Source organism: Streptomyces gamaensis (assembly GCF_042656465.1).
Lineage (GTDB): Bacteria > Actinomycetota > Actinomycetes > Streptomycetales > Streptomycetaceae > Streptomyces > Streptomyces gamaensis.
The window spans coordinates 225,653-282,130 of record NZ_JBHSPB010000008.1 but is presented as its reverse complement, the minus strand read 5'-3'; the positions used below and the strand labels follow the sequence as shown (position 1 = coordinate 282,130).

51 protein-coding genes and 1 pseudogene (1 of these 52 running past the window's edge) are annotated in these 56,478 nt (G+C 74.5%); 26 read left to right on the top strand and 26 right to left on the bottom strand.

Annotated features, from left to right (window positions below):
• Positions 1-90: 90 nt before the first annotated feature.
• The 3 genes from ACFP1Z_RS15910 to ACFP1Z_RS15900 form a co-directional block, all read right to left on the bottom strand.
• Positions 91-1,407 (bottom strand): sensor histidine kinase, encoded by a 1,317-nt coding sequence (locus tag ACFP1Z_RS15910; protein ID WP_390316966.1) that lies wholly within the window; start codon positions 1,405-1,407, stop codon positions 91-93.
• Positions 1,404-2,159, bottom strand: coding sequence for a hypothetical protein (locus tag ACFP1Z_RS15905; protein ID WP_390316965.1), 756 nt, complete (start codon positions 2,157-2,159; stop codon positions 1,404-1,406). Before ACFP1Z_RS15905 ends, ACFP1Z_RS15910 begins: the two co-directional genes overlap by 4 nt.
• Positions 2,160-2,477: 318 nt before the next feature.
• A complete protein-coding gene (locus tag ACFP1Z_RS15900) occupies positions 2,478-2,834 on the bottom strand; it encodes a hypothetical protein (protein ID WP_390316963.1) in 357 nt (118 codons plus the stop codon).
• 287 nt (positions 2,835-3,121) lie between these two features.
• Between ACFP1Z_RS15900 and ACFP1Z_RS15895 the strand changes: the two genes are divergently transcribed.
• The gene (locus ACFP1Z_RS15895) at positions 3,122-5,386 is read left to right on the top strand and encodes a terpene synthase family protein (protein WP_390316962.1); all 2,265 of its coding nucleotides are present in this window, start codon (positions 3,122-3,124) and stop codon (positions 5,384-5,386) included.
• A 140-nt stretch (positions 5,387-5,526) separates the two neighbouring features.
• On the opposite strand, the gene ACFP1Z_RS15890 is transcribed toward ACFP1Z_RS15895, so the two are convergent.
• Positions 5,527-5,925: a DUF6233 domain-containing protein gene (locus ACFP1Z_RS15890; protein WP_390316961.1), complete on the bottom strand. Its 399-nt coding sequence runs from the start codon at positions 5,923-5,925 to the stop codon at positions 5,527-5,529.
• Between the two features lie 718 nt (positions 5,926-6,643).
• On the opposite strand from ACFP1Z_RS15890, the gene ACFP1Z_RS15885 reads away from it, so the two are divergent.
• The 8 genes from ACFP1Z_RS15885 (at position 6,644) to ACFP1Z_RS15850 (ending at position 15,240) form a co-directional block, all read left to right on the top strand.
• Positions 6,644-7,318, top strand: a complete 675-nt coding sequence (locus ACFP1Z_RS15885; protein ID WP_390316960.1) for a GTP cyclohydrolase II — start codon at positions 6,644-6,646, stop codon at positions 7,316-7,318.
• A complete protein-coding gene (locus ACFP1Z_RS15880) occupies positions 7,315-8,997 on the top strand; it encodes a WD40 repeat domain-containing protein (protein ID WP_390316958.1) in 1,683 nt (560 codons plus the stop codon). Before ACFP1Z_RS15885 ends, ACFP1Z_RS15880 begins: the two co-directional genes overlap by 4 nt.
• A gap of 128 nt (positions 8,998-9,125) precedes the next feature.
• The gene (locus ACFP1Z_RS15875; protein WP_390316957.1) at positions 9,126-9,836 is read left to right on the top strand and encodes an SAM-dependent methyltransferase; all 711 of its coding nucleotides are present in this window, start codon (positions 9,126-9,128) and stop codon (positions 9,834-9,836) included.
• Positions 9,833-11,128 carry an SGNH/GDSL hydrolase family protein gene (locus ACFP1Z_RS15870; RefSeq protein ID WP_390316956.1) on the top strand — a complete coding sequence of 432 codons (1,296 nt, stop codon included), beginning with the start codon at positions 9,833-9,835 and terminating at the stop codon, positions 11,126-11,128. The genes ACFP1Z_RS15875 and ACFP1Z_RS15870 overlap by 4 nt, the downstream gene beginning before the upstream one ends.
• Positions 11,125-12,117, top strand: a complete 993-nt coding sequence (locus ACFP1Z_RS15865) for a formylglycine-generating enzyme family protein (RefSeq protein WP_390316955.1) — start codon at positions 11,125-11,127, stop codon at positions 12,115-12,117. The genes ACFP1Z_RS15870 and ACFP1Z_RS15865 overlap by 4 nt, the downstream gene beginning before the upstream one ends.
• Complete coding sequence (gene ribD, locus ACFP1Z_RS15860) at positions 12,114-13,229, top strand: bifunctional diaminohydroxyphosphoribosylaminopyrimidine deaminase/5-amino-6-(5-phosphoribosylamino)uracil reductase RibD (protein WP_390316954.1); 1,116 nt, start codon at positions 12,114-12,116, stop codon at positions 13,227-13,229. Before ACFP1Z_RS15865 ends, ribD begins: the two co-directional genes overlap by 4 nt.
• Positions 13,226-14,503: a flavodoxin family protein gene (locus ACFP1Z_RS15855; RefSeq protein WP_390316953.1), complete on the top strand. Its 1,278-nt coding sequence runs from the start codon at positions 13,226-13,228 to the stop codon at positions 14,501-14,503. Before ribD ends, ACFP1Z_RS15855 begins: the two co-directional genes overlap by 4 nt.
• 5 nt (positions 14,504-14,508) lie before the next feature.
• Positions 14,509-15,240 (top strand): class I SAM-dependent methyltransferase, encoded by a 732-nt coding sequence (locus ACFP1Z_RS15850; protein ID WP_390317036.1) that lies wholly within the window; start codon positions 14,509-14,511, stop codon positions 15,238-15,240.
• A gap of 85 nt (positions 15,241-15,325) precedes the next feature.
• Here the strand turns inward: ACFP1Z_RS15850 and ACFP1Z_RS15845 are convergent, their stop codons facing one another.
• Together ACFP1Z_RS15845 and ACFP1Z_RS15840 are read right to left on the bottom strand one after the other, a co-directional pair.
• Complete coding sequence (locus ACFP1Z_RS15845; protein WP_390316952.1) at positions 15,326-15,925, bottom strand: NAD(P)H-dependent oxidoreductase; 600 nt, start codon at positions 15,923-15,925, stop codon at positions 15,326-15,328.
• A gap of 51 nt (positions 15,926-15,976) precedes the next feature.
• Positions 15,977-17,428: an MFS transporter gene (locus ACFP1Z_RS15840; RefSeq protein WP_390316949.1), complete on the bottom strand. Its 1,452-nt coding sequence runs from the start codon at positions 17,426-17,428 to the stop codon at positions 15,977-15,979.
• 72 nt (positions 17,429-17,500) lie between these two features.
• Here ACFP1Z_RS15840 and ACFP1Z_RS15835 point away from each other — a divergent pair, with 72 nt between their 5' ends.
• The 3 genes from ACFP1Z_RS15835 to ACFP1Z_RS15825 all read left to right on the top strand — a co-directional run bounded on the left by ACFP1Z_RS15835 (position 17,501) and on the right by ACFP1Z_RS15825 (position 22,045).
• Positions 17,501-18,160 (top strand): TetR/AcrR family transcriptional regulator, encoded by a 660-nt coding sequence (locus tag ACFP1Z_RS15835; RefSeq protein ID WP_390316948.1) that lies wholly within the window; start codon positions 17,501-17,503, stop codon positions 18,158-18,160.
• A gap of 102 nt (positions 18,161-18,262) precedes the next feature.
• The gene (locus ACFP1Z_RS15830; protein WP_390316947.1) at positions 18,263-21,133 is read left to right on the top strand and encodes an ATP-binding protein; all 2,871 of its coding nucleotides are present in this window, start codon (positions 18,263-18,265) and stop codon (positions 21,131-21,133) included.
• 159 nt (positions 21,134-21,292) lie between these two features.
• The gene (locus ACFP1Z_RS15825) at positions 21,293-22,045 is read left to right on the top strand and encodes an SDR family NAD(P)-dependent oxidoreductase (RefSeq protein WP_390316946.1); all 753 of its coding nucleotides are present in this window, start codon (positions 21,293-21,295) and stop codon (positions 22,043-22,045) included.
• 24 nt (positions 22,046-22,069) lie between these two features.
• Here ACFP1Z_RS15825 and ACFP1Z_RS15820 read toward each other — a convergent pair whose 3' ends face one another.
• The 8 genes from ACFP1Z_RS15820 to ACFP1Z_RS15785 form a co-directional block, all read right to left on the bottom strand.
• A complete protein-coding gene (locus ACFP1Z_RS15820; RefSeq protein ID WP_390316945.1) occupies positions 22,070-22,819 on the bottom strand; it encodes a hypothetical protein in 750 nt (249 codons plus the stop codon).
• A 107-nt stretch (positions 22,820-22,926) separates the two neighbouring features.
• Positions 22,927-24,147 (bottom strand): serine hydrolase domain-containing protein, encoded by a 1,221-nt coding sequence (locus ACFP1Z_RS15815; RefSeq protein ID WP_390316944.1) that lies wholly within the window; start codon positions 24,145-24,147, stop codon positions 22,927-22,929.
• Positions 24,148-24,279: 132 nt separating this feature from the next.
• Positions 24,280-24,963 carry a GntR family transcriptional regulator gene (locus tag ACFP1Z_RS15810; RefSeq protein WP_390316943.1) on the bottom strand — a complete coding sequence of 228 codons (684 nt, stop codon included), beginning with the start codon at positions 24,961-24,963 and terminating at the stop codon, positions 24,280-24,282.
• A gap of 105 nt (positions 24,964-25,068) precedes the next feature.
• Positions 25,069-26,073 (bottom strand): proline racemase family protein, encoded by a 1,005-nt coding sequence (locus tag ACFP1Z_RS15805; protein WP_390316942.1) that lies wholly within the window; start codon positions 26,071-26,073, stop codon positions 25,069-25,071.
• Between the two features lie 37 nt (positions 26,074-26,110).
• Entirely contained in the window at positions 26,111-27,019 is a 909-nt protein-coding gene (locus tag ACFP1Z_RS15800) for a dihydrodipicolinate synthase family protein (protein ID WP_390316941.1), read from the bottom strand.
• Positions 27,020-27,050: 31 nt separating this feature from the next.
• The gene (locus ACFP1Z_RS15795; protein WP_390316940.1) at positions 27,051-28,484 is read right to left on the bottom strand and encodes an FAD/NAD(P)-dependent oxidoreductase; all 1,434 of its coding nucleotides are present in this window, start codon (positions 28,482-28,484) and stop codon (positions 27,051-27,053) included.
• The gene (locus ACFP1Z_RS15790) at positions 28,465-28,803 is read right to left on the bottom strand and encodes a (2Fe-2S)-binding protein (RefSeq protein ID WP_390316939.1); all 339 of its coding nucleotides are present in this window, start codon (positions 28,801-28,803) and stop codon (positions 28,465-28,467) included. The genes ACFP1Z_RS15795 and ACFP1Z_RS15790 overlap by 20 nt, the downstream gene beginning before the upstream one ends.
• A 67-nt stretch (positions 28,804-28,870) precedes the next feature.
• A complete protein-coding gene (locus tag ACFP1Z_RS15785; protein WP_390316937.1) occupies positions 28,871-30,037 on the bottom strand; it encodes an NAD(P)/FAD-dependent oxidoreductase in 1,167 nt (388 codons plus the stop codon).
• A gap of 159 nt (positions 30,038-30,196) precedes the next feature.
• On the opposite strand from ACFP1Z_RS15785, the gene ACFP1Z_RS15780 reads away from it, so the two are divergent.
• Entirely contained in the window at positions 30,197-31,480 is a 1,284-nt protein-coding gene (locus tag ACFP1Z_RS15780) for a GNAT family N-acetyltransferase (protein ID WP_390316936.1), read from the top strand.
• Positions 31,481-31,559: 79 nt separating this feature from the next.
• Here the strand turns inward: ACFP1Z_RS15780 and ACFP1Z_RS15775 are convergent, their stop codons facing one another.
• On the bottom strand, positions 31,560-31,838 hold the full coding sequence (locus tag ACFP1Z_RS15775; protein ID WP_390316935.1) for a hypothetical protein: 279 nt from the start codon (positions 31,836-31,838) through the stop codon (positions 31,560-31,562).
• A 342-nt stretch (positions 31,839-32,180) separates the two neighbouring features.
• On the opposite strand from ACFP1Z_RS15775, the gene ACFP1Z_RS15770 reads away from it, so the two are divergent.
• The 3 genes from ACFP1Z_RS15770 to dhaK all read left to right on the top strand — a co-directional run bounded on the left by ACFP1Z_RS15770 (position 32,181) and on the right by dhaK (position 35,771).
• Entirely contained in the window at positions 32,181-33,710 is a 1,530-nt protein-coding gene (locus ACFP1Z_RS15770; protein ID WP_390316934.1) for an amino acid permease, read from the top strand.
• Positions 33,711-33,820: 110 nt separating this feature from the next.
• Positions 33,821-34,621 carry a GNAT family N-acetyltransferase gene (locus ACFP1Z_RS15765; protein WP_390316933.1) on the top strand — a complete coding sequence of 267 codons (801 nt, stop codon included), beginning with the start codon at positions 33,821-33,823 and terminating at the stop codon, positions 34,619-34,621.
• 157 nt (positions 34,622-34,778) lie between these two features.
• Positions 34,779-35,771, top strand: coding sequence for a dihydroxyacetone kinase subunit DhaK (dhaK, locus tag ACFP1Z_RS15760; RefSeq protein ID WP_390316932.1), 993 nt, complete (start codon positions 34,779-34,781; stop codon positions 35,769-35,771).
• A gap of 23 nt (positions 35,772-35,794) precedes the next feature.
• On the opposite strand, the gene ACFP1Z_RS15755 is transcribed toward dhaK, so the two are convergent.
• The 4 genes from ACFP1Z_RS15755 to ACFP1Z_RS15740 form a co-directional block, all read right to left on the bottom strand.
• Positions 35,795-36,901, bottom strand: a complete 1,107-nt coding sequence (locus ACFP1Z_RS15755; RefSeq protein WP_390316931.1) for a baeRF2 domain-containing protein — start codon at positions 36,899-36,901, stop codon at positions 35,795-35,797.
• A gap of 139 nt (positions 36,902-37,040) precedes the next feature.
• On the bottom strand, positions 37,041-38,447 hold the full coding sequence (locus tag ACFP1Z_RS15750) for an NADP-dependent succinic semialdehyde dehydrogenase (RefSeq protein WP_390316930.1): 1,407 nt from the start codon (positions 38,445-38,447) through the stop codon (positions 37,041-37,043).
• 165 nt (positions 38,448-38,612) lie between these two features.
• Positions 38,613-39,998 (bottom strand): MFS transporter, encoded by a 1,386-nt coding sequence (locus tag ACFP1Z_RS15745; protein WP_390316929.1) that lies wholly within the window; start codon positions 39,996-39,998, stop codon positions 38,613-38,615.
• 224 nt (positions 39,999-40,222) lie between these two features.
• Positions 40,223-40,687 (bottom strand): BlaI/MecI/CopY family transcriptional regulator, encoded by a 465-nt coding sequence (locus ACFP1Z_RS15740; RefSeq protein WP_390316928.1) that lies wholly within the window; start codon positions 40,685-40,687, stop codon positions 40,223-40,225.
• Positions 40,688-40,802: 115 nt separating this feature from the next.
• Between ACFP1Z_RS15740 and ACFP1Z_RS15735 the strand changes: the two genes are divergently transcribed.
• Positions 40,803-41,507, top strand: coding sequence for a DedA family protein (locus ACFP1Z_RS15735; RefSeq protein ID WP_390316927.1), 705 nt, complete (start codon positions 40,803-40,805; stop codon positions 41,505-41,507).
• A complete protein-coding gene (locus tag ACFP1Z_RS15730; protein WP_390316926.1) occupies positions 41,504-42,130 on the top strand; it encodes a phosphatase PAP2 family protein in 627 nt (208 codons plus the stop codon). The genes ACFP1Z_RS15735 and ACFP1Z_RS15730 overlap by 4 nt, the downstream gene beginning before the upstream one ends.
• A 48-nt stretch (positions 42,131-42,178) precedes the next feature.
• On the opposite strand, the gene ACFP1Z_RS15725 is transcribed toward ACFP1Z_RS15730, so the two are convergent.
• From ACFP1Z_RS15725 to ACFP1Z_RS15715, 3 genes are all read right to left on the bottom strand, one after another.
• Positions 42,179-42,670 carry an NUDIX hydrolase gene (locus tag ACFP1Z_RS15725; protein ID WP_390316925.1) on the bottom strand — a complete coding sequence of 164 codons (492 nt, stop codon included), beginning with the start codon at positions 42,668-42,670 and terminating at the stop codon, positions 42,179-42,181.
• A 41-nt stretch (positions 42,671-42,711) separates the two neighbouring features.
• The gene (locus tag ACFP1Z_RS15720; protein ID WP_390316924.1) at positions 42,712-43,317 is read right to left on the bottom strand and encodes a hypothetical protein; all 606 of its coding nucleotides are present in this window, start codon (positions 43,315-43,317) and stop codon (positions 42,712-42,714) included.
• Between the two features lie 68 nt (positions 43,318-43,385).
• Positions 43,386-44,183, bottom strand: coding sequence for a glutamate racemase (locus tag ACFP1Z_RS15715; RefSeq protein ID WP_390316923.1), 798 nt, complete (start codon positions 44,181-44,183; stop codon positions 43,386-43,388).
• 81 nt (positions 44,184-44,264) lie between these two features.
• On the opposite strand from ACFP1Z_RS15715, the gene ACFP1Z_RS15710 reads away from it, so the two are divergent.
• Entirely contained in the window at positions 44,265-45,434 is a 1,170-nt protein-coding gene (locus ACFP1Z_RS15710) for a glycosyltransferase (protein WP_390316922.1), read from the top strand.
• A gap of 28 nt (positions 45,435-45,462) precedes the next feature.
• Here ACFP1Z_RS15710 and ACFP1Z_RS15705 read toward each other — a convergent pair whose 3' ends face one another.
• From ACFP1Z_RS15705 to ACFP1Z_RS15690, 4 genes are all read right to left on the bottom strand, one after another.
• On the bottom strand, positions 45,463-46,755 hold the full coding sequence (locus ACFP1Z_RS15705) for a TerD family protein (RefSeq protein WP_390316921.1): 1,293 nt from the start codon (positions 46,753-46,755) through the stop codon (positions 45,463-45,465).
• Positions 46,756-46,880: 125 nt separating this feature from the next.
• Positions 46,881-48,395, bottom strand: coding sequence for a DUF6777 domain-containing protein (locus ACFP1Z_RS15700; protein ID WP_390316920.1), 1,515 nt, complete (start codon positions 48,393-48,395; stop codon positions 46,881-46,883).
• Positions 48,389-49,834 carry a serine/threonine-protein kinase gene (locus ACFP1Z_RS15695; protein WP_390316919.1) on the bottom strand — a complete coding sequence of 482 codons (1,446 nt, stop codon included), beginning with the start codon at positions 49,832-49,834 and terminating at the stop codon, positions 48,389-48,391. Before ACFP1Z_RS15695 ends, ACFP1Z_RS15700 begins: the two co-directional genes overlap by 7 nt.
• A 145-nt stretch (positions 49,835-49,979) precedes the next feature.
• Positions 49,980-50,744, bottom strand: a complete 765-nt coding sequence (locus ACFP1Z_RS15690) for a DUF72 domain-containing protein (RefSeq protein ID WP_390316918.1) — start codon at positions 50,742-50,744, stop codon at positions 49,980-49,982.
• A 124-nt stretch (positions 50,745-50,868) separates the two neighbouring features.
• Here ACFP1Z_RS15690 and ACFP1Z_RS15685 point away from each other — a divergent pair, with 124 nt between their 5' ends.
• From ACFP1Z_RS15685 to ACFP1Z_RS15655, 7 genes and pseudogenes are all read left to right on the top strand, one after another.
• Positions 50,869-51,309, top strand: a complete 441-nt coding sequence (locus ACFP1Z_RS15685) for an HIT family protein (protein WP_390317035.1) — start codon at positions 50,869-50,871, stop codon at positions 51,307-51,309.
• Positions 51,310-51,400: 91 nt separating this feature from the next.
• Positions 51,401-52,027 (top strand): annotated as a pseudogene (locus ACFP1Z_RS15680) (phosphoribosyltransferase); the annotation flags it as partial.
• Positions 52,028-52,122: 95 nt separating this feature from the next.
• On the top strand, positions 52,123-52,392 hold the full coding sequence (locus tag ACFP1Z_RS15675) for a DUF1876 domain-containing protein (protein WP_390316916.1): 270 nt from the start codon (positions 52,123-52,125) through the stop codon (positions 52,390-52,392).
• Between the two features lie 219 nt (positions 52,393-52,611).
• The gene (locus ACFP1Z_RS15670) at positions 52,612-53,589 is read left to right on the top strand and encodes a trypsin-like serine peptidase (RefSeq protein WP_390316915.1); all 978 of its coding nucleotides are present in this window, start codon (positions 52,612-52,614) and stop codon (positions 53,587-53,589) included.
• A 154-nt stretch (positions 53,590-53,743) separates the two neighbouring features.
• Positions 53,744-54,745, top strand: a complete 1,002-nt coding sequence (gene argF, locus ACFP1Z_RS15665; RefSeq protein ID WP_390316914.1) for an ornithine carbamoyltransferase — start codon at positions 53,744-53,746, stop codon at positions 54,743-54,745.
• Positions 54,746-55,138: 393 nt separating this feature from the next.
• Entirely contained in the window at positions 55,139-56,206 is a 1,068-nt protein-coding gene (locus ACFP1Z_RS15660) for a type III polyketide synthase (protein WP_390316913.1), read from the top strand.
• A gap of 114 nt (positions 56,207-56,320) precedes the next feature.
• Positions 56,321-56,478: the beginning of a cupin domain-containing protein gene (locus ACFP1Z_RS15655; RefSeq protein ID WP_390316912.1), read on the top strand. The gene runs 403 nt beyond the window's last position; 158 of the gene's 561 nt are visible here — the first part of the coding sequence; the start codon lies at positions 56,321-56,323; its stop codon lies off the right edge, out of view.

The following is a 56,478-nucleotide window of genomic DNA, read 5'->3' as shown; positions in this document are numbered from 1 at the left end:
GCCTGCCCCCGCCCGTGCCGTTGATCATCACCGGCCGGGGCCAGTACGCCCGAAGGGAGCATCCCCAGGGGCGCGAAGGGCGGGCGGGGGTTACTCTCCCGGGGCTCCGGAGAGGCCAGCTGCCCGGGCCGGGTCGTCCTCGGGGAGGGCGAGCGTGGTGAGCGCGCCCCCGTCCGGGGCGTTGGCGAAGTCCAGCTCGGCGCCGATGGTGCGGGCCTGTCCCACGGCGATGGTCAGGCCCAGTCCGTGGCCCTTGTTGCCGTTGGTCGTGGGCTCGGTGCGGAAGCGCTGCGGGCCGTGCTCCAGGAGGTAGCCGGGGTAGCCGTCGCCGTGGTCCCGGACGGTGATCACCGGGCCGTCGACGGTGAGGACGACGGGCGGGCGGCCGTGCCGGTGCGCGTTGGCGAGCAGATTGCTCAGCACCCGCTCCAGCCGGCGCCGGTCGGTCATCACGCAGGCGTCGCGCGCGACGCGGACCTCGGCTTCGAGGCCCGAGGCGCGTACGGCCCGTTCGGCGAGCCTGCCGAGCCGGTGGGCGTCGAGGTCGGGCCGTTCGGTGAGCGAGTCCAGCCGGGAGATCTCCAGCAGGTCCTCGGTCAGCCGGCGCAGGGTCTGCACCCGGTCCCGCACCAGTTCGGTGGGGCGGCCGGGGGGCAGCAGGTCGGCGGCCGCCTGCAGTCCGGCCAGCGGGGTGCGCAGTTCGTGGGCCACGTCGGCGGTGAAGCGCTGTTCGCTCTGCAGCCGGGCCTGGAGGGTGGCGGCCATCGCGTCCAGGGCCGCGGCCACGGCCGCGACCTCGTCCTGGGCCTTGGCGGGGTCGGTGGTGCGCGGGTCGGCGACCCGGGCGTCGAGGTCGCCCGCGCTGATCCGGCGGGCCACGTCCGCGGTGCGGTGCAGCCGGCGGGTCACGCGGGAGACCGCGAACAGCCCGGCCGCCAGCGTGCCGCCGATGGCCAGCGCCGAGGAGCCGATGATGGCCCGGTCCAGGCCGTCGATGGTGTCGGCGCTGTGCCGGTAGTCGAAGCGGGCCGTGAGCACTCCGCCGTCGGCGGGTCCGGCGGCCCACATGGTGGGGGTGCCGTGGTCGTCGCCGAGCGCGGTGCCCCGCTCGCCGCGCAGCGCCAGTTTCCGCAGCTCGGGCGGGAGTCCGGGCGGGTTCAGGGCCGCCTGGTGGTGCATCGGGTCCCCGGCCGCGTACGCGCGGGCGGCCGTGTCCAGCCGGCTGAGGGCTCCGGCGCGGGCCTGCTGCACGGTCTGCCGGGTGACGACGACGTGCACCAGGGTGCCCAGGACGGCGGCGACGACGCAGCAGACGACGACGAGGAAGACGGTGAACTTCCCGTACAGCGAGGCGAACCGGGTCAGGCCGCCGGGCCGGGCCGGCGAGCGGCGGACGAGGGCCCTCACCGGGAGTGCTCCGGGGCCTCCGACGACGTGCCGGCGTCGGTGCGGCGGATCTCGTCGCTCTGCAGGTCCATGTAACGCCGGTGGGCGTCCCAGGAGTACACCGAGCGCACCGCGTAGTGCGGGGTCGTCGAGGGCTCCCAGACGATCAGGTCGCGTCCGGAGACCTCGACGGACGAGGGCCGCACCACCGTCGCCATGATGCGGATCAGCCGGCCGTCGGAGACCGTGTAGCAGCGCAGGCCGAGGAAGTGCTCGCCCATCTCGATGCCCATGATCAGATCGACGCGGCCGTCGCCGGTCAGGTCGCTGTAGACGGGGGTGCGCAGGGGGCAGTCCCGGTGTTCCTGCGAGCAGGAGACGAGCTTCGCGGCGGTCTCCTCGTCGAGCCCGTCGGCTCCCGTGACGTCGTGGCGGTGCGCGGCGACCTCGGCCTTGATCACGCTGTAGGGGTCGACGCGGCGGATGTCGCCGGCGGGGACGGCCGGGATGCCCGGGACGGGGGTGGAGCTCGCGTCCCCGTGCTGTTCGCCGGTGGGTGTGGGCGCCGGGGAGCGGTCCGGCCACAGCGGAGACGGTGCGGCGGCGGGCGCGGTGCGCCCGGCGCTGAGCGGCTCGCCGACGGTCCCGCAGCCGGTGACCGCCGCCGCCAGCAGCGCGCCCGCACCGAGGAGCCGGGCGCGGTGCCGGCGGCGGGCGGGGCGCGGGAGCGGCGGAACGCTCCCGGGCCGGTGCGGGCGGGCGGGTCGGGGCACTGCGGGGTTCCTGTCTCCTGTCACGCGGCGGGTGCGGCTGCAGGAGACGATGGTATGCGAGTCGCCCACCGGGACGCGGCGGGCTGTCGCACCGGGGCCCGGGACGGGGCGGTACCGCCTGCCGCGCGACGGGAAGCGCGGGCCCCTGTTCGTCGGACCTGCGGCCGTCCGGGCCGCGCGAGCGCCTCCGGGGGCCGGGGCCGTACCGTCGCCCGGTCGGCGGCCGCTGTGGTGGTACGGGCCGGCGACCCGGACAGCAGGCGCCCCCGGCCCCGGCCGTGGACGCCGCGCGCTTCGGGCGCCCCGGGCCGCGCGGCGCTACCTCTTGCGCCGCTTCATGATCACCGTCAGGACGACGGGCAGCAGCAGTTCCAGGGCCCGTTCGACGGTGGCGACGGGCAGCCCCGTCCGCCGGGCGACGGCCCTGGCCACGGGGCCGGAGATCCTGGCGAGCACTCCCGACATCAGCCCGCCGCCGAGGGCCCCGCCGAAGCCCACGGCCCCGGCCGGGAGGGCGGCCGGCCCCTCGGTGAGGTCGGCGGGGAGTTCGGCGACGGTGACCTCCACGACGCGCCTCGCCCCGTCGGTGTCGGTGCCCAGCTCCCTGGCGAGCTCCTCGATCCGGTCCTCGCCGAGCTCGTCGAGCACGTCGTTGCGCAGCGTTTCGTCGCCCATGCCCCGACAGTACGCGCGGCGGCCGGGCGCGGGCGGCCCCAGCGCGCTCGCGGAGCGGCCGGTCACCCCGAGGGACCACGGGCAAGATCCTTAATCGGGGAGGAGAGGGCTTTCACCTCTTCGTGCGGAAGTACGACCAAGGGTTCCATGGGGCGTCGTACAGCGAACTACGGTGGGCTCCCGGAGCACAGCCGGCACAGGGACCGCGTGCCGGATCAGCAGGCAGCAGGCGATGGCCGGGCCCGCCGCGGCCCCCTCGCCGACCGGGCCACACGAGAGGGCGCACGATGCCGCACCCCTTCCGCCTCCCGCGCTTCTACACGCCGTACCCGGCGCGTCTGAATCCCCGTCTCGACAGAGCCCGGCGGCACGCCAAGGAGTGGGCCGGCGGCATGGGAATGATCGAGGGCTCGGGCATCTGGGACGAGGCCGCGTTCGACTCCCACGACTACGCGCTGCTGTGCGCCTACACCCATCCCGACGCCCCGGGCCCGGAGCTGGACCTGATCACCGACTGGTACGCGTGGGTGTTCTTCTTCGACGACCACTTCCTGGAGGTCTTCAAACGCAGCGGCGACCTCCAGGGCGGCAAGCGGTATCTCGACCGGCTGCCGGCCTTCATGCCGCTGGACCCCGAGGAGGGTGTCCCCGAGCCCGGCAATCCGGTCGAGCGGGGGCTGGCCGATCTGTGGGCGCGGACGGTCTGGACGATGTCGCGGCCCTGGCGCGCGCGGTTCAAGGAGAACACCCGCAAGCTGCTGGACGTCTCCTTGTGGGAGCTGGCGAACATCAACGACCAACGGGTCGCCAATCCCGTCGAGTTCATCGACATGCGCCGCAAGGTGGGCGGTGCCCCGTGGTCGGCCAACCTCGTGGAGCACGCGGCGGGCGTGGAGGTCCCGGACCGCGTCGCGGACAGCCGGCCGCTGCGTGTGCTGCGGGACGCCTTCGCCGACGGGGTGCACCTGCGCAACGACCTGTTCTCCTACGAGCGGGAGGTGCGGGACGAGGGCGAGCTGTCCAACGCCGTGCTGGTGCTGGAGCGTTTCCTGGACTGTGACACCCAGCAGGCGGCCGAGACCGTCAACGACCTGCTCACCGCGCGCCTGCAGCAGTTCGAGCACACGGCCCTGACCGAGCTGGGCCCGCTGTTCGCGGAGCACGGGCTGGACGCCGAGGAGTGCCGCCGGGTCTTCGCCTATGTCAAGGGACTGCAGGACTGGCAGTCCGGCGGCCACGAGTGGCACCTGCGCTCCAGCCGTTACATGAACGACGCCGCGGGCGGCGCTGCCGTCGCCCCGGCCAGGCTGCTGGGCGGCCCGCTGGGGCTGGGCACGTCGGCGGCGCTGCTGCTCCCCTCGATCGCCGCGACGGCGCCGGCCAGGCTGCGCGGCTACACGCATGTGCCGTACGAGGAGACGGGTCCGCTGCCGCTGCCGGAGTTCCCCATGCCCTACCGGGTCCGGCTCAACCCGCATCTGGAGCGGGCCCGTTGCGGCAACGCGGCCTTCGGGCACCGCGCCGGGCTGCTGGCCCCCGATCCGGCCGTGCCCGGTTCCGGGCTGTGGGACGCGGAGCGGATCGCGGACTTCGACTTCGCCCTGTGTTCGGCCGGTCTGGATCCGGACGGCGACGCGGACGCCCTGCAGCTGAGTGCGGACTGGCTGGCCTGGGGCACGTACGGCGACGACTACTTCACGACGGTCCTCGACAGACTGCCCCCGCACGCCGCGCAGTCGCTCGTGCGGCGGCTGCGCGCGTTCATGCCGCTGGACGCGGGCCCGGTGCCGCCTGCGGAGCACGCGCTGGAGCACGGTCTGGCCGAGCTGTGGGGCCGTACGGCGGGGCCGATGACGCCGCGGGACCGCGTCGAACTGCGCGAGGGCGTCGAGGTGATGCTGGACGCCTGGCTGTGGGAGCTGGCCAACCGCCGGCAGAACCGCGTCCCCGAGCCGGTCGACTACCTGGAGATGCGCCGCCGGACCTTCGGCACCGACCTGACCAACAAGCTGTTCCGGCTGCGGCAGGGCAACGCCGTGCCGCAGGAGGTCTACCGGGCCGAGCCGGTCGTCGCCCTGGAGAACGCGGCGGCGGACTATGCCTCGTTGGCGAACGACCTCTTCTCCTTCCAGAAGGAGATCCAGTACGAGGGCGAGATGCACAACGCCGTCCTGGTCGTGCAGAACTTCTTCAACTGCGGCCGTGAGGAGGCCCGTGCGATCGTCGGCGATCTGCTGGCCTCCAGGGTGCGGGAGTTCCAGCACATCGTGGCCGCGCAGCTGCCGGTCTTCCGCGAGGTCGCCGGGCTCGACGCGGACGCGCGCGCGGCGCTGGAGGGCTATGTGGCCAGCCTGCAGAACTGGATGGCGGGGATCCTCAAGTGGCACCAGGAATGCCGCCGTTACACGGAGGAGGATCTGCGCAGGCACCACGCGGCGCCGCGGCGGCCGGTCCGGTACGGCCTCCCGGCCCTCGGGCGCAGCGCGTCGCTGCCCCCGGCCGGGCTCGGGATGTCGGCGGCCCGGGTGAGCCGGGCGCGGATCCCGGCCTGAGGCCGCCGCCCGCCGGGGCGGACAGCGCCGCGCCGGACGGTGGTTCCGGGCGCTGCCGTGCGCGGTGCCGCCGGGCACCGCGCACGGCACGAGGGGCCCTCGCCGGGGTGCGCGGCTCGCACCCGTCTGCTGTGCACCGCCTAGGCCGACGGGGTCAGGAAGCGTTCCGGCTGACAGGCGTCGCAGGGGCGGGCGTTGCTCGCGAGGAGCTCGGCGCGGGCCTGGGCGGTGGTCATGGTGACCGTGGTCTCCTCCCCTCCGCCGCTCTTGGGCACCCAGCAGCCGGCGTGGTGCACCTCGTGGAGCTCGCGGCCGGAACGGCGGTGCGTGGTCACCGGCCACAGTGCGTCCTCGATGCTCGGCCGGTAGGCGCCGCGGAGGTCGGCCGGAGCGTGCGGGGAGCGGTGTGTTTCTTCGAGCGGGTCGTCGGTGAACTGCTGCAGCACGACACCCCGGACCCAGTCCCGTGGAGTCATGTCGGCCTCTTGCGCGGCTTCTGTGATAAGGGCGAGTTCGTCGTGGCTGAAGATCTGGTCCATGGCGCGGACGGTAGCAGCGGCACGGACCCGGCGGGGGCCGCTCCGTGAGCCTGGCAAGTGCCCCTGCGGGCAAGGGAGTCGGAAGCCGCGGGGGAAGCCCGGTCACGTGGCATATGCGCAGCTGACGGCGGGTCCGCGAGCCCGTGCCGGGCGTCCTCGTACGAATGCGGCCGACGTGGCTTATACCGCCGCGCGAGCTGCTGCCCTACCGGGGGTGGCGGGCGGGGTCCGCTCCCCCCGGCAGCCGTGCGATCCCCTTGCGGGAGCGGGGAGTCGGCGGTCGCCGGGCCGGGGCCGGGCTCCGGAAGTGACCGGGAAAACTCACCCGTGAGAGTGAGTCTTCCCGGTCGCGCCGTCAGTGTCGCGCCGTCAGTTTTCCGCGCGCCCGCGACCGTCGGTCCGCAGGGTTCGGTCCCCCTCCCCACCCCCTCCTCACCCCGTCGCGGACCCTTGCCCGGAAACGGGCACACTACGTACCGACCCGACGGTTTCAGTGCGTCATATTCCGTACATAGCACGCGAATTACCCAAGCATCCGCGCACAATGCCCCTTTGAGACCGCTGACGTCCCGAAATAACAGACTGGATGGTTCGGTACTGTCGCCAAATGATCTCGGTACCCGTACCGGTACGGACCGTGCTGTCCTCGCCACCGCCAACGACCATGCTGTGGAGCGCGCCCCGGTGTTCGGGGCGTGCTCGCACAACGGGAGGAATTGTGCCCAAAACGCTCAATGGAGAAGGCGCCCCGTTGCACGGGGCCCCGACGGAGCCGCTCGACGGGGGCGTGGAGATCCGGGCCCGGGTCGAGATACCGGTGCAGCGTGCAGACGGCGCCTGGCAGCCCGGCCAGATGATCACCTTCACGGGGCTCGGCGACGGCCTTGAGCACATAGCCGTGCAGTTCGGCCCGATCGCCGAGGTGCCGCTGGTGCGGCTGCACTCCGAGTGCCTGACCGGCGACGTCTTCGGGTCCGCGCGGTGCGACTGCGGTCCGCAGCTGACCGAGTCGATGCAGCTGCTGGCCGGGTCCGGCGGCGTCCTGCTGTACCTGCGCCAGGAGGGCCGCGGCATCGGCCTGTACAACAAGCTCGACGCCTACCGGCTGCAGGACCAGGGCCTCGACACCTTCGCGGCCAACCGGGAGCTGAACTTCTCGGACGACATGCGCGACTACAGCTCGGCCGCGCAGATGCTCAAGGCCCTGGGCATCTCGCGCGTCAAGCTGCACACCAACAACCCCGACAAGGCGGCCCAGCTGGCCTCGCACGGCATCGAGGTCGTGGAGCAGATCCGCACGGGGATCTTCCGTAACGAGCGCAACGACCACTACCTGCGCGCCAAGGCCGAGTACGGCGGCCACTCGATCGAACTTGTGGAAGGAACAGCGTGATCCAGCACCGGGGACCCATCAGCGGCATCGCGGCCTGGCAGAATGCCTACGTCGCCACCGCCGGCTACGACAACCAGGTCATCTGCTGGGACCAGCAGACCGGGAAGGCCATCTCCCGCTCCTTCCACGACCACCTGGCCAACCAGTGCGCGTTCTCGCCCGACGGACGCCACCTGGTCTCCTCCTCCAGCGACTACACCGCCCGGCTGTGGACGGTGCCGGACCTGCGCCTGGTCGCCGTCCTCGCCGACCAGGAGGACGACGTGGAGATGTCCGTCTTCCACCCGTCCAAGGAGCTCATAGCCACCGCCTCGCGCGACCACCGGGTGCGCGTCTACGACTTCAGCGGCAGGCTCGTGGCCCGCTTCGCCGGCCACACCGCGGACGTCATCTCCGTCGAGTGGGCCCGCGGCAGCGACGAGCTGATCTCCTCCAGCGACGACGGCACCATCAAGCGCTGGTCGCTGGAGACCGGCGGTCTCGTCGCCGACCTGGACATGGACGGCATCGAGACCGACACCATCGCCATCTCCTCCGGCGGCACCATCTTCGCCGGCAACGACGAGGGCCAGATCATCGTCGTCGGCCCGGCCGAGCGCTCCGTGCTGCCGGCCCACGAGGCGGGCATCAAGCGCCTGGTCCTCGACGACGCCCGCAACCTGCTGGTCTCCCTCAGCTACGACCGCACCATGCAGCTGTGGGACGTCTCCTCCGGCACCCCCGAGCGGCGCGACACCACCGAGCTGCCCGACGACGTCTGGCCGCGCTCGTGCGCCTTCGCCGGCGGCTCCCGGCTGGTCTTCGCCACCTTCGGCGCCGGCTACCGCGGCTACGACTACGAGGGCCGCGCCTGGGACGCCACCGAGGTGCCGCCCACCCAGGGCGTCAACGCGGTCCTCCCGGCCGCCGACGGCACGCTGACCATCGGCGACGCCGGCATCGTGCACCGCGACGGCGCGCAGATCGCCGAGACCGGCAGCCTGTGCAACTTCCTCACCCCGCTGGGGAACCTGGTGGTCTCCGGCGGCCAGCTCGGCAAGGTCTTCGACGCCCTCACCGGCCGGCAGCTCCACCAGCACCGCTCCCCGCTCAACTGCGGCGCGGCCTTCGAGCGCGACGGCGAGCAGTACGTGGTCATCGGCGCCTACACCGGCGAGGGCCTGCTGCTGCGCCTGACCGGCCCGGACACGGTCGAGCACGTCAAGGACCTGCCGCTGCACGTCAACGCCGTCAAGGGCGTCGCGGTCTCCGGCGACCTCATCTTCTCCGTCGCCGCGGACGCCTCCGCGACCTGGTACCGGATCTCGGACCTGGAGAAGGTCGCCGGCATCGAGGACGCGCACGACCGGATCGCCAACGGCTGCGCCGGGCTGGGCAAGGGCTGGTTCGCCAGCGTCAGCCGCGACCTGAAGCTGCGCGTGTGGGACCCGCAGCAGCGCGTCGAGGTCCTCGACACCCCGCACACGCACTCCATCAAGTGCGTGGCCGCCTCCGCCGACGGCAACATCGTCGCCACCGGCGCCTACAACGGCCGCATCGCCCTGTACGACCGCACCACCCGCGAGTGGCGGGTGCTGCGGCCGACCACGGCCGGCATCTCCTCGCTGACCTTCGACGCCGCGCGGGGGCGCTTCGCCGCCTCCTCCTACGACGGCCGGGTCTACTTCGCCGAGGTCTAACGGCCGGCCCACGGACGGTTCCGGGGGAGGCGCGGCACAGTACTCCGCCTCCCCCGGAACCCATGTCCGGGCCCCGGCCCGCCCGGCATCCATCGGCACCACCACAGGAGTAAGGACCGCCCACGCACATGGCCGAAAGCCACCCGATAGCCGACCGCTACACGGTTTCCCGCACCGAGGCCACCCCCCTCGACGAGGCCGCCTACGCCGCGGTCCTGCACAGCGACTTCCACGAGCACTACGCGGGCGGCCGCGACATCTGGACCGGTGAGGAGGCGATGCGGCAGGCCCCGCAGCTCCTCATGGCCGCGCTCGCCCACGCGGGCAGAGCCGCCGACGCCCACGTCCTCGACCTCGGCACCGGCCACGGCCGCGACGCCGAACTCGTCCTCGCCGGCGGCCACCGCGTGACCGGCTGCGACCTCGTGGCCTCCCCCGAGTGGGACGCCATCACCGCCCGCCACCCGGGCCGGGCCCGCTTCGTCGCCGGCCCGGTGCTCGACCTGCCGGGCAGCGGGGAGTACGACGGGGTGCTCGACAACGGCTGCTTCCACCACCAGCACCCCGACGCCTACGCCGCCTACCTGCGCCACGTCCGTGAACTGCTGCGCCCCGAGGGCCTGTTCACCGTCTCCGTCTTCCACGCCACCGGCGAGCGCGGCGGCCTGTACGCCAACAACGGCAACCGCCTGTACCGCGAGTTCACCGAGGACGAGCTGTCCGCGCTGGTCGGCGGGCACGGCTTCGCGCTCGTCGAGGCCCATCACGTGCCGCGCGCCGTCGAGGGACTGACCTACCTCGTGGCCACCTTCCGCCGCACCGGCGGTGATCCGCGATGAGCGGCCGTCCCCTCGCCCGGGCGGCCGTCGCGGCGGCGGCCGCCCTGCTGGCCGCGCCCCTGCTGACCGCCCCCGCCGCGCACGCGGCCCCGGCCGGCGACGGCGGCTGGACCGGGACGTGGGGCACCGCGCCCGCGCCCGCGGCCCCCTCCGGCGTCTCGCACGACGGCATCGCGGACCGCACCGTCCGCATGATCGTGCACACTTCGGCCGCCGGCGGCGAACTGCGGCTGCGCCTGTCCAACGCGCACGGCACCGCCCCGCTCGTCCTCGGCCGCACCACGGTCGCCCTCGCGCGCTCGGCCACGGCACCGGCGGCGGCCGCGGACAGCCTGCGCACCGTCACCTTCGACGGCGGCGCCGCGGGGACCACGGTGCCCGTCGGCGCGGAGGCCGTCAGCGACCCGCTGCCCTTCGACGTGCCCGCGGGCGGCGACCTGCTCGTCAGCGTGCACCTGCCGCGCGCGACCGGCCCCATGACCTGGCACTGGCTGGCCCAGCAGACCAGCTGGATCTCCCAGCCGGGCGACCACACGGCCGACGCCGACGGCACGGCGTTCCCGCAGAGCGAGACGTCCTGGTTCTTCCTCACCGGCGTCGACGTGCGCGGCAAGGGCGCGCGCGGCACCGTCGTCGCGCTCGGCGACTCCCAGACCGACGGCGTGGGCTCCACCCCCAACGGCAACGGCCGGTGGACCGACGCGCTGGCCCGGCGGCTCGCCGCCGACGAGGCCACGCGCGGCCTGGGCGTGCTCAACGAGGGCATCGGCGGCAACCGCATCCTGCGCGACGGCTCCGAGACCGACCGGCCGCAGCGCGGCACGAGCGCCCTCGGCCGGCTGGAGCGCGATGTCGCGGACCGCCCCGGCGTGCGCACGGCCGTCCTCTACGAGGGCATCAACGACCTCCAGCTGGCGCCGAACGCCACCTCCGCCCAGGTCCTCGACGGACTGCGCGCCATGGCGGACCGCCTGCACGCCAAGGGCATCCGCGTGGTGGTGGGCACCCTCACCCCGTTCAAGGACTCGCCCTTCTACACCCCGCAGGCCGAGCAGGCGCGCGGCGAGGTCAACGCCGCGCTGCGCTCGCCCGCCGCGCGGGAGACCTTCGACGCCGTCGTCGACTTCGACGCGGCCGCGCGCGACACGGCCGATCCGCAGCGCGTGCGGGCCGACTTCGACGGCGGCGACCACATTCATCTGAACGACGCGGGCTACCGGGCGCTCGCGGCAGCGGTCCCGCTCTCCGCGCTGACCGGCCCCGCCCCGACGGCCCATGGGAGCACTTCATGACCACCAGCAAGACGCCGGTCGTCCTGGCCAACCCGAACACCCTGACCGACCGGGCGGCCATGGGCCTGCCCGACTCCTTCGTGCCGCGCGGCCCCGGGCACCCGCTGGCCGGCCACCCCGAGCTCCTGGGTGCCGGACCGGAGGCGCTCGTCGCGGTCGCGGAGGACCCCGCCGAGCCGTTCGCGCGCCGGCACGCCGCCGGCACCCTGCTCGGGCTGGTGGGCGACCCCCGTATCCGCCCCGAGGACCCGCCGATGGCCGGCATCCCGGCGGCCCGGGTCCGGCTCGGCCTCGACCCGAAGGACGTGGCCGCGGTCACCGAGCGGTGGCGGCACGCCGGGGTCGAGGAGGAGTGGATCGCCAAGGAGTGCCCCCGCTACGAGGCGGACCTCGCGGCGTTCCGTATCGCCCTGCACCCGGTGACCAACCTGGAGTACCGGCTGTTCCTGGAGGACACCGGCAGCGAACTGCTGCCCAGCAGCTGGCGGTTCGGCGTCTACCCGGCGCACCTGGCCAACCACCCGGTGTGGACGGTCTCCGCCGAGGCCGCCGACGCCTACGCCGCGTGGCTCTCGCGCCGCACCGGCCGTTCCTTCCGGCTGCCGACCGAGGCCGAGTGGGAGTACGCGGCCTCCGGCGGCGACGGCCGGGACTTCCCCTGGGGCGACGGGTTCCGCCCCGAGTGCGCGAACACCGTCGAGGAGGGGCCGCTCACGACGACGCCCATCGGCATCCACCCCGCCGGCCGGTCCCCGTTCGGGGTGCACGACCTGGCGGGCAACGTCGAGGAGTACGTGGCCGACGACTACGGCCCGTACCCCGGCGGGGAGCGCGTCGACGACGACCTGGCCGTCACCCGCGGCGCCTACCGGGTGGCCCGGGGCGGCAGCTTCACCCGCTTCGGCGACCTGGCCCGCTGCGCGCGCCGGCACGGCTGGTACGAGCGCGAGATCTACGCGATGGGCTTCCGGCTCGCGGAGACGGTATGACGGCCGCGCTCACCGCCACGCCCGCCGAACAGGAGGCCATGCGGCGGGCGATCGAACTGGCGGTCACCCAACTGGGCCGTACCAGCCCCAATCCGGTGGTCGGCTGTGTGCTGCTGGACGCCGGCGGCGCCACCGTGGGCGAGGGTTTCCACCGGGGCGCGGGCCATATGCACGCGGAGGTCGAGGCGCTGGCCGCCGCGGGCGTCCGGGCGCGGGGCGCGACCGCCGTGGTGACGCTGGAGCCGTGCGCGCACACCGGCCGCACCGGGCCGTGCGCGGAGGCGCTGCTCGCGGCCGGGGTGGCCCGGGTCGTCTACGCGGTGCCGGATCCCAACCCCGGTGCGGCGGGCGGCGCTCAGCTGCTGCGCGAGGCCGGGGTCGAGGTGGTGCCGGAGGTGCTGCGCGAGGAGGCGGAGCGGGCCAACGAGCTGTGGCTGACCGCGATCCGCCGCGAACGGCCCTGTGTCACCTGGAAGTTCGGCGGCACCCTGGACGGCCGCTCGGCGGCGCCCGACGGCACCTCGCGCTGGATCACCGGGCCGCAGGCCCGCGAGGACGCGCACCGGCTGCGGGCCACGCACGACGCGGTGCTCGTCGGTTCGGGCACGCTGCGCGAGGACGATCCGCACCTGGGGCTGCGCCACGGCATCACGGGCCGGCCGCCGCTGCGCGTGGTGCTGGACCGCAGGGGCGGCATCCGCGAGGACGCGCGGGTGCTCGACGACGCGGCCCCCACGCTGGTGGTCGTCGGGGAGAGCGCGCCGCGTCCCGAACTCCCCTCGGGCCACGAGGTGCTGGCCCTGCCCGAGCGCGAAGGCCGCCTGGACGTCGGCCTGCTGCTCGACGAGCTGTACGGGCGCGGGGTGCGCTCGGTGCTGCTGGAGGGCGGGGCCCGGCTGGCCGCGGAGTTCGCGGCGGCGGGGCTGCTGGACCGTGTCGTGGCCTACGTCGCGCCGGTGCTGCTGGGGGCCACGGGCCGGGCGGTGCTCGACGGGTTCGGGGCGCACACCCTGACCGAGGCGCTGCGGCTGCGGCTGGACACCGTCGACCGGCTCGGCGACGACGTCCGTCTGGTGCTGCGCGCCGGGGCCGGTGGGGAGGGCGAGCGGTGAGACCACGTGTCGCGGTCGTCTTCCACAGCCGCCACGGCACGATGCGGGCCCTGGCCGCCTCCGCCGCCGAGGGGGCGCGTTCCTTCGGCGCGGAGGTGCGGCTGCTGCGGGTCGCGGACGTCACCGCGGGGCCGGACCGCGAGCCGTGGCCGGAGACGGCGGCCGTGCCCGAGGACGTGCTGTGGGCGGACGGCCTGGTGCTGGCGACGCCCACGTACTTCGGCAATGTCTCGGGGCCGTTCAAGCACTTCCTGGACGCGACGTCGCCGCTGTGGAAGCAGGGGCTGCTGGCCGACCGGGTGGTGACGGGCATGACGTCCTCCACGTGTGTGCACGGCGGCCGCGAGGCCACGTTGCTGACGCTGTATCAGACGGCGTACCACTGGGGTGCCTGGACGCTGGGCGCGGAGCCGGGCGATCCGGTCTTCCAGCGGGTGGGGGCCAACCCCTACGGGCTGTCCGTCACGCCCCGGCGCGACGGACGCCTGGGGGAACCGGAGCTGACGGCGGCCTGGGCGCTGGGCCGCCGGCTGGCCGACGCCGCGGCCCGGGCCCGCGCGCAGGCGGAGTCCGTCCCGCCGGAGCCGGGCCGCAGCAGGGTGACGGTCGTGCACTGCGCCGAGGACGAGGCGGTCCGGCTGCTGGCCCAGGAGTGCGCGGCCGGGGCCCGGGAGCTGGGGGCCGAGGTGCGGCTGCGCCGGCTGGCGGGGCCGGGCCTGCCCCAGGAGTCGGGGCTGCCCGGCCGCTCCGGGGGCGCCCCGCCCGCCGCTCCCGCCACCGCGCTGGACGTGACCTGGGCCGACGCGGTGGCCTTCGGCGCGCCGGTGCGGGCCGGGGCGGTGGCCGCCCCGCTGCTGGGCTTCGTGCAGTCGCTGGCGCACCCGCTGGACGGGGTCGCGGGGCCGGGGCCGCTCACCGGCAAGCCGGCCAGCGCCTTCGTCGCCACCGGGCACCCGCACGCGGGCAGCGAGTCGGCCCTGCTGTCGCTGCACCACGTGCTGCACCACTGCGGGGCGCTGGTGGTGCCGCCCGGTTACACCGACCCGGCGGTCTTCGCGGCGGGCGGCAATCCGTACGGCACCTCCTACAGCCGCTCCACGGGGCCCGCGCCGAGCGCGGAGGTCCTGGCGGCCGCCCGGCACCAGGGGCGGCGCATGGCCCTGGCCGGCCACCGGCTGCGCCGCAAGGCCCTGCCGTCCGAAGGCGGGACGGCCGCCGCCCCCGGTGCCCACACGTCCCTGGACAAGGAAGCCCTGGAAAAGGAAGCAAGTTGACGAGCATGCAGCAGTACGACGAGATCGGCGAGTCCTACGAGGGCTTCAAGACACTGCCGTTGGCCCGCTACCCGGAGTGCGGCAGTTTCCTGGCGATGCTCGGGGACCTGAGCGGGAAGTCGGTGCTGGACCTGGCCTGCGGGACGGGCTTCTACACCCGGCAGGCCAGGCGGCTGGGCGCGCGGGACGTCCTCGGTGTGGATGTCTCGGGCGAGATGGTGGCCGCGGCCCGGGCCATCGAGGAGCGCGGCCCGCTCGGGGTGCGCTACGAGGTGGCCGACGCCGCCGAACCCGCCGTGTTCGGCGGGCCGTTCGACGTGGCGACGGCGGTGTACCTGCTCAACTACGCCGACGACGCGGCCGCGATGGAGCGGATGTGCCGCGGGGTGCACGCGAACCTGCGGCCGGGGGGCGAGTTCTTCGTCCTCACCCAGGCCCCGGACTTCCGTTTCGACGGCCCCTCCACCGCCAAGTACGGCTTCCGCTACGAGCCCGAGGGCACCGGTGAGGTCGGTCCGCGGGTGCGGATCACGGCCCTGCTGGACCCGCCCATCGACTTCGTGACCAACTACCCCCGGCGCGAGGTGTACGAGGGCGCGCTGAAGGCGGCGGGCTTCACGGATCTGACGTGGGTGCCGCTGACGGTCCCGCAGGAGGGCCTGGCGGCCTTCGGGGCGGAGTTCTGGGAGGACTTCCTCGCCAATCCGCCGCTGGTGATGCTGCGCGCCCGCGCGTAGCGCGGACCCGAACGCGCCGAGGCCCCCGTGGAATCGCTCCACGGGGGCCTCGGTCGTGACCGGCTGCAACAGCCCTGCGGCAGCCCTACAGCAGCCAGGGTCTGGAGTCGTCCGCGGGCGGCAGCCCGGAGCGCTCCCGGGCCGCCGCGGCGGTGCGGTGGATGTGGAACAGCAGCCGCACGGCGGCGCCGGGGTCGCTGAAGGAGACCTGGCCGTCGGGGGTCTCGCGCAGCGCGTGCGCGGCCCGCGGGATGACCGTGCGGGGGCCGACCATGTGCGCGCCGGCGGTGAAGAGCATGCGCTCCACTTCGCAGTACGGGTCCGAGGGGGCGGTCGGCTCGCGGGTGGTGGTCAGCACCGCCACCGGTTTGCCGACGAGCGGGGAGGCGGCCGTGGGCCAGCTGAGCCAGTTCAGCAGCGTGCGCAGCGACTCGGCGGGCGCGCCGGGGGACTCGGGGGCGGCGATCACCAGCCCGTCGGCGAGCGAGGCCATCTGCCGCAGCGCGTCGGCCACGGGGTGTGCCGGATCGATGTCGGGGCCGGTGCGGGCCAGCACGGACGGTGCCGTGCTGACGACCAGCCGGGTTCCCGAGGCGCCGGGCGCCGACAGCGCCCGCAGCAGTGGATCGCCGTACGGGTCGTCCTCGACCGGCGAGCTCAGACCCAGCAGCAGTACGTTTTCCACGGTCGCTCTCCTTCCCGTCTCTTGTCTCGTTCTGCCGGTGTGCGGCGGCGGTTACCGGGCCGGGGCGGGGCGCAGCCGCCGGGAGAGCAGCACGCCGATGAGCGCCAGCACGGCGGTCAGGGTGAAGGTGGCCAGCAGCGCGGTGCGGGTGGTCGAGCCGTGCTGGTCGGCGATGGCGATGGCCGCGCCGCCCAGGCCCGCGATCAGACCGGTGGCGAGGGTCTGGGCGAGTTGCAGGGAACCGCTGACCAGGCCCTGCTGCTCGCCGGGGGTCTGCTCCAGGGTGTCGGTGGTGGCGGCGTTGAAGGCGACGCCCATGCCGATGCCGCCGATCGCCCAGCCGGCCACGGCGACCATGGCGGGGATCGCCTCGACGAGGATGGAACCCGCCATGATCACCACGCCGATCAGCAGGATGGCGAAGCCGAGGGTGACGCTGCCGGTGCGGCCGCGGCCCTTGCCGTCGAGCTTGGCCTGCCAGGCGGAGCCGACGACCCAGGTGATGGCGCCGGCGGACAGGCCGAGGCCGGCGAGGGAGGCGTTGACGTCGCGCAGCTCCTGCAGGCCCAGCGGCAGGAACGCCTCGCTGCCGAAGTAGACGGCGCACAGCAGGAAGCGGATGCCGATGCCGGCGCCGATGCCGGCGCGGGCGGAGAGGGTGCCGGCCGGGGTGACGGCGCGCAGGGTCGGGACGGCGACGGCGATGCCGACGACGGCGAGGACGACGAGCAGGACGAGGTTCTTCAGCAGCAGCGCCTGGAGCAGCAGCGCGGTACCGGCGGTGAGCAGGACGCTGCAGGCGAGCGGGCTCTTCCACCAGGGGCCGGCCGGGGCGGGGGCGCCGCCGCCGTCGGGGCGGTGGAGCTTGCGCAGCCCGGGCAGGGTCAGGGCCGCCGCGACGGCGATGAGCGGCAGCATGAGCAGGAAGACGCCGCGCCAGCTGGTGTATTCGGCGAGGGTGCCGGCGATGACCGGGCCGATGAGCGAGGGCACGGTCCACGCGGAGGACAGCAGGGCGAACATGCGGGCCCGCAGGTGTTCGGGGTAGGCGAGCCCGATCACCGTGTAAGCCATGCTCATGACAGCACCGACGCCCAGGCCCTGGAGCGCGCGGCCGAGCAGGAACAGCGGCCAGGTGGGAGCGGCACCGGCCACCGCGCAGCCCGCCGCGAAGATCACCATGCCGATGGCCATCGACCGCCAGGGGCCCTGCCGGTCGGCGGAGCGGCCCGCGACCACGGTGCCGATGATGTTGGCGAGCATCAGCGCGGACAGACCCCAGCCGTAGGCACCCAGGCCGTCGAGGTCCTTCGCGATGTCCGGCAGGACGGTCGCCACGCCCAGGGACTCGAAGGCGACCATGCTCACCGAGAGGATCACGCCGAGCGTCAGGGCGCGGTACGCCCCGGAGAAGACGCTCTCCCCCGCCGCACCCCCGCCGGCCGCCGGTGCGGCGACCGGCTCACCGGCTTCTTCGGCGAGCTGGTTGACATCGTGCGACACGCAAGACCTCCTGAGAAATATTTTCATTCCGTTCCGGCACGTAACTTATCGCAGCTTACCTATACTGGCGCCATGGTGAACACCCCCAACGGCACCGTCGCCGAGGCCCCGGACACCGGCCAGCAGCGCGGAGGAAGGCCACGTGACGGGCGGATCGACGCGGCCGTCCCCGCCGCGGTGATGGAGATCCTCAACGAGTCGGGCTACGGCAATCTCACGCTCGAAGCGGTGGCCGCCCGGGCGGGGACGAGCAAGCCGGCCCTGCGCCGCCGCTGGCGCTCGCGCCAGCACCTGGTCGTGGACGCGCTGGTCACCACCGTGGGCACCACGCCCACCCCCGACACCGGCTGCACGCACTGCGATCTCATCGCCGGGATCGCCACGCTCAGCCAGGCCTTCGGCACCCCGCTGGGGCGGCGGGTGCTGCCCGCCCTCGTCGCCGACCTCGCCGACCACCCGGATCTGGAGAGCGCCTTCCTGGAGCGGTTCTTCCACACCCGCCGGGCCTCCACCGCCGAGGCCCTGCGGCGCGGCATCCGGCGCGGCGACCTGCGGCCCGACGCGGACATCGACCTTCTGCTGGACATGCTCGCCTCGACCACCTACTACCGGGTGCTCTTCGGGCATCTGCCGGTGACCCCCACGCTCGCCGAGGACGTCGTCGAGGTCGTGCTCAGCGGGGTGGCCACGCAGAAGTGGCGCGACCGGCACGCGAGCCTCGACGGGTTCTGACCCGCAGGCGGCGGACGCGCGGGCGGCGAGACCGGGGGACGGCGCCGCGGGCGCGCGGGCCGCGCCACGACCGCACGCAACGAACGAGGGGGAGAGTGAACTGTGCTGAGCCGGGACAGTGAGATGGCGGCCCTGGACGGGGCCTTGGACACGGCGGCCGCGGGGATGGGCGCGAGCCTGCTGCTCGAAGGGGGCATCGGCACCGGCAAGTCGCACCTGATCCGCACGGCGCTGCGCTCCGCCCGCGGCCGCGGCTTCACCACCGTCGCCGCGCGCGCCAGACCGCGCGAACAGGAGCAGGAGTACGGGGTGCTGCGCCAGGTGCGCGAGGCACTGCTCGGCGTCCTGGACACGGACCCCGCGCCCGTGCCCGCGGCCCCCGGGCAGCCGCCGGCCGCCTCCGGCACCCCGGACGCGCACGGACCGCAGCACGAGGCGGACCTCACGCACCGGCTGGTGACCGCGGCGGCCGGCCGGCACCCGGTGCTCCTGGCCCTGGACGACCTGCAGTGGACGGACGCGCCGTCCCTGCGGTGGCTGGACTACCTGATGGCCCGTCTCGAAGGGGTGCCCGTCGTCCTGCTGGCCACCCTGGGCCCCGACACGGCCGGGTGCGGCGCGCAGAGCGCCGACGGCCCGGCCGCGATCGCCTCCGGCTTCCACCGCCGCGTCGTCCTGCAGGGCCTGAACACCGACAGCGTCGGCTATCTGCTCACCTCCTTCCTCGGCGAGCCGGCGGGCCCCGAGCTCGCGCGCGCCTGCCGCGAGGCCACCGGCGGCAACCCGCTGATGCTCCAGGCACTGCTGCGCGAGCTGCGCCGTACGGGGACCGGACCGCTGGAGGTCTCCCCCGCCCGCATCGCGGAACTCGGCCCGACCGAGCTGGCCGAGACGCTGCTGGCCCGGTTATCCGGCTGCTCCCCCCGGGTCGGGGCCGTGCTCGGCGCCGTCTCGGTCGCCGCCCCCGCCGCCGACGGCGAACTGGCCGCCCGGCTCGCGGACATCCCGGCCGCCGAGGCCGCCGACGTCCTGCACCGGCTCGTGCGCTGCGGTGTGCTCACCGAGAACGCCGACGGCATCGGCTTCGCCCAGCCCGTGGTCGCGGCCGCGTTCCGCACCCGCATGCCGCCCAGCGAACGGGCCCGGCTGCACACCGAGGCCGCCAAGGCCCTCTACTTCAGCAGCGCCCCCCGCGAACACATCACCGCCCACCTGCTCACCGGCGCCCCCATCGGCGAGGCCTGGGCCCGCCGGCTGCTGGTCGACGCCGCCGACGCCGCCCTGGCCGAGGGCCGGCTGGCCCACGCCCGCACCTGTCTGGAACGCGGACTGGCCGAGTGCGGCCCGGAGGAGGAGCCGGGCCTGCTGCGCCGGCTCGGCCACATCGAGCTCGCCGACGGCCCCGAGCCCGCTGTCGCCCGGCTGCGCCGCACCGTGGACCGGATCCGCGGCAACACCGAGCACCGCGCCATGGCCGTGCTCGACCTCACCCAGGCCCTCGCCCTGACCGGCGACACCGCCGAGGCCCTGCGGCTGGTGGAGCGGGAGGCCGAGGAGATGGAGCGCTCCCGCGCCGGGAAGGAACTCACCGCCGGCTTCCGCGCGGTGCGCGGCCTGCTGGAGCTGATGGACGGCCGCGCCTCGCGCACCGCGCCCCCCGTCTCCCCCGCCGTGCTCAGCGAGGTCGCCCGCTCGCCGTGGGTGCGCCGCGCCGAGGCCGCCCTGCCCGCCATCGGCGCGCTATGGAGCGGTGAACAGCGCCTGGAGTCGGTCCAGTTGGCCCGGCTGGCGCTGAGCGAGCCGACCGCGACCGTCAACGACCACGCGCTGCTGCGGCTCGGTCTCGTGCTCGTCCTGGCCCGCGCCGGCGAGGACGAGGAGGCCCTGCAGACGTGTCTGGCCATGCTCTCCGCCGCCACCGCCGAGGGTTCCCGTACGGTCGCCGCCCTGGCCCGCGCCGTCCTCGCCGAGTGCGCCTACCGCACCGGCCGGCTGACCGAGTGCGTGGAGGCGGCCGGCGGGGTGCTGACAAGCGGCCCGGAACCCGACGGGCACGAGTGGCTGGGCTCCGCGCTGGCCCGCGGCTGGCTGGGCAGCGCCCTGTACGAGTCCGGCGACCTGGACCAGGCCCAGCGGATCCTGCTGGAGCCCGGCCTGGAGTCCGCGGTGCCCGCCATCGCCCTGCCGGTGCTGCTCTTCCACCGCGGCCGGCTCCAGGTCGCGACGGGGCGCGTGGCGCCGGGACTGGCCGACCTGGAGGAGTGCGGACGGCTCCTGCTGCGGCGCGGCCGCGTCAACCCCGCCCTGCTGCCCTGGCGTTCGGAGGCCGCCCTGGCCCACGCCCGGCTCGGCAACGACGCGGCCGCCCGGGACCTGGTCGCCGAGGAGCTGGCGCTGGCCCGCTCCTTCGGGGCGCCCCACGCGGTCGGGCTCGCCCTGCGCGCGGCCGGGCTGCTGGCGCCCGGCGAGGAGCGCGCGGCCCTGCTGGCCGAGGCGGCCGGGCTGCTGCGCGAGGCGGGCGCCGCCCTCGACGAGGCCCGCACCCTGCGCGACCTCGGGCGGGAGCTCATGCGCTCCCGCAGGACCCGGCAGGCCCGCGAGCACCTGCGCGCGGCCGCCGCGCTCGCCGAGAAGTGCGCCGCCCACGTCCTGGTGCAGGAGCTGCGCCAGGACATGATCGAGGCGGGGGCGCGGCCGCGCCGCGACACCGAGATCGGCCCCGACTCCCTGACGCCCGCCGAGCGCAGGACGGCGCTGCTGGCGGCCGAGGGCCTGACCAACCGTGAGATCGCGGGCCGGCTGTATGTCACGCGGCGGACCGTGGAGATGCATCTGAGCCGCGTCTACCGGAAGTTGTCGATCTCGGACCGCCGGGCGCTGCGCCTGGCGGCCGGGAGCGACGAGCGGCTGCCGGAGCCGCACGGTGCGGACGCGGAGCTCGACGCGTGCGAGGTCGTGGAGTCCTGTGCCTGACGGTGCCGTGCCGCCGGGCCTTTCGGACGCGGCCCGGCGGGGGAATTTCCGTGCCCCCGGGCCGCGTCCGCCCCGGCCGGTGCCCCGGGCGGCGGCGACGATGGCAGGACGACGGCACACAGCAGTCACAGGTCAGCATCACAGGTGAAGGGGTCCACCGTGAAGATCGAGGGTTCGGTCGCCCTGGTGACCGGCGCCAACCGCGGCATCGGCCGGGCGCTCGTCGCAGAGTTCCTCGCGCGGGGCGCCGCGCGCGTCCACGCCGCCGCGCGTGATCCGCACTCGCTGGAGCCGGTGATCGCGCTCGCCCCGGACCGGGTGGATCCGATGGAGCTGGACCTGGACCGGCCGGGGACCATCACGGCGGCGGCCGCCTCCGCGCCGGACGTGACGATCGTCGTCAACAACGCGGGCACGCACGGCGTCGGCCATCTGCTGGAGATGGACCTCGACGTCGTGGAGAAGGTCCTGATGACCAACTGCGTGGGCCCGCTGCTGGTGATGCGGGCGTTCGCGCACATGCTGCAGCACCGGGGCGGCGGCGCCATCGTCAACGTCGTCAGCACCGCCGCCTTCGGGGCCACGCCCTCGCAGGGCAGCTATCCGGCGTCGAAGGCGGCCCTGCACTCGATGACCCAGGCGGTACGGGCGGACCTGGCGCCGTACGGCATCTCGGTGCACGGCGTCTACCCCGGGCCGGTGGACACCGACATGCTGGACTACGTGATCGGTCACGAGCCGACCTTCGGCGACTTCCCGCGGGCGACGCCGCGGGACGTGGCGCGCGCGGTGCTCGACGGGGTGGAGGCCGGCGACGAGGACATCTTCCCCGACCCGTTCGCGCTGGAGATCGAGGCCGAGTGGCGCGCGGATCCCAAGGCGCTCGCGGCCCGGCTCGCCGCCATCGAGTGAGGACCGCCTGCGGGACGCGCCGCGCTACCGGGCCGGGTCGGGCCGGTCGCCGTCGAGCAGCAGCTGGGGCACCTGGGCGAACGTCCAGCCGTCGCCGTCGCGGGTGAACACCCACACCAGGTCGAAGCGGTCGTCCGGCCAGGCGGCGGGGGGCGCCGGATGCACCCGGCCCAGTCCCTTGACGATGTCGGAGATCCGGTGGTGCTCCCAGGAGACGAGGGTGGTCCCGTGCCGGGCGAGCAGTTCCCGGGCGAGGGCGGCCTCGTCGCCGGTGCGGTGGTCGAGCTTGAGGGGCGTTCCCAGTTTCGCCGCGAGCGGGGTGACGGTCTCGCTGGGCCGCAGGCTCTTGCCGCCGTGCGGCCCGGCGGCGTAGACCGTCTCGGGCCGGCGCAGGCCCGCGCGCGGCGGTGTCGCCGCGTCGGGGGCGAACAGCGCGACCAGCGCGCCGGCCCGCTGCCAGCCGCGCACGAGGAGCGCGTGCTCGCTCTTCTCGCCCTGCTCGGTGACGCCGTAGGGGGCGCTGTCCCCTTCCTCCTTGGGCTTCTCCCCGTGCCGGATGATCATGACGGTGTCGGGGCCGGGGGCGCCGCTGCCGGTCACGGCCGCCGTGGTGGTGGCGGTGCCGCGCGAGCCCGTGCGCTCCGCGGCGGCCTTTCGGTCGTCCTTGCCGCAGGCCGCGAGCGTGGCGCCCAGTGCCGCGGCCGCGCCGCCGGCCCTGATCATCCGCAGCAGGGTCCGGCGCCGCGGGGCCGCGACCGTGTCGGCTGTCTCCATGAAGGGCTCCTCCTCGTCCTGGTGCCGAAAGGCGCGCGGCCGGCCCTGGCGCCGTCCGGCACCCCATGGTCGGTCAGCGGCGGGCCCGGGTGAAGAGGGGGTGACCGTCATTGAGCAGCCGTTGACCTTCCGCAGAACTCCGCTTCCAGCAGCAGGGTGTTCCCGGCCGCCGGCGCGGAGGAGTTGAGGTCGAAGGAGGCCGTGTGCTCCGCGCCGGCGGTGGCGAACACCAGGGAGACCGCGCCCGGGACGCTTCCCGTGCCGCCCCTGACCGTCGTGCCGCAGGACAGCCGCCGCTCGACGATCCCCAGGCCCTGGGCGATGCCGTCCGTGCCCGTCGCCACGGTCGTCAGCATCTCGGCCGACTGCCGAGCGGGCAGCAGGTGTCCGCCGAGCAGGGCCCGCAGGAAGACGTCGAGGTCACCGGCGGAGGAGATCATCTCGCCCGCCGCGCCCAGTGCCGTGGAGCTGAACTCGGTGACGTCGTCCGGTTGTTGCGCTCCCGCGCCGTGGACGGCCCCGTAGCCGCGGCTGCTCGGCGCGGGGACGGTGACCTCCCCGCCGGGCAGGGTCGTGGAGCGCAGCCCCAGCGGCACCAGGATCCGCTCCTCGATCTCCTTGGCGTACGGGCGTCCGGCGGCCTTCTCGACGATCATCCCGGCGAGGACGTAGTCGGTGTGGGAGTGGCCCCAGCCGGAACCGGGGGCGAAGCGCGGCGCGTGGGCCATGGCGGTACGGACGAGTTCCCGGGGCGTGTGGACGTCGTAGCGGTGCCGCGTGAACTCCCGTCCGCGAAAACGCCTGTCGAACCCGGCGTCCCGGGTGTAGTCGAAGATTCCGCTGGTGTGGCCGAGGAGTTGACGGACCGTGATCCTGCCGCCGTCGTGGCCGTGTCCGGTCACCAGGCCGGGCAGCCAGTGCTCCACCGTGTCGTCGAGGCCCAGCCTTCCCTCGGCCTCCAGTTGCAGGACGGCTGTCGCGACGAACAGTTCGGTGCTCTCGCCGATGCGGAAGCGGTCACCGGGGCGGGGCAGCCGGGGCCTGGTCACATCGGCGGTGCCGGCCGCGCCGTACCAGCTCCGGTTCCCCTCGCGCACCTCCGCCAGCGCTCCGGGCACTCCGGAGGCGACGATCCGGCGCATGGCGGCGAGCGTGGCGGCGTGCCCGCTGCCGTCGGCCCGTGCCGCAACTGCCGTCGCCCCAGGGCCGGTCCGCGGCCTCTCGGGTACGGCCGCGGTGGCGGCCGAGCAGGCCAGTACCGCGGCGCCCAGGGCGGCGGGAAGTACGCTCCGCAGCACACGCTGCGACAACGGCCTCGCGATCGGCATGGACGACCCCCTGAACTCCCGGCCGGTACCCCGGCGTCGTCGGGCCCCGTACGCGCGTCGCGTCACGGACGGCCTCTGGCACCCCATCGCTACCACGCGCCTCGCGCGGCGCGCAGGGGTACGGTCCACGGGTCAGCCGTACGGGGAGCCCCCGCCGTCCCGGGCCCACAGGGAGCGGACCTTGCCCAGGTGACGGGCCATGCACTGCCGCGCCCCCTCGGCGTCGCCCGCCAGCATCAGGTCGAGGAGTTCGAGGTGTTCCTCGGCCGAGGGGAGCAGCTCGCCGCGCTCGTCGAGGCCGGTGAGCCCGTACAGGCGGGAGCGCTTGCGCAGGTCGCCGACGGTCTCGACGAGCCGTTCGTTGCCGGAGAGGGCCAGCAGGCCGAGGTGGAACCGCCGGTCGGCCTCCAGGTAGCCGATGAGGTCGTGGGCGCGGGCGGCCCGGACGATCTCCCCTGCGACCGGGCGCAGTTCCTCCAGTCGCGCGCGGGGCGCGGCGCGGGCGATCCGGCCGACCGTGGGGATCTCGATCAGGGCGCGGATCTCGGTGTACTGGTCGAGGTCGCGCTCGTCGACCTCGGTGACCCGGAAGCCCTTGTTGCGGACCGGCTCGACCAGGCCCTCTCTGGCCAGGTCGAGCATCGCCTCGCGCACGGGGGTGGCCGAGATCCCGAAGTCCTCGGCGAGGCCGGGCGCCGAGTAGACGCGGCCGGGGCGCAGTTCGCCGGAGATCAGCGCGGCACGCAGGGCGTGGGCGACCTGGTCGCGCAGGCGCTCCCGGCCGGCGCCCAGGTCACGGAACGGCAGGTGCCCCATGGCGGTGCGATCCCTTCGGGCCGGAGCGGATCATCACTGTACGACGTCACGTCGTGCTCGCCGGTGACAGGGGGTCGCGCGGGGCGAGGGCGGGCGCGGGGGTGCTCACAGCAGGAAGCCTCCGGGGAAGGGGTCGTCCGGGTCGAGGAAGTACTGGGCGGTGCCGGTGATCCAGGCGCGTCCGGTGACGGCGGGCACCACGGCGGGCTGCCCGCCGACCGTGGTGCGGGCCGTCAGGCGGCCGGTGAACTCCGTGCCGATGAGGGACTCGTTGACGAAGTCCTGCCCCAGGGGGAGGCTGCCGCGCGCGTGCAGCTGGGCCATCCGGGCCGAGGTGCCGGTGCCGCACGGGGAGCGGTCGAACCAGCCGGGGTGGACGGCCATCGCGTGCCGCGAGCGGCGCGCGTCCGAGCCCGGGGCGGCCAGGTAGACGTGCTTGAGCCCGGCGACGGCCGGCTGCTCGGGGTGGACGGGCCGGTCGGGCGAGGCGTTGACGGCGTCCATGAGGGCGAGTCCGGCCGCCAGTATCTCGTCCTTGCGGGAGCGGTCGAACGGCAGCCCCAGCGCGTCGAGTTCGACGAAGGCGTAGAAGTTCCCGCCGAAGGCGAGGTCGTAGCCCACGGTCCCGTACCCGGGCACCCGGGCCGTGCGGTCGAGGCCCGCGCAGAACGCGGGCACGTTGGTGAAGGTGACCGACGCCGCCGCCCCGCCGCGCACCCGCACCTCGGCGCTCACCAGCCCGGCCGGGGTGTCCAGGCGTACGGTCGTCACCGGCTCGGTGACCGCGACCAGGCCCGTCTCGACGAGGACGGTGGCGACCCCGATGGTGCCGTGCCCGCACATCGGGAGCACCCCGGAGACCTCGATGTACAGGACGCCGATGTCGGCGTCGGGGCGGGTGGGCGGCTGGAGGATCGCGCCGCTCATGGCGGCGTGGCCGCGCGGCTCGTACATCAGGAGGGTGCGCAGGTGGTCCAGGTGCTCGATGAAGTGCAGCCGCCGTTCGGCCATGGTGGCGCCGGGGATCACCCCGACGCCGCCGGTGACCACGCGGGTGGGCATGCCCTCGGTGTGCGAGTCGACGGCGTGGAAGACGTGGCGCGTCCGCATGAACATCCCTTCGGCGGGCGGGGGTTGGGGGGCCGGGTCAGCGGTGGCCGTCGGCGAGCGCCTTGCGCGTGGCGGCCCGCACCCGCGTCTCGGCGTCCCCGCCGAGCGGGGAGCGTGGCGGGCGGACGGGCCCGCCGTGGTGTCCGGCGAGGTCCATGGACAGCTTGACGGCCTGGACGAACTCGGTCCTGGAGTCCCAGCGCAGCAGCGCGTGCAGGGACGTGTAGAGCGGCAGTGCCCGGGCGAGGTCGCCCGCGCGGGCCGCGCGGTACAGGGCGGCGCAGGCGGCGGGGAAGGCGTTGGGGAATCCGGCGATCCAGCCGACGGCACCGGCCAGGGCGAGTTCCAGCAGGACATCGTCGGCGCCGGCCAGGACGTCGAGGCCGGGGGCGAGTTCGGCGATCTCGTACGCCCGGCGGACGTCGCCGCTGAACTCCTTGACGGCGACGACGGTGCCGTCCCGGTACAGCCGGGCGAGCAGCCGGGGGGTGAGGTCGACCTTGGTGTCGACGGGGTTGTTGTACGCGACGACGGGCAGTCCCGCCCCGGCGGCCTCGGCGTAGTGGGCGCGCACGGCCCGCTCGTCGGCCCGGTAGCCGTTGGGGGGCAGCAGCAGGACCGAGCCGCAGCCGGCCGCGGCCGCCTGCTCCGCCCAGCGGCGGGCCCCGTCGCTCGCGTAGGCGGAGACCCCGGGCATCACCCGGGCCCCGTCGCCCGCCGCCTCGACGGCGACCTCCACGAGGCGGGCCCGCTCCTCGTCGGTGAGGGTCTGGTACTCGCCGAGCGAGCCGTTGGGGACGACGCCGTCGCAGCCGTGGTCGAGGAGCCGGCGCACGTGCCGGGCGTAGGCGTCGTAGTCGACGGACAGGTCCTCGCGCAGGGGCAGGGCGGTGGCGACCATGAGGCCGCGCCAGGGGCGGGCGCTGCTGAAGCTGTCGGCGGTCATCGCCGCGAACCTCTCTGTACGCGGTGGCGGGTCACTGGTCGGCGGACGGCGGTGCGGGCGGGTCCGGTGCGTCGAGGGCGGCGAGCGCCGCGAGCGGGACGGGCACGGCGAACGGGCGCTGCTCGGCGGGGGGTTCGACGGTGGGATCACCGGGGAGACCGATGGGAAGACCGACGGAGGTTCCGGCGTGTGCCGCGAGGCGGGCGACGGCCGGGCCGCACATCCTTCCCTGGCACCATCCCATGCCGGCCCGGGTGAGGAGCCTGACGGTCCGGGCGTCCCCCGCGCCCAGCCCCTCGACGGCCTCGCGGACGCGTCCGGCGGTGACCTCCTCGCAGCGGCACACCTCGGTGGCGTCGGTCAGCCAGCACGGCCACCCCGGGCCGGGCGCGTGGACGGCGGCCATCACGTCGGCGAAGGCGCGCATCCTCTCCCGGCGGCGCCGCAGCCGGCCGATCCGGCCCCCGCCGCCCCGGTCCGCCCCCAGCCGGGCGGCGACGGCGAGGCCCGCGAGTTCGCCTTCGGTACGGGCCAGTTCGACGCCGCCCGCTCCCCCTGTCTCGCCCGCCGCCCACACGCCTCGCACCGAGGTCTCCTGCAGGCCGTCCACGACGAGCGCGAGGGTCGCGCCGGCCGTCCGGCGGGTGGCGCACCCGAGGGCCGTGGCCAGTTCGATCCGGGGGACGAGTCCGTGTCCCACGGCCAGCGCGTCGCAGGCGATCCGGCGGCCCGTCCCGGGGACGGGCCGCCAGTCGCGCCCCAGCCGGCTCACGGTGACGGCCTCGACGCGGTCGGTGCCGTGTGCCTCGGTGACGGCACTGTGCCGGCGCAGCCGCACCCGGTGCCGCAGCAGTGCCGCGCCGTGGACGAGCGCCTCGGCGGCCTTGCCCGGGTTGGCCGCCAGGACCCGGGGGTGCCGGGCGTACGCCGGGTATCCGGACGCCTCGACCACGGCGGGCACGTGGGCGCCGGCAGCGGTCAGCGAGGAGGCGACGGCGAGCAGCAGGGGGCCGCTGCCGGCCACCACGACCAGCCTGCCGGGCAGGGCCAGGCCGGACTTGAGCATCGCCTGCGCTCCCCCGGCCGCCACCACGCCGGGCAGGGTCCAGCCGGGGAAGGGCAGTTGGCGCTCGTACGCGCCGGTGGCCAGCAGCACCGCGCGGGCCCACACCCGCACCGGCCGCCCGTCGCCGTCGGCGCCGGTGAGGCAGTGCACCGACCAGGAGGTACGGGCGGCCTCGTCCTTCGTCACGCTCCACACGTGGTGCTCCGGCAGGTGGACGGCCCCGCTCCGCTCCAGTCGCCGGCGCGGACCAGTGCCGGCGGACCGGCCGCCGGTGTGCGGCGCGGCGTCCAGCAGGGCCACGCGCAGGCCGAGTTCGGCGGCGGCTGCCGCACCGGCGAGGCCGGCGGGGCCCGCGCCGACGACCGCCAGGTCGTACGGTTCACGTGCCGAGGCGGTCATGCCCGTGTCCTTCCTGGGTGGTGACCGCGTCACCGGGGCGGGCGGGGACCAGGCAGGCCCGGCGGTTGGGGCGGCCGTTGACGGTGGCGAGGCAGTCGAAGCACACGCCGATGCCGCAGAACACCCCGCGCGGGCGGCGGCCTTCGCGGGTGGTGCGCCAGGCCAGGATCCCGGCCGCCCACAGCGCGGCGGCGACGGACTGCCCGGGCCGGGCGGTGACGCCGCGGCCGTCGAAGGTGATCTCGAACAACGCATCGGACGACGTATCGGGCGGCGTGCCGGGCCGGGCCCCGGCGGGGCCGGCGGGGATTCGGGCCACGGGTCCTCCTGTCGGTGAGAACGGGCGAACACGGGGGAAACACAGCGGAGTTGCGCGGGCGGAGGCGTCAGACGGGTCCGGGACGGGCCGGGGAGGCGAAGCGGCCGGGGTCGAACGGGCGGATGTCCAGCGGGAGTCGGCCGCCGGTCAGAACACGGGAGACGATCAGCCCTGTCGCGGGGGCGAGTCCGATCCCCGCGCCCTCGTGGCCGCACGCGTGGAACAGGCCGGGCACGCGCGGGTCGGGGCCGATCGCGGGCAGGCGGTCCGGCAGGTACGGGCGGAAGCCGGCGTAGGCGCGCAGCGCCCGTACCGTGGCCAGGACCGGGAACAGCCGTGCGGCCCCGGCCGCCAGGCGGCGCAGGGCCTCGTGCGAGAGCGTCCGGTCGAAGCCGACGCGTTCCCGGCTCGCGCCGATCAGGACCGGGCCGGACGGGGTCCCCTCGACGACCGCCGAGGTCCGCAGGGCGGCGGAGCCGCTGGCGACGTCCGCCACGTAGTCGGCCGCGTACACCTTGTGCCGGACCACGCGCGGCAGCGGCTCGGTGACGAGGACGAACCCCCGGCGGGGCAGCACCGGGAGCTCCACGCCCGCGAGGCGGGCGAGTTCACCGCCCCACACGCCGGTGGCGTTGACCACGGCCGGGGCGCGCAGGTCGCCGCGCGGCGTCCGTACGCCGCGCACGGCGCCGGCCTCGGTGATCAGGCCGGTGACCTCCTCGCCGGTGCGCAGGCGCACCCGGGCGCCGGCGGTGCGCAGCAGGTGCGCGGCGGCGAGGGCGGGCATGACCTGGGCGTCCTGGGGGTAGTGGACGCCGCCCGCGAGGCCGGGGGCGAGGTGGGGTTCGAGGTCGCGCAGCCGGTCCGCCGGGATGTCCTCGGCGGCCACGCCCGCCGCGCGCTGCCGGTCCGCGAGGTCCTTCAGCGCCCTCGCGGCGGTCCCACCGTGGGCGACGACGAGGCCGCCCTTGGGTTCGTACTCGACCTCCGGCGGCAGCAGTTGAGCCAGCCGGTGCCACAACCGGGCGGACAGCAGGGCGAGTTCCAGCTCGGGGCCCGGTTCCTTGTCGGAGACCAGGAGGTTTCCCTCACCGGCCCCGGTGGTGCCGCCCGCGACGTGGCCGCGGTCGAGCACGGTGACGCGCAGGCCCGCGCGGGCGGCGTAGTGGGCACAGGCCGCGCCGACCGCTCCGGCGCCGACGACGATGACGTCCGCGACGTTTCCCGCTGGCACGTCAGTAATATTTCACATGGCACTGATGCCGCCAAGGCTCCCAACGGCCCCTCCCTGTGCGCTCCGTGGCCGAAATTCCTGCGTCAGCAGAGGCTCACGTGAAACGAGTGCCACAATGTGCAGTGCGCTCATTCCGATCGTCGCGGATGGGGGAGACTGTTGCACTCAACTGACCACGATTTCGGCCACGACGCGCTCTCCGGGCTCACGACGCGCGTGCATCCGGACCCCTCCGGGATCCCCCGGGACTGGTGGGAGAGCCTCGCCCACCCGTCGGCCTATCTGGCCTACGACTGGTTGCGGGCGCGGAGCGGGACGCTGCACGCGGCTCCCCGGTTCGTCGGCGTGGCCGGAGCGGACGGCGAGGCGCTGGTGGGGGTTCCCGCCTTCGTGACCGACCGGTCCTCCCACCCGGGCTACGACCCCGTGCGTTTCCTCGCCATGGACGATCTGCCGGACGAGGACATCGCCGCCGAGCCCGGGGGGACGGCGGCGCTCACGCGGCTGCGCGAGCGGCTGAGGGCCATGGACACCCGCAAGGCCGTGGTGATCGGCTCGCCGGGGCGGATGGGGGGTGTCAGTTTCGCCAAGTCCCTCTCCCCGCAGGCACGCAGGCAGGTCCTGGACGCCGCCGCGGCCGAGGTCGAGCGGCAGGCCGAGGAGGCCTTGGCGGACATGGTCTGCTGGGTGTACTTCGTCGAGGGGGCCGACGAGACCGTGGACACGGTCCTCAGGGAGCGCGGGTACACCGCGGTCTCGGTCGGCGCCGACTGCCGTCTTCCGGTCGAGTGGCGCAGTTTCGAGGAGTATTTGAGCAATTTCCCGGCCAAGCGCCGACGGGGCATTCTGCACGAGATGCGGGCGCTGACCGGGGCGGGGGTGACGGTCGAGCGGCACGGGCCGGAGGTCCTCGGCCCGGAGCTGGCCGCGCTGGAGCTCCAGTGGCGGCAGAAGTACGGCCGGCACGCCGAACTGGACGCGACCATCGCCGACTACCGTGAACTGCGCGAACACGTCGGGGACGCGCTCACGGTCTTCGTCGCCCGGCGGCACGGGCGGGCCCTGGGGTTCATGACCTTCATCCAGGACGGGCCGGTGTGGTGGGGCAGGTTCCCCGGTTTCGACTACACCGCGGAGTCCGGGCTCTATCTGTATTTCAACCTCCTCTTCTACCGGCCGCTCCAGGCCGCCATCGACGAGGGGATCTCCTCCATCTCGTACTCGATGGGCTCCTACGAGACGAAATGCAGCCGGGGTTGCTCGGCACGCCACCTCCTGGCCTATGTGCGCGCCCCGGGGGACCCGGCGCTGGCCGCCGATCTCGACGTGGTCGACCGGGTGCAGCACCGGCGGTTCGACCGGATCGAGCAGATCTACGCCAAGCACGGGCGCGGCGAACGGCCGCGGCCGAGAACACGCCCGGACCGGCCGTCGGGCGCGTGACCGCGGCCAGGCTGCCGCACGACAACGGCGGTTCGGCCCCCCGCGTAGTGCGGGGGGCCGAACCGCCGGGCCGCCGGAGTCAGCAGGGCGCGTCGGTGGGGCGCGGGTTGTACTCGACGGGCACCGACAGGACGGTGTCCAGGTCCGCCATCACCTTCTCGACGGCGTCGACATAACGGTCCATCAGCCCGGGTTCCTGGACGTACAGCGGCCGGGTGACCGTCCCCAGGCTGAAGGTCGTGTCGCACAGCGCCGAGGCGACGGGGAACTCCGCCGGGTCCCAGGGCCGCAGGCGCTCCCCCTCCGCGCGGGGGTGCCAGACCTGGGTGGTGCGCCGGAAGACCGGCTGCGCGGGCACGGGCTGCGGCTGCCAGACCCCGACCTCCGCGGGGCGGGTGAGCTGAGCCCCGGGGACCCGGTGGCCCCGATCTGCTTGCTGGCCCTGGCGGAGACGGATACGGCCGGACGTTTTCCGGAGCATCGTGTGGCCCCGCCGCCGCCGGATTTCCTGCTCCCCCACGGGCCGTGGGAACTGCTGGAAGCCGCGCACCGGCGGGATGGGTTCAGCCGCGAGGCATGGCGCCGTATGTTCCGGAGTACCGGGCTCGGCGGGGCAGAGGACGCCATGCCGCACTGACGGCGCCCAGCAGCCCCCTGCCCCCTTTTCGCTTTCTGTTCTTCCCTGTTGCGGAGATTCTCGATGCGTACATCAGCACATGCACGACGGCAGCGGTCGGAGCCGCTGGACGACGACGAGCGCATACTCAAGGAGCTGGGCTATACCCAGCAACTGCACCGGCGGATGGGCGCGTTCGGTAATTTCTCCGCTTCCCTGTCGGTCATCTCCATCATGTCCGGGACGCTGCTGCTTTTCGGCTACGGCCTGAACAGCGGTGGGCCTGCGGTGGTGGTGTGGGGGTGGCTCGCTGTGGGGCCGCTGGTGCTGTGCCTGGCCGCGGCGCTGGCCGAGATCACCTCCCGCTACCCCACCAGCGGCGGCCTGTACTACATGGCCCGCCAACTCGGCGGCGAGCGGTGGAGCTGGTACACCGGCTGGCTCAACCTCCTGGGGCTGCTCGGCGGGATCGCGGCCCAGGACTACGGCATCGCGACCTTCACCGCCGCCTGGGCGAACCTCCAGTTCGGCTACGTGCCGACACCGGGGTCCCTGCTGGTCATGTACGCGGTCATCCTCGCGCTGCACGCGGTCCTGAACCTTTTCGGCACCCGCCTGATGAACGTCCTGACCTCCCTGAGCGCGTGGTGGCACCTGGCCGGAGCCGTCGTCATCATCGGCGCCCTGACCCTGATCCCCTCTCACCACCGTCCGGCCGGCTTCGTGTTCGCCGAGTTCACCAACAACACCGGCTGGTCGAGCCCCCTGTACGTGATCCTGCTGGGCATGCTGCTGCCGTGCTTCGCCCTGGCCGGCTACGACACCTCGGCCCACCTGAGCGAGGAGACCAGCGGCGCCTCCGTGGCCGCGGCACGCGGAATCATCCGCTCCGTGGTGGTGTCCTGGATCGCCGGCGGAATCCTGCTGGCCGCCCTGCTGTTCGCCGTCCAGGACTACGCCGCAACGCTGGGCAGCCGGACCGGGGTGCCGATGGCACAGATCTTCCTGGACGCCCTGGGCGTGGCGACGGCGAAGGCGCTGCTGCTGGTGATCATCGTCGCGCAGTTCCTGTGCGGCTACACCGTCACCGCCTCCGCGAGCCGCATGATCTACGCCTTCGCCCGCGACGGCGCCCTGCCCGGCTCGGCGCGCTGGCAGAAGGTCAGCCGCCGTACGGCCGTCCCGGCCAACGCTGTCCGGCTCGCCGTCGGTGTCGCCTTCGTGCTCGCCCTGCCGTCCCTGTATTCCGCCACGGCGTTCTCGGCGGTGACCGCGATCTCCGTCGTGGGTTTCACCCCGGCCTACGCCATCCCGGTACTGCTGCGCCTGCGCCACCGGGACCGGTTCATCCCCGGACCCTGGCACCTGGGCCGCTGGAGCCGGCCGATCGGCTGGGTGGCCGTGCTCTGGGCAGCCGGGGTATCGGTGCTGTTCCTGCTGCCGCAGTCCAGCCCGGTCACCGCCGAGACCTTCAACTACACGCCCGTCGCCCTGCTGGTGGCCCTCGTCATGGCCGCCGTGTGGTGGCGGTTCGGACGCCGCTCGTACGGAGTGCCCCGCTCCGGCACGGCGAACGCCCACGACCAGATCGAAGAGGCCGAAAACATCATCTGACGACACCAGAACCCCATGCCGCACGTAGAGTCCCCACTGCCGCAGAGGCACCAAAGGCATCCACCACCCGCCCAGGAGACTGGCCCAGCACACCACGTCATGGAGGCACCGTGACCGTTCCCGCGGAGTCCACCGAATCGGTACAGCAACTCACCACGGTCTGGCGGACCCTGGTCCTCGACCACAACACGGACGCGGACGTGCGCGACCTCCCGGGCATCGCCGTCCGCTGGGCCGACAGCCGGTTCAAGTTCTGGAACTGCATCACCCTGACCGAGCAGGGAACGGGAGCAGAACTCGCCAGGCACCGTCTGGGCCAGGCCGCGGACATCATGCGGACCAAGAAGCACCCCGGCTTCCTGTGGCTCTTCGAAGACCTTCTCGACGACGAGGCCCGCTCCGTGCTGGAGACGACAGCCGAGCAGGCCGGCCTCCAGTACGCCTTCCCCGGAACAGGCATGGCCGGCGACCTGCTCCCCATCCCCGAACCGGCCCACCCCGACCTCACGTTCACCCGCGTACGCACCGACGAGCAGCTACGGGCCTACGCCGACCTCCAGTCACGCGCGTACGGATTCCCCCTGGAGGAGGGCCGCGACGGCCTGGCCGGATCCACGCTCTGGAAGAACGAGATCCACGCCTACCTGGCCATGCGAGGCGACGAACCGGTGGCATGCGCCGCCACGGTCGAAGCACAAGGCCGCCTGTTCGTCGCGTACGTCGCCACGGACCCGCAGTGGCAGCGCAAGGGCTACGGCGAGGCAGTCACCCGCAAAGCACTCCACGAAGGCGCACGCGCCACCGGACTGACCCGCGCCACCCTGCACGCCACCGCCGCCGGAGCCCCCGTGTACCCGCGCATCGGGTTCGAGCCGAACACACGAATCCACTTCTACAGCCTGAAAGGCTGATCCGGAGAAGCCCAAGACGGCCCCCTCCGCGGCTCGTCCGCCTCTGCACAGGACACCAACGCAGTCAGCAACAGGACCTACCAGCACTCCCGCCTCCACCTCCGACCCGCGAAACACAGGCCAGAGGCCTGCCCGCCCACCATCCCAGGAGCCCCGCATGAAAATGCTCATCAACGTCCCCGAAACCGTCGTCCCCGACGCCCTGCGCGGTATGGCCGCCGCCCACCCCGAGCTGAACGTCGACGTCGAACACCGGGTGATCGTGCGGCGGGATGCTCCCGTGGCGGGGAAGGTCGCGCTGGTGTCGGGCGGCGGGTCGGGGCATGAGCCCTTGCACGGGGGGTTCGTGGGGCGGGGGATGCTGGACGCCGCGTGTCCGGGAGAGGTGTTCACCTCTCCCGTGCCGGATCAGATGGTGCGGGCGGCGGCCGCCGTGGACAGCGGTGCGGGCGTGTTGTTCGTGGTGAAGAACTACACGGGCGACGTGCTGAACTTCGCGATGGCCGCCGAACTCGCCGAGGACGAGGGCATCCAGGTCGCGAGCGTGCTCGTCAACGACGACGTGGCCGTCAGGGACAGTACGTACACGGCGGGGCGGCGCGGCACGGGAGCCACCCTGTTCGTGGAGAAGATCGCGGGGGCGGCGGCCGAGGAGGGGATGCCGCTGGAGCGGGTGGAGACACTCGCCCGGCGTGTCAACGAGTCCTCCCGCAGTTTCGGGGTGGCGCTCGCCGCCTGCACGACGCCCGCGAAGGGCGGACCGACCTTCGATCTGCCGCCGGGCGAGCTGGAGTTGGGGGTCGGCATCCACGGGGAGCCGGGGCGGGAGCGGCGCGCGATGATGACGTCGGGCGAGATCGCGGACTTCGCCGTGGACGCGGTGCTGGAGGAGCTGCGGCCGACGTCCCCGGTGCTGGCGCTGGTGGGCGGCGCGGGCGGTACTCCGCTGCTGGAGCTGTACGGCTTCGCGGGCGAGGTGCACCGGGTGCTGGCGCAGCGCGGGGTGAACGTGGCGCGCACGCTGGTCGGCAATTACGTCACCTCGCTGGACATGGCGGGCGCCTCGGTGACGCTGTGCCAGGTGGACGAGGAGCTGTTGCGGCTGTGGGACGCCCCGGTGCGCACGCCCGCGCTGCGCTGGGGCTGCTGAGCCTCCGCGGGTCCCGGACCCGCTCACGTGTAGCGGCAGATGCCGCCCGTGCCCTGGAACGGGCCGCCGGGCGTGCCGGGTTCGAGGACGCGTACGTCGGCGCCGGTGAGCAGCGCGGCGCGGACGGCGACGTCGGCGAGCCGGTCCCCGGCGAGGTGTCCGTCGCCCTCGCGCATGGCGTCCTCGGGGCGTTCGTAGAGCTCGCTGCTTTCCGGACCGAACCAGGCGGTGCGGGTGTCCTGGGGGTCGTCGGTGACGGCGAGGGTGCGCACCCGGCCCGCGGCGAGCGCGTCGAGGGTCTCGCGGACGCCTTCGACGGTGTGCCCGCCGGGGGCGCGTTCCTCGTCGAGCTGCCGCAGCAGCTGATCGGTCCGTACGCCCCGGATGCGGGCGAGTTCGGCGGCGACCTGCGCGTCCAGGTCCGTGCCGTCCGCGCTGCGGCTGCCGCTGACCTGGCTGATCAGGACGTCCTTGCGGATAGCCGCGGGCAGGTGCTTGACGAGGTACTGGCGGGCCCGTACGTCCCCGGCGAGCAGCAGGACTCCGGCCGCCACCTCCCGCAGGGCCTCCTCCAGGGCGGTGGCGACGGCGGTCGCGTTGTGTTCCCAGGAGTCCTCGGCCCGGTGCTGGAAGCGCATCTGGGAGAGTCCGGGGCTGCGGCCGATCTCGTCGTCGGGGCCGTCGACGGTGCGCCGCAGCGGCTCGGTGGAGCCCTCCGCGTACAGCAGGAGGTCGGCTCCGGAGCGGTCGACGAGGGCGACGACGTGGGCGGGATGCTCCTGGCGCCACTCCAGCAGGGGCAGCAGGTGGGGCACGGGTCCGGTCTCGACGACGTCGCCGTGCGGGGCGCCGGGCAGTTCGACGGCGTGCCGCACGCGGCCGTCGGCGGCGAAGGCCGCGAGGACGCCGGTGCCCGGCAGTGACTGCAGCACCCGGTCCGTGAGGGCGTCCAGGGTCGACGGGTCGACGCCTTCCCGTTCCAGCCGTGCGGCCAGGCCGCGCCAGCGGGACGCGGTCTCCTGCGCCAGCTGGGGGCGCGCCTCGCGGTCGAAGTACACCGACACGAACGGGCCGGGCGCGGCCACCAGGTCGCGCAGGGTGCCGGTGCCGGTCTCTGTGGCAGTGGTCATGGGTTCTCCTTCGGGACCGGAGCTGCTCCCGTGGGGGGCGGCCGCGCGACGGTCCCGGCCCTGCGGGGCCGCGCGTGCGGCCACCCCTTCCAGCTGACCAGACCGGGCGGCATCGTGCCATCGGTGGCGGGCGCCGCGGTCAGGCTCCGGCGGGCTCCGCGCCGTACCACAGGGTCGTGACGTTGCAGAACTCGCGGATGCCGTGACCGGACAGCTCCCGTCCGTAGCCGGAGCGTTTGACGCCGCCGAAGGGGAGCGCGGGGTGCGAGGCGGTCATTCCGTTGAAGAAGACGCCTCCCGCCTCGATGTCGCGGGCGAAGCGCTCCTGCTCGGCCGGGTCGCGGGTCCAGACGTTGGAACTGAGACCGAAGGGCGTGTCGTTGGCGAGCTCCACGGCCTCGCCGAGGCCGCCGACGCGGTAGACGGTGGCCACGGGGCCGAAGGTCTCCTCGCGGTGGATGCGCATGTCGGGGGTGATGCCGGTCAGGACGGTCGGCTCGTAGAACCAGCCCAGGGGCCGGTCCTTGGGCCGTGCTCCGCCGCACAGCGCGGTGGCGCCCCGGCGCAGCGCGTCGTCGACCAGTTCCTCCAGGTCGGCGCGGCCCCGCTCGCTGGCGAGCGGGCCGACGTCGGTGGTCTCCTCCATCGGGTCGCCCACGGTCAGGGCCCGCATGCGCGAGGCGAAGCGCTCGGTGAACGCCTCGTGGACGTCGGCGTGCACGATGAAGCGCTTGGCGGCGATGCAGGACTGGCCGTTGTTCTGCACCCGGGCCGTGACGGCGGTGCGCACCGCCCGCTCCAGGTCGGCCGAGGGCATCACGATGTACGGGTCGCTGCCGCCGAGTTCGAGGACGGTCTTCTTGATCTCGTCGCCGGCGATCGCGGCGACGGAGCGGCCGGCGGGTTCGCTGCCGGTGAGTGTCGCGGCGGCGACCCGCGCGTCGCGCAGGATGCCCTCGACGGCGCGGGAGCCGACGAGGAGGGTCTGGAAGCAGCCGGCGGGGAATCCGGCGCGGCGGAAGAGGTCCTCCAGGTAGAGGGCGGTCTGCGGGACGTTGGAGGCGTGTTTGAGCAGTCCGACGTTGCCTGCCATGAGGGCGGGCGCGGCGAAGCGGACGACCTGCCAGAGGGGGAAGTTCCACGGCATGACGGCGAGGACGACGCCGAGGGGGCGGTAGCGGACGCGGGCGCGGACGGCGCCGGCGTCGGCGGTCTCGTCGGCGGGCGGGGTCTCGTCGGCGAGGAGCCGCTCGGCGTGGGCCGCGTACCAGCGCATGGCCTTCGCGCACTTGGCGGCCTCGGCGCGGGCGGCGGCGACCGGTTTGCCCATCTCGGTGGTCATGGTGCGGGCGATCGTCTCCTGGTCCGCGTCCAGCAGGCCGGCGGCGCGGTTCATCAGCTCGGCCCGGACGGCGAAGCCTGTCGTGCGGTAGTGGTGGAACGCCGTCGCGGCGGCGGCCAGGCGTCGTTCGATCTCCTGGGCTCCCAGCTCGTCGAAGGTGCTGAGTGTCTCGCCGGTGGCGGGGTTCACCGTCGCGATGGGCATGGGGATCCTCCTCGTGTCCGCGTGCTCACCGCGCGCGGGGCGCGCCCGGTGCCGGGGGGGTGTGCGGTGCGGTGTCCGGCGCGCGGTGTGCCGGACACTGTGCGCCTTACCCCGTCGGCGGGGGAACGCAACAGCGGGCCGGTGCCGGGCGGGGCGCGGTCCCGGTCAGCTCCAGCGGCGCTGCCGTGCCGCGCCGGGGCCGGGTGCCCGGCCCGGGAGGCGCCGGGGGACGAGGCCCTCCGCCGGGCCGGGGCCGGGGAAGGGCGCGGGCGCGGCGGCCGGACGGTAGCGGCTCGCGGCGGGCGCCGCCGCGGGCGGCAGCGGGGCCGGCAGCGCGCCGGCGCGCCGCATGTGCGCGGCGGCCGCCGCGGAGGCGAGCCCGAAGCCGAGGCAGCACAGCCACGGCAGCGACGGCAGGCCCGTGCGCGCGCCCGCGTCCATGGCCCAGCCGACGACGGCGTTGCCGCCGGCCGCCGTCACCCCCGAGAGCACGTAGAACAGCCCGAAGTAGGTCCCGGTGAGCCGCTCGTGGCCGAAGCGCGGGATCAGCTGCAGCACGGGCGGGAAGGCGATCATGCCGCCCAGGCACAGCAGCACCGAGCCCGAGACCATCACCAGCAGCCGGGAGAGGAGTCCCTCGCCGCCCTGCGGCGATGCCGCCCCGGTCACCAGCAGCGGCGGGACGAAGCCGAGCCCTATCAGCGCGCTGCCCGCGCCCATCCACCGGCTGCCGCCGCCGCGATGCTCGACGAACCGGGTGACGTGGAGTTGCAGGAGCACGGTGGCCGCCGCCCCCGCGGCGAGCAGCAGCCCGGCGGCGCTCTCCCGGCCGCACACGGCCCGCGCGCCGTCCGGGAGCAGCAGGTAGAGCTGGTTGTAGAGGACGAACATGCCGTTCGTGGCGATCGAGTACCACAAGAACCGCCGGTTGCCGAGGACTTCGCGCCATTCGCGCAGCGCGGTCCCGCGGCCGCCGGTGGCGCTGTGGGCCGGGAGCCGCCGTATCTGAAGGAACGTCAGGCATCCGAGGATCCCGGCCGCGAGGAGCTCGCAGAGCCGGAAGTCCGTCCGCAGCAGCAGGCCGCCGAGCAGCAGGCCGATCAGCGAGCCGCTGGTGGCCACGAGGTTGAGCAGCGCGAACGCCTCCGCCCTGCGTTCGGCCGGCTCCTGGGCGACGTACGCGCGCACGGCGGGGCAGAACAGTCCGCCGGCGACCCCGCTGAGCACCGAGACGACGAGCAGCAGTACGAGCGCCTCGCCGAGGGCGGAGAGCGCGAAGCCCGCGCCGCGCAGCGCGCAGCCGGTGACGATCACCACGCGCGCCCCGTGCCGGTCGGCCATGCTGCCGCCGAGGACGAACAGCCCCTGCTGGGTGAGGTTGCGTACGCCGAGCACGAGCCCCACCAGCGCGGTGGACATGCCGAGCCCGTGCCCGAGGCGGTCCACGAGGAAGGGGATCTGGACGTAGAAGCCCATGTCCATCACGAACTGGCTGGCCAGGAGCAGCCGCAGTGCGGGAGGGCACGCGCGCACCGCCCGAAGCGTTCTCATCGGCGACTCCCGGCCGCGCGGGGAACGACGCGAATACCTTGGCAACTTTAGCAAAAGGTATGTGTCGCCAACAGAGGCAGTACACGGGCGCTTTAGTGGATACCGGAAGGTAACGGGCGCTTGCGTGCGTCGAATTACGGCCCACCGATCCTTCACACGAGCGAACTCACGTACTGGAGAACGGGTCTGCGACGAGACGGCGCGCGAGGGGCCGGCGCGGTGCGTCAGCGCGGCGGGCCGGACCCGGTCGTCCCCTCCCCCGGCGCGGCGGCCCGCGCCAGCAGCCCGCGCAGCAGTTCCTCGTCGTCACTGGAGAGCCGGGAGACGAAGCGGGCCAGCACGGTGGAGCGGTCGCGCTCCTTGTCGAGCTCGGAGTGCATGCGCTGCGCGGCCAGGGCGGCGTGGTCCTCGACGGCGGGACGGTAGGCGTAGGCGCGGCCGGCGCGGCTGCGGCTCACCGTGCCCTTGTCGTGGAGTCTGGAGAGGATCGTGGTGACCGTCGTCCGGGCGAGGGGCACACCGGAGGGCGAGGAGCCCGCGACGGCCTGCTGGACCTCACGCGGGGTCAGGGGCCGGCCGGCCGCCCACAGGGCCGCGAGGACCGCGGCCTCCAGCCCGCCTGCGGGGCGGCGTATGACGGCGTCGCTGTCGGTGGCTTCGGTGTCGGTGGCTTCGCTGGATTCCGGCACAGGAACCGCGTCCTCCCTGGGATCGTCTACAGTCTCGTAGACCGTCTACCGGCGTGTAGACGGTGAGGGCTGCCGCGGGGCAGCCCCGTCCTCGATTATCGGAGGCCACGCGCTCGTGCTCGCACCGCCCACCACCGCGCTCGCGGTCAACGTCCTGGACGCCTCGTCCCTGCTCGCGGCCTTCGGCGCGCTCGGCATCGCCGTGGTGCTGTTCGCGGAGACCGGCCTGCTCGTCGGTTTCTTCCTGCCGGGCGACTCCCTGCTGTTCACCGCCGGGCTGCTCTCCCGTACGGGCGCGCACTCCGGGCCGCGCCTCGACCTCGCGCAGGTGCTGGCCGCCGCGGTCGGCGGGGCCCTGGTCGGCGCCCAGGTCGGCTATGTGCTCGGGCGGCGCGGGGGCAGGGCGCTGCTCGCCCGCTCCCGCAGCAAGCGGTTGCACGAGGGCGCCGCCCGCGCCGAGGAGCTCCTCGACCGCTACGGGCACGCCCGCGCCATCGTGCTCGCCCGCTTCGTGCCCGTGGTGCGCACGGTCCTCAACCCGCTCGCGGGGGCGCTGGGGGTCGCGCCGCGCACGTTCGCGCTGTGGCAGACGGCCGGCGGTCTGGTGTGGACGGTGGGCCTGGTCCTGGCCGGCCACGCCCTGGGCTCGGTGGTGCCCAATGTGGACCGCTACCTGCTGCCCATCGTCGGCCTCATCGTGCTGCTGTCGCTGCTGCCGCTCGCCCTGGAGCTGCTGCGCGGCCGCCGCGCCGCGAAGCTTCCCGCCGACGCCGCCCCGGAGGCGGCCGCCGAGGGCGCCCCGGACGGGAGCGGCCGGTGAGCGCTCCCGGCGCGCCCGTGCCGCTCGCTCTCGACGGCTCCCGCATCGACGGCTCCCTGTACGGCGACGTCACGGACGCCGCCCGGCACGCGCCCTGGGCGCTGAACGACGTGATCTCCTTCTGGTCCTCCTTCGGGCTGGCCTTCTTCGCCCTGCTGACGCTCCTCGCGTGGTGGCGGGCCCGGGGCGCGGACGCGGCCGTGATGGCCCGCGTGCTGGCCGCCCCTGTGGTGGTGGGCGTGGTGTACGCGGCCGACATGGCCCTGAAGTCCCTGGTCCGCGAACCCCGCCCGTGCCGGGCCCTGCCGCACAGCTTCACGCTGGAGTCCTGCCCGGCGCCGGGCGACTGGTCCTTCCCCAGCAACCACGCGGTGATCGCCTTTTCCGTGGCGACCGTCCTGTGGTTCGCGCACCGCCGCATCGGCGCCGTGGCCGCGCTCGCGGCCCTCGCGATGGCGGCGTCCCGGGTCTGGGTCGGGGTGCACTACCCGCACGATGTCGTGGCGGGCGCGCTGGTGGGTGTGGTGCTGTCGGTGCCGCTGACGCTGGCGGCGTCCCGGGGTGCGGGGTGGGTGGAACGGGCGCGCGGCGGGCGGCTGCGGCCCCTGCTGGCCTCGGCGTGAGGGCCTGCCGCGCCCGCTGCCCCGCCGGCCCGTGCCCCGTCGGGGCGGCTACAGCCCGGCGTGCTGTTCCGGCAGCCCCGCGAACCACGTCGGGCCGCCCGTCGCGGCCTGCTTGATGCGGGTGACCGCGAAGTCCTCCATCGGCGGCAGGGCGTCCAGCTCGAACCAGCCGACCTCCAGGGACTCGTCGTCGTTGACCCGCGCCTCGCCGCCGGTGGCACGGGCCAGGAAACAGATGTCCATGAACTGGCACACGTCGCCGTTGGGATAGGTGACGCGCTCCAGGGCCTCGACGAGCAGGACGCGCTCGGGCACGCAGTGCACGTTGGTCTCCTCGTGCACCTCGCGCACCAGCGCTGCCGCGGGCTGCTCGCCCGGTTCGGGAATGCCGCCGATGATCGACCATTCCCCGGTGTCGGCGCGGCGGCCGAGCAGGACCCGGCCCTCGTCGTCGAGGACGATGGCGCTCACGCCGGGCATCCACAGCAACTGGTGGCCCGCGACGGCGCGCAGGTCGCGGATGAAGTCGGGAACGGGCATGCGTCGAGCCTAGTGGACCGGCGCGCCGGCCGGGGCCGCGGTCAGGCCGTGGCCCGGCGGCCCGCCGTGCGCCGCAGACTGTCACGGATCAGGCGCACGGCGGTCTCCGCGTCGTCCACGGTGACGGTGAAGGTACGGCCGTCGCCGAGACGCACGACGAAGCCCTCGCCCCGGCGAACGACGACCGCCGTGCCCTTCTCGGGACGCCAGCGGTAGCCCCAGCCGCCCCACTGGCGCGGGGTGACACGGGGGGCGAAATCGGCGTCGACGACGTGGGAGAGCGGGATGCGGGTGCGCGGCACGCCGATGTGGCCGCAGCGCACCTCCAGGTTCTCCCGGTCGACCCGGACGGCCACGTGGACGAAGGCGAGCGTGCCGTAGAGCATCAGCAGCCCGGCCGCGACGCAGCCGACGACCGCCATCACGAGAGGGGCCAGCCCTGAGGTCCACGCGCTGTCGACAGCGAGCTCGATGCCGAGGGCCATGCAGGCCGCGCCCGCGGCGGCCAGCAGCCATTGCACGCGGTTGGTCGCGCGGCCGGTCCAGACGACGGGCTCACCCGTGCCGTCGGCCGGGGAAGGGGAGCCGGCCTCGCCGGGCGTCTCGTCGTCCTGGGGGCCCAGCGGGCCCTCGGAGTGGTCCCTCATATGTCGCAGCCTACTCACTTTCCGCCACCGCGGCAGGGGTGCTGCGACTTCCGACCTAGTTCGTGTACTCAGCGGGAGGGGATGCTCACGGCGGGCAGCGACCGGCCCTCCGGGTAGGAGAGCACGGCCTCGCCCAGGCTCCCCGCACGGCCGCTGAGCAGCACGGTGAGGGCGCCGGAGGGCCGCGCGCCGGGGGCGGGCACCAGGCCCGCGCGGCGCAGCGCCTGGGCGGCGACGGCGTCCGCGGAGCCGTGGAGGGCGACGGGCGGCGCCGTCGGGGCGAGGCGGGGCTGCACGGCGGCGCGGATACGCTCCGCGACCAGCTCGTAGTGGGTGCAGCCCAGGACGACGGCCCGTACATCGCCGGGGGTGAGCTCGGCGGCGGCCGCGACGGCCGCGTCGATCGCCGCCGTGTCGGCCCGCTCGACGGCGTCGGCGAGGCCGGGGCAGGGCACCTCGGTGATCCGGGCGCCGTTGCCGAAGTCGCGGATCAGGGCGCGCTGGTAGGGGCTGCCGGTGGTGGCGGGGGTGGCCCAGATGGCGACGGGGCCGCCGGCCGCCGCGGCGGGCTTGATGGCGGGCACGGTCCCGATGACCGGGACGCCGGGCTCCAGTTCGGCCCGTACGGCGTCGAGGGCGTGCACGGAGGCGGTGTTGCAGGCGATGATCAGCGCGTCCGGGGCGTGCGCGGCGGCGGCGCGGGCGCAGTCGAGGGCGTGCGCGGTGACGTCCTGGGGGGTGCGGGGGCCCCACGGCATGCCGTCGGGGTCGGAGGACAGGAGCAGCTCGGCGTCGGGCCGCAGCCGGTGCACGGCGGCGGCGGCCGCCAGCAGGCCGATACCGGAGTCCATGAGCGCGATCTTCACCCGGTCACTTTACCGGACCCGCTCGAACTGATGGTCCGTCGAGGGCCCCGGGAGGGGGCCGGGTACGGCAGACTGCGGCGGATGAACGCGCTGATGTGGATCGCTGTCGTGTCCCTGGCCGTGTGGGGGTGGCTGCTGCTGGGGCAGGGCTTCTTCTGGCGTACGGACGTGCGCCTGCCGGAGCGCACCCCGCCCGCGGAGTGGCCCTCGGTGGCCGTGGTGGTGCCCGCGCGGGACGAGGCGGAGGTGCTGCCGCGGAGCCTGCCGTCGCTGCTGGCCCAGGACTATCCGGGGCGGGCGGAGATCTTCCTCGTCGACGACGGCAGTACCGACGGTACGGGCGGGCTGGCGCTGCGGCTGGCGCGGGAGCACGGCGGTCTGCCGCTGACGGTGGACTCCCCCGGCGAGCCGCAGCCCGGCTGGACGGGCAAGCTGTGGGCGGTGCGGCACGGTATGGCCCTGGCCCGCGCGCGGACGGACGCCGAGTACCTGCTGCTGACGGACGCGGACATCGCCCACGAGCCGGACAGCCTGCGGGAGTTGGTGGCGGCCGCGCGCTCGGCGGGGCTGGACATGGTCTCGCAGATGGCGCGGCTGCGGGTCGCCGGTTTCTGGGAGCGGATGGTCGTCCCCGCGTTCGTGTACTTCTTCGCGCAGTTGTATCCGTTCCGCTGGGTCAACCGGCCGGGGGCGCGGACGGCGGCGGCCGCCGGCGGGTGCGTGCTGCTGCGGCGGGAGACGGCGGAGCGGGCCGGGGTGCCCGAGTGCATCCGGCAGGCGGTCATCGACGACGTCTCGCTGGCCAAGGCGGTGCGGCGCGCAGGCGGCCGGATCTGGCTGGGGCTGGCGGACCGGGTGGACAGTGTGCGCCCGTACCCGGGGCTGGGCCCGCTGTGGCGCATGGTCTCGCGCAGCGCCTACGCCCAACTGCGCCACAGTCCGCTGCTGTTGGCCGGGACGGTCGCGGGCCTTGCCCTGGTGTACCTCGTGCCGCCGGTGGCGCTGGTGGCGGGTGCGCTCGGCGGCGGGACGGGGACACTGGTCGCGGGCGGGGCCGCGTGGGCGGTGATGACGGCGACGTACGTGCCGATGCTGCGCTACTACCGCCAGCCGGTGCTGCTGGCACCGCTGCTGCCGGTCACGGCGGTGCTGTACCTGCTGATGACGGTGGACTCGGCGGTGCAGCACTACCGGGGCCGGGGCGCGGCCTGGAAGGGGCGCACCTACGCCCGTCCCGGGACCACGCCCTGACGGCGCCGCCGGTCGCGCGCGGCGCGGGCTACTTGCGGCCCGGCGTCCAGTTCATGCCCCAGCCGTAGGCGTGGTCGAGGGTGCGCTGCGGGCTGACGCCCCGCTCCGGCACCAGGTAGCGGGCCTCGCGCTGGACGACGAGGTCGCCGCCGTCGTTGGTGATCAGGGCCAGCGCGCAGACGTTGGAGGCCACGGTGCACTCGTCGAGCGCGAAGTCGACGGGTGCGCCGTGCTGCGGTTGCAGGGTGACGGTCGCGTGCAGGTTCGCGAAGCTGCGGGCCCCTTCATAAATGGTGACGAAGACGAGGATGCGGCGGAACGCGGCGCTGTGGTCGAGGTTGACGGTCAGGTTCTCGCCCTCGGCCACGGCGCCGGTGCGGTCGTCGCCGTCGAGGTGGATGTACGGCGGCCGGCGCAGGGAGCCGAAGGAGTTGCCGAGGGCCTGGACCACGCCCTTGGTGCCGTCGCTGAGTTCGTAGAGCGCGCCGAGGTCGAGGTCGAGGCCGCCCTGGCGGCCCATGGCCTTGCCGAGTTTGTGGGCCCAGCCCCTGGTCCCGTGGACCGTCTGCCAGTTGAGGTTGACGCGCAGGGTGCCGGAGGTGCCGCCCTGCTTGGTGAGGGAGACGGCGGGCGCGTCCTTGGTGAGCGTGACCTTGGTGAGGCGGACGGGCGCGGGGGCGGGTTCGTCCGCCGGGGCGAGGGGGTGCCACTGCGGCGCGGGCCGCGCGGCGGGCTGCGGCGGTATGGGCGGTACCGCTTCCGGGACCGTGGCGGCCCCGGGCCGTTCCGGGGCCGCGGGCTCCTCGACGCTGATGCCGAAGTCGGTGGCGAGCCCGGCGAGGCCGCTGTCGTAACCCTGGCCGACGGCACGGAACTTCCACTCGCCCTGCCGCCGGTACAGCTCGCCGAGGACGAAGGCGGTCTCGACGGTGGCGTCGGCGCTCTCGAAGCGGGCGAGTTCCGTTCCGTCGCCGGCGTCGAGGACGCGGATGCCGAGGCCGGGCACCTGCCCGAAGGTGCCGCCGTCGGCGGAGGCGGCGAGCAGCACGGTGTCGACGCCGGCTTCGAGGGCGGCCAGGTCGACGGTGAGGGTGTCGGTCACGCTCTCGCCGACGGTGTGCTTGCCGTCGTGGCGGACGGCGCCCGAGGGGTGGACGGCCTGGTTGTAGAAGACGAAGTCCGCGTCGGAGCGGACTCTTCCGGCCGCCAGCAGCAGCGCGGAGGCGTCCGCGTCGGGCACTCCGGGCCCGGTGCGCCAGCCCAGTTCGACGCGCACCGCCGGTGCCGGGATCCTGACGTTGGTGCCTTTGCGCATGCCCATGGGCTCCACCCCTGTTGACGGTCCGTACCTGGCCGGCCTCCAACGTACCCCGGCGACGGGTTCCCAGATCTTCCCGGCTTTTCCGGCCTCCGGGACGCCGGGACTTCGGGAGGGCATGCGGCTGTTCAGGGTGCGGCGGGGGCGGTGGGGTGGGCCGGTCCGCGCGGCTCGTGGTGGGTCCCGGCGCCGGCCGGCGGGTGCGGCGCGGGCTCCGACGACGGTTTGCCGGCGGCCGGTTCGGAGTGCCGCGGGACCGCGTCGGCGGACCGCTCGGGGGCGGCGGTGCGGGCGGGAGGCCGGGGCGCGGCGTCCGTGGGGACGGGCGCGGGCCCGCCGGTCGCCGGGGGCCGCGTGGGGTGGGCACGGGAGGGGGCGGAGGACGGGACGGGTCCGGTCGGCGCGTAGGGGGCGTGCCGGGAGGGGGTCCGCCCCGGCTCGTCATCCGCCCCGGCGGTCGCGGGCGGGTGCGGCTTCACGGACCCGGCGGGGGCCTTCGGGGGCGCGGACGGCCCGGCAGGCCGTGACGGCCCGGCAGGACCGGAGGACTCGGCGGGACCGGAGGCCTCACCGCGACCGGAGGGCTCGCCGCGACCGGAGGACCCACCGGCACCGGACGGCCCAGCGGGACCGGAGGACTCACCACGACCGGACGACCCACCGGCACCGGACGACCCCGCAGGACCGGAGGCCTCACCGCGACCGGAGGACCCACCGGCACCGGGCGGCCCGGCCGAGCCGGAGCGTTCCGGAGCCGCGGGCGCGTCCGGCGGCCCGGAACTCCCGGGCGGCGCCGGGGAGCCGGCCGGGCCGCCCGGGGCGGACGACGCCTCCTCTCCCGGGCCGGCGGACCGCTTCGGCGTGCCCGGGGACGGCGGGTTCCAGTGGAACGCGCGCGAGTCCTGGCCGCCGTCCGTGCCCGTCCCCCTGTCGAACGCCGTGTCCCGCTCGTAGGGGTCGACGAGGGGGATCTGCCGCATCGGCCCCTTCTCCTGCGGCCGGGGCGTGATGACGGTGACGTCGGCGGCCGAGAAGCCGTCCCAGCGGGCGCCCACGTACTGCGAGGCGCCCACGTCCACGTCGCTGTCGGGCTCCAGCAGCGGATTGCCGCAGTTGCACTTGACGGCCGGGCGCCCGTACGCGTCGACGAGGACGGCCATGCCCGTCTGCAGGACGGACAGGTACTCCGAAGTCCGGCCCTCCCCCTGGTAGTTGTGGTTCTTGACCAGGGTGTCGTGCAGCAGCACCACCGAGGTGAGCGCGTTGATGTGGTCGGCGATGCGGGGCACTTGGACGCCGCGTACCTTCGCCCAGGCGGCCGCCTCGGCCGGGTCCTTGGTGAGTTCCCTGATCAGCAGCGCCTTGTCGCACTGGGTGGTGCTGCGTGTCCCGCCGAAGGCCCCGCGCGCGTCCCCGGCCGTGCTCGCGGCGGCGGGCGCGGAGCGCACGCCCTTGAGGTCGCTGTCCGGGTTGCTGAGGAACGGGTGCGGGCCGCTGGCGCCGACGGCTTCGAGAACGAGCCGTGCCGCCTTGGCCGGTGACGCCTCGTCGCACCCGGTGAGCATCGTGCCCAGCAGCAGGGCGGCCACGGCCGGCGGCACGAGGGCGCGCAGCCGGACCGCGCGGGCCCGAGGGGTCAGCATGTCGCGAGCCACCCCCCGCCGCAGGTGCCGGTCGATCCGTACGCCGGGGTCGTGGTGGAGTACCCGGGGCCCAGCGGCGGGGCGGGCGGCTGTGAGGCGGTGGCCCCCTGCGCGGGCCGCGGGCTGCCGGAGGAACTGGCGCCGCCCGGGGGCGTCTGCGCTCCCCCGCCGTCGCGGGCGGCGACGACCGCGGCGACGGCCCCGCCGGCGACGAGGACGAACGCCAGCACCGGGCCGAGGTACACGGCGGCCTTCCGGCGTCCGTCCCCCGCAGCCGGCCGCACGGGATACCCGGCGGCCGCACCGGCCGGCAGGGCGCCCGCCGGACCCGGCGCCGCCCCGTACCCGGGGACGGGACCGTACGCGCCGCCCGACGACGGATCCCCGGCGCCGGGCACCGGCCCGTACCCGGGGACGAGGCCGTGGGCAGCGGCTGCCCGCGCCTGGGACGTGCCCGGCGCCGGGGAGTACGGGCGGAGGGGCGGCTGCGCGTACGGGTTCCCGGCCGACGGGCGCCCGTAGGTCACCGTCCCCGGGGCGGCGGCGGACGGGGTGGGCGTCGGCGCGGTCGGCACGTACACCCCTGCGGCGGTGGCGGAGCGGGCGGGCGGCGGGTCCGCGGCGGCGACGGCGTCGAGCAGCCGCTGGGCCTCCGCCGAGCCGGTCCGGGCCCGGGGATCCTTGCGCAGCAGCCCCGCGAGGAGCGGTGCGAGGGGGCTGGCCCGGCGGGGCGGGGGCGGCTCGTCCCGGACGACGGCCTGCAGGGTGCCCAGCGGCGTGGTGCGCCGGAACGGCGAGACGCCCTCGACGGCCGCGTACAGGGTGGCGCCCAGCGACCACAGGTCGGAGGGGGTGCCGGGGCGCTCCCCGAGTGCCCGCTCGGGGGCGAGGAAGTCGGGCGAACCGATGAGGTCGCCGGTGCGGGTGAGGGTGTTCGAGCCCTCGACCAGGGCGATGCCGAAGTCCGTCAGGACGACGCGGCCGCCGTCCTCCAGCAGTACGTTGGCCGGTTTGACGTCGCGGTGCAACACTCCGCAGGCGTGCGCGGCGCGCAGCGCCTGGAGCACCTTCGCGCCGACCCTGGCGGTCTCCTCCGGGGAGAGCGCCCCCTCGTGCGCGATCGCCTCGGCGAGCGAACGTCCCCGGACGAGTTCCATGACGATCCAGGGGCGGCCCTCCTGCTCGACCACATCGTGCACGGTGATCACGTAGGGGTGGCTGATGCGGGCGGCGGCACGGGCTTCCTGCAGCAGCCGCGCGTACAGCACGCGCACGTCGTGCTCGCTCAGGTGCTCCGGGGCACGGACCTCCTTGGCCGCGACCTGCCGGCCGAGGAGTTCGTCGACGGCGCGCCAGACGACGCCCATGCCGCCGCTGCCGAGCGGTTCGACGAGCCGGTAACGGCCGCCCAGCAGTGGAGTGTTCGCTTCGCCGTCCATGCCGCGGGTCCCCCGATCCCCGTCCGTACGCCGCGCGGGAGCGCGCGCGTGCGGGCCACACCCGCTTCGACGGCCTGCGTCCGGCGGCCGTTCCCGCGAGTGCGGTTTCGTGTGGAAGGGCTTGCGCCGCGGCCGTACGTCCCCCTCAGGAGCCGGTCGCGGGGGTGCGGCTGACGGTGCGTCCCAGGGCGGTGGCGGCCTTGGCGAAGGCGGCGGCGTCGTGGACGGCCGCGGCCCCGGGGTCGTTGTTGAAGTACGCGTACACGTCGGCCCGGTCCGGCCAGGTGTCGGCGACGCGGCCGGCCCAGCTCTCCAGCGCCCGCCGCCCGTAGCGCGGCCAGGGGCTCGCCGCACCGCAGTGGAAGCGCAGGTATCCCCAGTCGGCGGTGCGCCACAGGGGGGTCACGGGCCGGGAGTCGTGGTCCGCCCAGCACAGGGCCGCGCCGCGGGCCACGAGGACGGCGCGCACCTCGTCGGTCCACCACGAGTCGTGCCGGGGCTCGACGGCGACGCGGGCGGTGGCGGGGAAGCAGGCGAGCGCGGCGTCCAGGAGGGCCGGGTCGGCGCGGAGGGTGGGCGGCAGCTGGAGCAGGAGGGGGCCGAGCCGGTCGCCGAGGCCGCGGGCGTGCCGCATGAGCCGCTCCACCGGCTCCTGGGGGTCGTGGAGGCGCTTGATGTGGGTAAGGTAGCGGCTGGCCTTGACGGCCATGACGAAGCCGTCGGGGGTGCGCTCGCGCCAGGCGGTGAAGGTCTCGGGCGAGGGCAGCCGGTAGAAGGCGTTGTTGTTCTCGACGGTCGCGAAGTGCCGCGCGTACTCCTCCAGCCACAGCCGTCCGGGCACGTCCGCCGGGTAGAGCGGGCCGCGCCAGTCCTTGTACTGCCATCCGGAGGTTCCGACGAGGAGGGGCATGCGCGAGGTGTTCCCGCCCCGCCCGCGCGGCTCACCGGCCGTGGCGCGCATCCAGCCGTCCGGGGCGCACCGGGCCCCCGGCCGGCGGTGCGCCCCGGGCTGCCGCGGGTTGTTCACTGGTGGCGTGGACTGCATCTTCTGCTCGATCGTGACGGGCGAGAAGCCCGGCCACCTGGTGCTCGCGGACGCGACGGCGGTGGCCTTCCTCGACGCGCGGCCGCTGTTCCCCGGCCATGTGCTGGTCGTGCCCAGGCGGCACGTCCACACGCTCACCGACCTGCCGGAACGGGAGGTGGGGCCGCTGTTCGCCCGGGTGCGGCGCGTCGCGGGCGCGGTGGAGCGCGGGATGGGTGCCGCGGGCTCGCTGGTGGCCGCCAACAACCGCGTCAGCCAGTCCGTGCCGCACTTCCATGTGCACGTGGTGCCCCGCAACCGCAAGGACGGGCTGCGCGGCTTCCTGTGGCCGCGGACACGCTACGCGTCGCAGGAGGAGGCGGAGGCCGTGGCGGCGCGGGTACGGGCCGCCCTCGACGAGGACCCCGGCGAGGGGGGCGGCACCGGCTGACGGCCGTCCCGCCCCCGTGGACTATCCGCGCGAACCCCCTCATATTGGTGGTACGGACGTGCTTCGAGTCTCGATTCCGGCGTGATGGACCATGCGTTTCCGTGACCGAGTGGACGCCGGCCGGCAACTCGCCGAGCGGCTGGGGCATCTGCGCCCGGAGCACCCCGTGGTGCTCGGCCTGCCGCGCGGCGGCGTCCCGGTGGCCTTCGAGGTGGCCCGGGCGCTGCGGGCGCCCCTGGACGTGATCATCGTGCGGAAGCTGGGGGTGCCCTTCCACGAGGAGCTGGGCTTCGGCGCCATAGGCGAGGACGGGGTGAGGGTCCTCAGCGGGGACATCATGCGGATGAGCCGCGTCGACGAGGACGACCTCGCCGAGGTGGAGCGGCGCGAGCAGGAGCACCTGGCCCGGCAGGCCGGGCGGTTCCGCGGCGGGCAGCCGCGGATCCCGCTCACCGGCCGCACCGCGGTCGTGGTCGACGACGGCATCGCCACCGGTGCCTCGGCCCGCGCCGCCTGCCGGGTGGCCCGGGCCGAGGGGGCCGCGCGCGTGGTGCTCGCGGTCCCGGTGGCGCCGGCGGACACGGTGGCCGCGCTGCGTGAGGAGGTGGACGAACTGGTCTGTGTCACCGCGCCGAGCCTCTTCTTCGCGGTCGGCGAGTGGTACCGGGACTTCTCCCAGACCCAGGACGAGGAGGTCGTCGCACTGCTGCGGAACAGCAGAACGGTACGGTCCGGCGCCGGGCCCGGCCAGGACCGCGACCGGCCCTGAATCACCGCGAGCGCGCCACGGGGCGCGCACCGGAGGTGTACGTCATGGAGACCATCGTCAAGTCCACCGTCGACCTGGAGTTCCACGAGGCCGGCCCCACGACCGACGCGGCCGCGAAGCTGCGCATGCACGACGGAACGGAGTTCACGGGGCACGGGGTCAGCAACCGCAACCCCGCCGACCCCCAGCAACAGCGCGTCGGCGAGGAGGTCGCGGCGGCCCGCGCCCTGCACGAGCTCTCGCACGAACTGCTGCGCAAGGCCAACACCGACATCGAGGAGCAGACCCACACCCCGGCTCACGTGACCCACTGAACCACCGGGCGCCCAGCGGCAGTCGAGGGACCGGAAGCACCGGCCCCGGCTGTCCGGGCGTCCCTGTGTGCGGGGACTCTGGGCAGGGGCGGCGGCCCGTGGCACTCTGCGGGACGCACACCGGTATCCGCATCGCTCGTCTGCCCGGGCCGCCACGGCGGCCCGGCCCCCACATGCCCGCGCGGCAGGCGCCGCGCGGGACCGGCAGAAGGAGTACGCGTGAGACACCCCCGCCGCAGTACCGCCGGTACGCTCCTGGCCGCCGGCGCCCTGCTCGCCACCGGCGTCCTGGCCGGCCCGGCCGCCGCCGGCTCCGCCGGCCCGGCGACCTCCCGCGCCGGCGCCGCCGACCCCGCCGGTCAGCAGAGCGTCCGCGACTTCTGGACCCCGGAGCGCATGCGCTCGGCGGCCCCCCTCGACTTACCGGCCCCCTCCCCCGGCGACCTCGTCACCCCGCGGGACCGGGGCCGGCCCACCTCCATAGCCCCCACACCCCCCACGGCGCACACCGACGGCTTCCCCGAGAAGGGCGGGCCGTGGACCGGCGGCGGCGCGGTCCTGCGGACCTCGGGCCGGGTGTTCTTCACCTTCCAGGGCCGCACCGCCTCCTGCTCCGGCGACGCGGTCACCAGCAGCAACGCCAGCACCGTGATCACGGCCGGGCACTGTGTGAAGTACCGGGGCGCCTGGCACACCGACTGGGTCTTCGTCCCCGGCTACCACGACGGGCAGGCGCCGTACGGCAAGTGGGCCGCGGCCAAGACGCTCTCCACCGCGCAGTGGGTGGCGAGCGAGGACATCAACTACGACGTGGGCGCCGCGGTCGTCGCCCCGCTGGAGGGCAGGAAGCTCGCCGAGGCCGTCGGCGCGCAGGGCATCGCGTTCGACGTCGGCTACAACAAGCCGATGTACGCCTTCGGTTTCCCCGCGGCCTCGCCGTACGACGGCACGAAACTCATCCACTGCAGCGGGGACAGCGGCCAGGACGCCCTGCTGTCGAAGGACCACAGCCTGGGCTGCGACATGACGGGCGGCTCCAGCGGCGGTCCGTGGTTCACCTCCTTCGACGAGACCACCGGAGCCGGCCTGCAGTCCTCGGTCAACAGCTTCGGCTACACCTTCCTGCCGGGCACGATGTTCGGCCCGTACTTCGGCGACGACGTCAAGAGCCTCTACGAGCAGGCGCAGTCGGCCTGACGCGCCACCGGCCCGGGCGGGGACAGGCCACCGGTCCCCGCCCGGGCCCTGCGTACCGGCTCACCCGTCCGCACGCCCCGGCGTGCCCCCGCGCCGGGCACCCGGCACGCTGGCCGGAGCGAGTCCGCCGCGACGCCGAGCCCGAGGTCCCGCCATGACGAACGACGACGCCCCGATATCCCCGGCCCTCCCACGGACCGGCGCGGTCCCGGCCACCGGCGGCAGGGTGCCCGGCAGTCTGCTGCGGCTGAGCGACTTCGAGCCGGCGGCCCTGAAGCGGGCCGTGGAGCTGGCGCGGGAGATGAAGCGGGATCCGGGCGGCTGGCTGCACAGCCTGCGCGGGGCCGCCCTCGGCTGCATCTTCGAGAAGCCCTCCACCCGCACCCGTGTCTCGCTGGCCACGGCCGCCCACCGGCTGGGCATGCACTCGATGGTGATCAGCAGGGACGACATGCAGCTCGTGCACGGCGAGACCTGGGCCGACACCGCGCAGGTGCTCTCCTCCTACCTCGACGCCATCACACTGCGGACCTACGAGCACACGACGGTCGAGCAGTTGGCGGGGCGCTCCTCGGTGCCCGTCGTCAACGCCCTCTCCGACGACCACCACCCCTGCCAGGCCCTGGCCGATCTCCTCACGCTCACCGAGCACTTCGGCACCCTGGCCGGGCTGACGGTGGCGTTCGTCGGCGACGGGCTCAGCAACACCTGCAACTCCTTCCTGGAGGCGTGCGCGAGCACCGGCATGCACCTGACCGTGGCGACCCCGCCCGGCCACGAGCCGGCCGCGTCCCTGCTGGCCGAGGCCCGCGCGACGATGGCGGCCACCGGCGGCTCCGTGACGGTCACCGCCGACCCGGCGGAGGCGGTGCGCACCGCGCAGGCGGTGTACGCGGAGGTGTGGGTGCCGATGCACAAGCGGCACGAACGCGCCGAGCGCGCCCAGCGGTTCGCCGTCTACCGGGTGGACCGTGAACTTCTCGACCGCGCCGCGCCCGGGGCGGTCGTCCTGCACTGCCTGCCGGCGGTGCGCGGCGAGGAGATCACCTCGGACGTGCTCGACGGTCCGCGCTCGCTGGTCTGGCGGCAGGCGGCGAACCGGCTGCCCACCGCGCAGGCCGTGCTCCACACGCTCGTCACCGCCGCCCAGTCCTGAGCGACCGCGCCCGGGCGGGACCTGTACGCCGCGCGCCCCCGCGAGGGTGACCCACGTCACTTCGGGGGGATCTTGGTGCGAACGCGCCGCATGTGTCACTCTTTCTGCACGACCTCCCTGCCCAAAAACAGCCGAGCGGCAGTGAATTGAGTGTCGTGTCCGCCGGTTCGCACGGGCAGGACCGGGAGTCCGTCCTTTCGTTGAGGCGTCGACCCCGCTCCGCGTCCCGTGACCGCGTGCGCAATCCCTTCCGCGTACACGCCGTGCTCCTCTTCCCGCCGCGGTAGTAGCGGCGTCCGCAACCGCCCCTGCCCCGGCCCGGGGAAGCCGCGTGAGCGCGCGAAAGCTGCTTGACGTGCGGAAAGCAGACTCTAGAGAAAGCAGGCTCCCGCCATGCCAAGGCTGTGCAAGCCGTCCGTGCAAGTACCGGAATTCGTCATCACGGCGGAAGAGACTCTGGCCTTCGCCGAACGAGTCCACGCCGGAAAGCCCCAACTCCCTTTGGCGCTCCGTCTGATCCGGAACACGGGGGTGGCGAAGCGGCACATCGTCCAGCCCATCGAGAAGACGCTTCTCCACCCGGGTCTGACGGAACGCAACCGTATCTACGAGGCGGAATCGAAGAAGCGCTGCCCCGATGTCATCGAACAAGCCCTGGAGAACGCCGAACTGACGGTACGTGACGTCGACGCGATCATCTATGTGTCGTGCACCGGCTTCCTGATGCCGTCACTGACCGCGTGGCTGATCAACCGCATGGGCTTCCGTTCCGACACACGGCAGATCCCCATCGCGCAACTGGGCTGCGCGGCGGGCGGCGCGGCGATCAACCGCGCCCACGACTTCTGCGTGGCCCACCCCGGCAGCAACGTCCTGATCGTCTCGTGCGAGCTGTGCTCGCTGTGCTACCAGCCCGACGAGGACAATATCGGTTCGCTGCTGTCCGACGGCCTGTTCGGCGACGCGGTCGCGGCCGCCGTCGTACGGGGCGACGGCGGCACGGGAATCGAGCTGGAGCGCAACGCCTCCTACCTCATCCCGGACACCGAGGACTGGATCTCCTACGCCGTGCGCGACACCGGCTTCCACTTCCAGCTGGACCGCCGGGTGCCCGGGACGATGGAGCCGCTGGCGCCGGTGCTGCGCGAGTTCGCCGCCGGCCAGGACTGGGACGCCGGGAACCTCGACTTCTACATCGTGCACGCCGGCGGACCGCGGATCCTCAACGACCTCGCCAAGTTCCTCGACGTCGACCGCAAGGTGTTCCGGCACAGCTGGGCGACCCTGACCCAGTACGGGAACATCGCCAGCGCGGTCGTCCTCGACGCGGCGCTCAGGCTGTTCGAGGAGGACACCCCCATGCCGGACGCCCGCGGTCTCATCGCGGGTTTCGGTCCCGGCATCACCGCCGAGATGGCGCTCGGCCGCTGGGCCGACGACGCGCCGCGGCACGTCGGCTGAGGCCGGCGGAGCGCATCACCGGGCTCCCCCCGAGCGGGAGTTCACCGACAGCGGGATCCGCGCGGACACCAGCGGGACCCGCACAGGCACGCACAGGCAAAGGAAGCGAGTCGAATGACGGGCCTCATCGTTCCCCCGGGCCAGGGGCGGAAACTGATCACCCCGGCGCAGGAAGTGACCTTCAAGGCCACCGCGGCGGACGGTTCCGCCGTATCGATCTTCGAGGTGGTCGTACCACCCGGATTCGATGTCGGGGCACATGTGCACGACCA

Coding starts and splice junctions, on each gene's coding strand:
- ACFP1Z_RS15675 (WP_390316916.1), top strand. CDS start 52,123: ATGGAGACCATCGTCAAGTCCACCGTCGACCTGGAGTTCCACGAGGCC.
- ACFP1Z_RS15895 (WP_390316962.1), top strand. CDS start 3,122: ATGCCGCACCCCTTCCGCCTCCCGCGCTTCTACACGCCGTACCCGGCG.
- ACFP1Z_RS15800 (WP_390316941.1), bottom strand. CDS start 27,019: ATGACCGCCGACAGCTTCAGCAGCGCCCGCCCCTGGCGCGGCCTCATG.
- ACFP1Z_RS15805 (WP_390316942.1), bottom strand. CDS start 26,073: ATGCGGACGCGCCACGTCTTCCACGCCGTCGACTCGCACACCGAGGGC.
- ACFP1Z_RS15750 (WP_390316930.1), bottom strand. CDS start 38,447: ATGCCCATCGCGACGGTGAACCCCGCCACCGGCGAGACACTCAGCACC.
- ACFP1Z_RS15865 (WP_390316955.1), top strand. CDS start 11,125: ATGACCACCAGCAAGACGCCGGTCGTCCTGGCCAACCCGAACACCCTG.
- dhaK (WP_390316932.1), top strand. CDS start 34,779: ATGAAAATGCTCATCAACGTCCCCGAAACCGTCGTCCCCGACGCCCTG.
- ACFP1Z_RS15815 (WP_390316944.1), bottom strand. CDS start 24,147: ATGCCGATCGCGAGGCCGTTGTCGCAGCGTGTGCTGCGGAGCGTACTT.
- argF (WP_390316914.1), top strand. CDS start 53,744: ATGACGAACGACGACGCCCCGATATCCCCGGCCCTCCCACGGACCGGC.
- ACFP1Z_RS15795 (WP_390316940.1), bottom strand. CDS start 28,484: ATGACCGCCTCGGCACGTGAACCGTACGACCTGGCGGTCGTCGGCGCG.
- ACFP1Z_RS15850 (WP_390317036.1), top strand. CDS start 14,509: ATGCAGCAGTACGACGAGATCGGCGAGTCCTACGAGGGCTTCAAGACA.
- ACFP1Z_RS15835 (WP_390316948.1), top strand. CDS start 17,501: ATGGTGAACACCCCCAACGGCACCGTCGCCGAGGCCCCGGACACCGGC.
- ACFP1Z_RS15755 (WP_390316931.1), bottom strand. CDS start 36,901: ATGACCACTGCCACAGAGACCGGCACCGGCACCCTGCGCGACCTGGTG.
- ACFP1Z_RS15745 (WP_390316929.1), bottom strand. CDS start 39,998: ATGAGAACGCTTCGGGCGGTGCGCGCGTGCCCTCCCGCACTGCGGCTG.
- ACFP1Z_RS15695 (WP_390316919.1), bottom strand. CDS start 49,834: ATGGACGGCGAAGCGAACACTCCACTGCTGGGCGGCCGTTACCGGCTC.
- ACFP1Z_RS15690 (WP_390316918.1), bottom strand. CDS start 50,744: ATGCCCCTCCTCGTCGGAACCTCCGGATGGCAGTACAAGGACTGGCGC.
- ACFP1Z_RS15705 (WP_390316921.1), bottom strand. CDS start 46,755: ATGGGCATGCGCAAAGGCACCAACGTCAGGATCCCGGCACCGGCGGTG.
- ACFP1Z_RS15720 (WP_390316924.1), bottom strand. CDS start 43,317: ATGAGGGACCACTCCGAGGGCCCGCTGGGCCCCCAGGACGACGAGACG.
- ACFP1Z_RS15810 (WP_390316943.1), bottom strand. CDS start 24,963: ATGGGGCACCTGCCGTTCCGTGACCTGGGCGCCGGCCGGGAGCGCCTG.
- ACFP1Z_RS15875 (WP_390316957.1), top strand. CDS start 9,126: ATGGCCGAAAGCCACCCGATAGCCGACCGCTACACGGTTTCCCGCACC.
- ACFP1Z_RS15900 (WP_390316963.1), bottom strand. CDS start 2,834: ATGGGCGACGAAACGCTGCGCAACGACGTGCTCGACGAGCTCGGCGAG.
- ACFP1Z_RS15660 (WP_390316913.1), top strand. CDS start 55,139: ATGCCAAGGCTGTGCAAGCCGTCCGTGCAAGTACCGGAATTCGTCATC.
- ribD (WP_390316954.1), top strand. CDS start 12,114: ATGACGGCCGCGCTCACCGCCACGCCCGCCGAACAGGAGGCCATGCGG.
- ACFP1Z_RS15725 (WP_390316925.1), bottom strand. CDS start 42,670: ATGCCCGTTCCCGACTTCATCCGCGACCTGCGCGCCGTCGCGGGCCAC.
- ACFP1Z_RS15890 (WP_390316961.1), bottom strand. CDS start 5,925: ATGGACCAGATCTTCAGCCACGACGAACTCGCCCTTATCACAGAAGCC.
- ACFP1Z_RS15700 (WP_390316920.1), bottom strand. CDS start 48,395: ATGCTGACCCCTCGGGCCCGCGCGGTCCGGCTGCGCGCCCTCGTGCCG.
- ACFP1Z_RS15710 (WP_390316922.1), top strand. CDS start 44,265: ATGAACGCGCTGATGTGGATCGCTGTCGTGTCCCTGGCCGTGTGGGGG.
- ACFP1Z_RS15770 (WP_390316934.1), top strand. CDS start 32,181: ATGCGTACATCAGCACATGCACGACGGCAGCGGTCGGAGCCGCTGGAC.
- ACFP1Z_RS15820 (WP_390316945.1), bottom strand. CDS start 22,819: ATGGAGACAGCCGACACGGTCGCGGCCCCGCGGCGCCGGACCCTGCTG.
- ACFP1Z_RS15870 (WP_390316956.1), top strand. CDS start 9,833: ATGAGCGGCCGTCCCCTCGCCCGGGCGGCCGTCGCGGCGGCGGCCGCC.